The organism is Pseudescherichia sp. L3 (genome assembly GCF_024656065.1).
In the GTDB taxonomy this organism is placed as follows: domain Bacteria; phylum Pseudomonadota; class Gammaproteobacteria; order Enterobacterales; family Enterobacteriaceae; genus Pseudescherichia.
Genome location: NZ_JANKYC010000004.1, coordinates 340521 through 398191, shown reverse-complemented (window position 1 = coordinate 398191; position 57671 = coordinate 340521). Strand labels below are relative to the sequence as shown.

50 protein-coding genes (2 of these 50 cut by a window edge) are annotated in these 57671 nt (G+C 58.9%); 23 read left to right on the top strand and 27 right to left on the bottom strand.

All coding sequences use genetic code 11. The features are described 5' to 3' along the window. The 9 genes from bamA to rpsB form a co-directional block, all read right to left on the bottom strand. Positions 1-785 carry the start of an outer membrane protein assembly factor BamA gene (gene bamA / locus NR795_RS19320; protein WP_257759075.1) on the bottom strand. Its footprint begins 1633 nt before the window's first position, so only the first 785 of its 2418 coding nucleotides appear in the window; its start codon is at positions 783-785; the stop codon falls past the left edge of the window. A 29-nt stretch (positions 786-814) separates the two neighbouring features. Continuing rightward, positions 815-2167: a sigma E protease regulator RseP gene (gene rseP / locus NR795_RS19315; RefSeq protein WP_257759074.1), complete on the bottom strand. Its 1353-nt coding sequence runs from the start codon at positions 2165-2167 to the stop codon at positions 815-817. An 11-nt stretch (positions 2168-2178) separates the two neighbouring features. Beyond that, the gene (gene cdsA, locus NR795_RS19310) at positions 2179-3036 is read right to left on the bottom strand and encodes a phosphatidate cytidylyltransferase (protein ID WP_042390624.1); all 858 of its coding nucleotides are present in this window, start codon (positions 3034-3036) and stop codon (positions 2179-2181) included. A gap of 12 nt (positions 3037-3048) precedes the next feature. Beyond that, positions 3049-3807, bottom strand: a complete 759-nt coding sequence (gene ispU / locus NR795_RS19305) for a (2E,6E)-farnesyl-diphosphate-specific ditrans,polycis-undecaprenyl-diphosphate synthase (protein ID WP_042390622.1) — start codon at positions 3805-3807, stop codon at positions 3049-3051. 187 nt (positions 3808-3994) lie between these two features. Next, positions 3995-5194, bottom strand: a complete 1200-nt coding sequence (gene ispC / locus NR795_RS19300) for a 1-deoxy-D-xylulose-5-phosphate reductoisomerase (RefSeq protein ID WP_257759073.1) — start codon at positions 5192-5194, stop codon at positions 3995-3997. Positions 5195-5305: 111 nt separating this feature from the next. Continuing rightward, entirely contained in the window at positions 5306-5863 is a 558-nt protein-coding gene (gene frr, locus NR795_RS19295; RefSeq protein WP_042390618.1) for a ribosome recycling factor, read from the bottom strand. 163 nt (positions 5864-6026) lie between these two features. After that, entirely contained in the window at positions 6027-6752 is a 726-nt protein-coding gene (pyrH, locus tag NR795_RS19290; protein WP_042390616.1) for a UMP kinase, read from the bottom strand. A 120-nt stretch (positions 6753-6872) separates the two neighbouring features. Next, positions 6873-7724, bottom strand: a complete 852-nt coding sequence (gene tsf / locus NR795_RS19285; protein WP_144819379.1) for a translation elongation factor Ts — start codon at positions 7722-7724, stop codon at positions 6873-6875. Between the two features lie 137 nt (positions 7725-7861). After that, positions 7862-8587: a 30S ribosomal protein S2 gene (gene rpsB, locus NR795_RS19280; RefSeq protein WP_144819380.1), complete on the bottom strand. Its 726-nt coding sequence runs from the start codon at positions 8585-8587 to the stop codon at positions 7862-7864. A 326-nt stretch (positions 8588-8913) separates the two neighbouring features. Here rpsB and map point away from each other — a divergent pair, with 326 nt between their 5' ends. The 4 genes from map to NR795_RS19260 all read left to right on the top strand — a co-directional run bounded on the left by map (position 8914) and on the right by NR795_RS19260 (position 13807). Beyond that, complete coding sequence (map, locus tag NR795_RS19275) at positions 8914-9708, top strand: type I methionyl aminopeptidase (protein WP_144819381.1); 795 nt, start codon at positions 8914-8916, stop codon at positions 9706-9708. A gap of 72 nt (positions 9709-9780) precedes the next feature. Further along, entirely contained in the window at positions 9781-12453 is a 2673-nt protein-coding gene (glnD, locus tag NR795_RS19270) for a bifunctional uridylyltransferase/uridylyl-removing protein GlnD (RefSeq protein WP_257759072.1), read from the top strand. A 30-nt stretch (positions 12454-12483) separates the two neighbouring features. Next, the gene (dapD, locus tag NR795_RS19265; protein WP_042390607.1) at positions 12484-13308 is read left to right on the top strand and encodes a 2,3,4,5-tetrahydropyridine-2,6-dicarboxylate N-succinyltransferase; all 825 of its coding nucleotides are present in this window, start codon (positions 12484-12486) and stop codon (positions 13306-13308) included. A 109-nt stretch (positions 13309-13417) separates the two neighbouring features. Continuing rightward, a complete protein-coding gene (locus NR795_RS19260) occupies positions 13418-13807 on the top strand; it encodes a DUF3461 family protein (RefSeq protein ID WP_042390605.1) in 390 nt (129 codons plus the stop codon). A 95-nt stretch (positions 13808-13902) separates the two neighbouring features. On the opposite strand, the gene cdaR is transcribed toward NR795_RS19260, so the two are convergent. The 3 genes from cdaR to dgt form a co-directional block, all read right to left on the bottom strand. Then, on the bottom strand, positions 13903-15060 hold the full coding sequence (gene cdaR / locus NR795_RS19255; RefSeq protein ID WP_042390603.1) for a DNA-binding transcriptional regulator CdaR: 1158 nt from the start codon (positions 15058-15060) through the stop codon (positions 13903-13905). Between the two features lie 156 nt (positions 15061-15216). Further along, positions 15217-16647, bottom strand: coding sequence for a serine endoprotease DegP (gene degP, locus NR795_RS19250; RefSeq protein WP_144817699.1), 1431 nt, complete (start codon positions 16645-16647; stop codon positions 15217-15219). A gap of 136 nt (positions 16648-16783) precedes the next feature. Continuing rightward, positions 16784-18298: a dGTPase gene (gene dgt, locus NR795_RS19245; protein ID WP_257759070.1), complete on the bottom strand. Its 1515-nt coding sequence runs from the start codon at positions 18296-18298 to the stop codon at positions 16784-16786. A gap of 82 nt (positions 18299-18380) precedes the next feature. Here dgt and mtnN point away from each other — a divergent pair, with 82 nt between their 5' ends. From mtnN to NR795_RS19230, 3 genes are read left to right on the top strand one after another with little or no spacing between them, the layout of a single operon-like run. Then, positions 18381-19079, top strand: a complete 699-nt coding sequence (gene mtnN / locus NR795_RS19240) for a 5'-methylthioadenosine/S-adenosylhomocysteine nucleosidase (RefSeq protein WP_144817697.1) — start codon at positions 18381-18383, stop codon at positions 19077-19079. After that, a complete protein-coding gene (btuF, locus tag NR795_RS19235; protein ID WP_257759068.1) occupies positions 19072-19875 on the top strand; it encodes a vitamin B12 ABC transporter substrate-binding protein BtuF in 804 nt (267 codons plus the stop codon). Before mtnN ends, btuF begins: the two co-directional genes overlap by 8 nt. 13 nt (positions 19876-19888) lie before the next feature. Then, a complete protein-coding gene (locus NR795_RS19230; RefSeq protein WP_144817695.1) occupies positions 19889-20512 on the top strand; it encodes a TRIC cation channel family protein in 624 nt (207 codons plus the stop codon). 49 nt (positions 20513-20561) lie between these two features. On the opposite strand, the gene erpA is transcribed toward NR795_RS19230, so the two are convergent. Together erpA and clcA are read right to left on the bottom strand one after the other, a co-directional pair. Then, on the bottom strand, positions 20562-20906 hold the full coding sequence (gene erpA, locus NR795_RS19225) for an iron-sulfur cluster insertion protein ErpA (protein WP_144817694.1): 345 nt from the start codon (positions 20904-20906) through the stop codon (positions 20562-20564). 81 nt (positions 20907-20987) lie between these two features. Then, on the bottom strand, positions 20988-22394 hold the full coding sequence (clcA, locus tag NR795_RS19220; protein WP_257759067.1) for a H(+)/Cl(-) exchange transporter ClcA: 1407 nt from the start codon (positions 22392-22394) through the stop codon (positions 20988-20990). 100 nt (positions 22395-22494) lie between these two features. Here clcA and hemL point away from each other — a divergent pair, with 100 nt between their 5' ends. Then, entirely contained in the window at positions 22495-23775 is a 1281-nt protein-coding gene (gene hemL / locus NR795_RS19215) for a glutamate-1-semialdehyde 2,1-aminomutase (protein ID WP_257759066.1), read from the top strand. 87 nt (positions 23776-23862) lie between these two features. Here hemL and fhuB read toward each other — a convergent pair whose 3' ends face one another. From fhuB to hrpB, 6 genes are all read right to left on the bottom strand, one after another. Then, on the bottom strand, positions 23863-25845 hold the full coding sequence (gene fhuB, locus NR795_RS19210) for a Fe(3+)-hydroxamate ABC transporter permease FhuB (RefSeq protein WP_257759065.1): 1983 nt from the start codon (positions 25843-25845) through the stop codon (positions 23863-23865). After that, positions 25842-26732: a Fe(3+)-hydroxamate ABC transporter substrate-binding protein FhuD gene (gene fhuD / locus NR795_RS19205; protein WP_257759064.1), complete on the bottom strand. Its 891-nt coding sequence runs from the start codon at positions 26730-26732 to the stop codon at positions 25842-25844. The genes fhuB and fhuD overlap by 4 nt, the downstream gene beginning before the upstream one ends. After that, positions 26732-27529, bottom strand: coding sequence for a Fe3+-hydroxamate ABC transporter ATP-binding protein FhuC (gene fhuC / locus NR795_RS19200; RefSeq protein WP_238083193.1), 798 nt, complete (start codon positions 27527-27529; stop codon positions 26732-26734). Before fhuC ends, fhuD begins: the two co-directional genes overlap by 1 nt. Before the next feature lie 56 nt (positions 27530-27585). Beyond that, positions 27586-29778 (bottom strand): ferrichrome porin FhuA, encoded by a 2193-nt coding sequence (gene fhuA, locus NR795_RS19195; RefSeq protein ID WP_257759063.1) that lies wholly within the window; start codon positions 29776-29778, stop codon positions 27586-27588. A gap of 239 nt (positions 29779-30017) precedes the next feature. Next, positions 30018-32576, bottom strand: a complete 2559-nt coding sequence (gene mrcB / locus NR795_RS19190) for a bifunctional glycosyl transferase/transpeptidase (protein WP_257759061.1) — start codon at positions 32574-32576, stop codon at positions 30018-30020. A gap of 99 nt (positions 32577-32675) precedes the next feature. Next, positions 32676-35105 (bottom strand): ATP-dependent helicase HrpB, encoded by a 2430-nt coding sequence (gene hrpB, locus NR795_RS19185; RefSeq protein ID WP_257759060.1) that lies wholly within the window; start codon positions 35103-35105, stop codon positions 32676-32678. A gap of 78 nt (positions 35106-35183) precedes the next feature. Between hrpB and thpR the strand changes: the two genes are divergently transcribed. The 9 genes from thpR to panD all read left to right on the top strand — a co-directional run bounded on the left by thpR (position 35184) and on the right by panD (position 42166). After that, the gene (gene thpR, locus NR795_RS19180) at positions 35184-35714 is read left to right on the top strand and encodes an RNA 2',3'-cyclic phosphodiesterase (RefSeq protein ID WP_257759058.1); all 531 of its coding nucleotides are present in this window, start codon (positions 35184-35186) and stop codon (positions 35712-35714) included. A 9-nt stretch (positions 35715-35723) separates the two neighbouring features. Then, positions 35724-36428: a DNA/RNA nuclease SfsA gene (sfsA, locus tag NR795_RS19175; RefSeq protein WP_257759057.1), complete on the top strand. Its 705-nt coding sequence runs from the start codon at positions 35724-35726 to the stop codon at positions 36426-36428. 176 nt (positions 36429-36604) lie between these two features. Further along, positions 36605-37060, top strand: a complete 456-nt coding sequence (gene dksA / locus NR795_RS19170) for an RNA polymerase-binding protein DksA (protein ID WP_007373199.1) — start codon at positions 36605-36607, stop codon at positions 37058-37060. A gap of 68 nt (positions 37061-37128) precedes the next feature. Further along, positions 37129-38025, top strand: coding sequence for a tRNA glutamyl-Q(34) synthetase GluQRS (gluQRS, locus tag NR795_RS19165; RefSeq protein WP_144817683.1), 897 nt, complete (start codon positions 37129-37131; stop codon positions 38023-38025). Between the two features lie 55 nt (positions 38026-38080). Beyond that, the gene (gene pcnB, locus NR795_RS19160; RefSeq protein WP_257759094.1) at positions 38081-39478 is read left to right on the top strand and encodes a polynucleotide adenylyltransferase PcnB; all 1398 of its coding nucleotides are present in this window, start codon (positions 38081-38083) and stop codon (positions 39476-39478) included. Further along, complete coding sequence (folK, locus tag NR795_RS19155) at positions 39475-39954, top strand: 2-amino-4-hydroxy-6-hydroxymethyldihydropteridine diphosphokinase (RefSeq protein ID WP_257759056.1); 480 nt, start codon at positions 39475-39477, stop codon at positions 39952-39954. The genes pcnB and folK overlap by 4 nt, the downstream gene beginning before the upstream one ends. Positions 39955-40048: 94 nt before the next feature. Further along, the gene (gene panB, locus NR795_RS19150) at positions 40049-40840 is read left to right on the top strand and encodes a 3-methyl-2-oxobutanoate hydroxymethyltransferase (protein ID WP_257759055.1); all 792 of its coding nucleotides are present in this window, start codon (positions 40049-40051) and stop codon (positions 40838-40840) included. 11 nt (positions 40841-40851) lie between these two features. Continuing rightward, positions 40852-41718 (top strand): pantoate--beta-alanine ligase, encoded by an 867-nt coding sequence (gene panC / locus NR795_RS19145; RefSeq protein WP_144817679.1) that lies wholly within the window; start codon positions 40852-40854, stop codon positions 41716-41718. A 67-nt stretch (positions 41719-41785) separates the two neighbouring features. Next, positions 41786-42166, top strand: coding sequence for an aspartate 1-decarboxylase (panD, locus tag NR795_RS19140; protein WP_144817678.1), 381 nt, complete (start codon positions 41786-41788; stop codon positions 42164-42166). A 3-nt stretch (positions 42167-42169) separates the two neighbouring features. On the opposite strand, the gene NR795_RS19135 is transcribed toward panD, so the two are convergent. Genes NR795_RS19135 through NR795_RS19125 form a run of 3 tightly spaced genes read right to left on the bottom strand, consistent with a single transcriptional unit; the run spans position 42170 to position 45107 of the window. Beyond that, complete coding sequence (locus tag NR795_RS19135; protein WP_257759093.1) at positions 42170-43414, bottom strand: polysaccharide deacetylase family protein; 1245 nt, start codon at positions 43412-43414, stop codon at positions 42170-42172. Next, positions 43414-44184 carry an ABC transporter permease gene (locus tag NR795_RS19130; RefSeq protein WP_144817676.1) on the bottom strand — a complete coding sequence of 257 codons (771 nt, stop codon included), beginning with the start codon at positions 44182-44184 and terminating at the stop codon, positions 43414-43416. Before NR795_RS19130 ends, NR795_RS19135 begins: the two co-directional genes overlap by 1 nt. After that, positions 44181-45107 (bottom strand): ABC transporter ATP-binding protein, encoded by a 927-nt coding sequence (locus NR795_RS19125; RefSeq protein ID WP_222889619.1) that lies wholly within the window; start codon positions 45105-45107, stop codon positions 44181-44183. Before NR795_RS19125 ends, NR795_RS19130 begins: the two co-directional genes overlap by 4 nt. 107 nt (positions 45108-45214) lie before the next feature. Here NR795_RS19125 and can point away from each other — a divergent pair, with 107 nt between their 5' ends. Beyond that, on the top strand, positions 45215-45877 hold the full coding sequence (gene can, locus NR795_RS19120; RefSeq protein ID WP_042390559.1) for a carbonate dehydratase: 663 nt from the start codon (positions 45215-45217) through the stop codon (positions 45875-45877). Positions 45878-45937: 60 nt separating this feature from the next. Here can and hpt read toward each other — a convergent pair whose 3' ends face one another. Beyond that, a complete protein-coding gene (gene hpt / locus NR795_RS19115) occupies positions 45938-46480 on the bottom strand; it encodes a hypoxanthine phosphoribosyltransferase (RefSeq protein WP_042390558.1) in 543 nt (180 codons plus the stop codon). 205 nt (positions 46481-46685) lie between these two features. Here hpt and NR795_RS19110 point away from each other — a divergent pair, with 205 nt between their 5' ends. Beyond that, positions 46686-49076: a glucose/quinate/shikimate family membrane-bound PQQ-dependent dehydrogenase gene (locus tag NR795_RS19110; protein ID WP_257759053.1), complete on the top strand. Its 2391-nt coding sequence runs from the start codon at positions 46686-46688 to the stop codon at positions 49074-49076. A gap of 77 nt (positions 49077-49153) precedes the next feature. Here the strand turns inward: NR795_RS19110 and cueO are convergent, their stop codons facing one another. After that, positions 49154-50701, bottom strand: coding sequence for a multicopper oxidase CueO (gene cueO / locus NR795_RS19105; RefSeq protein WP_257759052.1), 1548 nt, complete (start codon positions 50699-50701; stop codon positions 49154-49156). A gap of 145 nt (positions 50702-50846) precedes the next feature. Between cueO and NR795_RS19100 the strand changes: the two genes are divergently transcribed. The 3 genes from NR795_RS19100 to speD all read left to right on the top strand — a co-directional run bounded on the left by NR795_RS19100 (position 50847) and on the right by speD (position 52960). Continuing rightward, positions 50847-51194 carry a YacC family pilotin-like protein gene (locus tag NR795_RS19100; RefSeq protein ID WP_103820681.1) on the top strand — a complete coding sequence of 116 codons (348 nt, stop codon included), beginning with the start codon at positions 50847-50849 and terminating at the stop codon, positions 51192-51194. Positions 51195-51296: 102 nt separating this feature from the next. Continuing rightward, positions 51297-52169, top strand: coding sequence for a polyamine aminopropyltransferase (gene speE, locus NR795_RS19095; RefSeq protein WP_257759051.1), 873 nt, complete (start codon positions 51297-51299; stop codon positions 52167-52169). Next, complete coding sequence (gene speD, locus NR795_RS19090; RefSeq protein WP_144817670.1) at positions 52166-52960, top strand: adenosylmethionine decarboxylase; 795 nt, start codon at positions 52166-52168, stop codon at positions 52958-52960. Before speE ends, speD begins: the two co-directional genes overlap by 4 nt. A gap of 50 nt (positions 52961-53010) precedes the next feature. Here speD and yacL read toward each other — a convergent pair whose 3' ends face one another. Together yacL and acnB are read right to left on the bottom strand one after the other, a co-directional pair. After that, positions 53011-53373, bottom strand: a complete 363-nt coding sequence (gene yacL / locus NR795_RS19085; protein ID WP_144817669.1) for a protein YacL — start codon at positions 53371-53373, stop codon at positions 53011-53013. A 140-nt stretch (positions 53374-53513) separates the two neighbouring features. Then, positions 53514-56111: a bifunctional aconitate hydratase 2/2-methylisocitrate dehydratase gene (gene acnB / locus NR795_RS19080; protein WP_144817668.1), complete on the bottom strand. Its 2598-nt coding sequence runs from the start codon at positions 56109-56111 to the stop codon at positions 53514-53516. 338 nt (positions 56112-56449) lie between these two features. Here acnB and NR795_RS19075 point away from each other — a divergent pair, with 338 nt between their 5' ends. Then, on the top strand, positions 56450-57671 hold the 5' portion of the coding sequence (locus tag NR795_RS19075; RefSeq protein WP_257759047.1) for a DUF3300 domain-containing protein. Its footprint extends 284 nt past the window's final position; the window shows 1222 of its 1506 coding nt (coding positions 1-1222); it begins with the start codon at positions 56450-56452; the stop codon falls past the right edge of the window.

Genomic DNA, 57671 nt, shown 5'->3' with positions numbered 1-57671 from the left:
TCGGTGACGTTAACGGTAATGTAGATGCCTTTTTTGTCCGGCGTCAGGCTGACCTGAGTAGAGTCGATGTTGAAACGCGCGTAGCCACGATCGAGGTAGTAGCTGCGTAACGTTTCCAGATCGCCTGCCAGCTTCTGCTTCTGGTATTTGCGATCGCCCACCACGTTCCACCACGGCACTTCATCGCGCAGCTGGAAGGTTGAGATCAGCTCTTCGGTACTGAATGCATGGTTACCGACGATGTTGATCTGCTGGATTTTGGCGGAGACGCCCTCCTGGAAGACCAGCTTCAGGTCGACGCGGTTACGCGGTAGCGGCGTAACGACCGCTTTCACGCTGGCGCTGTACTTACCGACGCTGTAGTAGAAATCTTCCAGACCTTTTTCGATATCGGCCAGGGTGGTGCGGTCAAGTGATTCACCCACGCGCACGCCGGAAGCTTCGAGGTTCTGCTTCAGCATGTCATCTTTTACGGACTTGTTGCCCGAAAAGGTGATGCTGGCAATAGTAGGACGCTCTTTAACCTGCACGAGGAGCGTATCACCATCGCGCAGGACGCGAACGTCCTCGAAGTTGCCGGTGGCAAACAGCGCACGGATAATATTACTGATGTCTTCATCAGTCACCGTGTCACCCTGACGCACTGGCATACTGAGGAGGGCCGCACCAACGGCGACACGCTGTAAGCCTTCGAAATGAATATCCTTCACTACGAACCCTTCAGCACCGTATACGGTCGCGCTGCTAAACAGCAGCGACGCTATAAGCAACTTTTTCATCGCCATCGTTATTATGCGTTCTTCCTAACTAACTCTCATAACCGAGAGAAATCATTGAAAAGTGCAAGCCCCATTAACAGCACCAGCAAAATTGAGCCAATGCGATAACTAAAGTCTTGAACCCGCTCGGATACCGGCCCGCCTTTTAGCTTCTCTATCGCTAAAAACAGCAGGTGTCCCCCATCTAACACCGGTAGAGGGAACAGGTTGATAATCCCGAGGTTCACGCTGATTAAGGCGAGGAACATCAGGTAGTAGATCAACCCAAACTCCGCAGACATCCCAGCCCCTTGGGCGATCGAGATCGGCCCGCTGAGGTTGTTCAGTTTGACGTCGCCGGTGATCAATTTGCCCAGCATGCTGACCGTGAGCTTCATCAACTGCCAGGTTTTACCCGTGGCTTCGACAACGGCATCAAACGGCCCATACTGGCGTACTGTTTTATACTCGTCCGGCAGCGGGATAACCTTTGGCACGACGCCCGCAAACCCTTCATCCTTGCCGCTACCCGGTTTTGTATCTGGTATCAGGGTTAAAGACAAGGGAGTTCCCTGCCTTTCTATATCCAGCGCCAATGGTTTACCCGGATTATCGCGCACCAGGGTCACAAAGGTCATCCACTGCGTGATTGCCTGACCATCGACTTTAACGATCCTGTCGCCAGCTTGCAAACCCGCTTTACGTGCCGCCGACCCGGACTGCACCTCTGCCAGCACGGATTCAATCTGTGCCGCGCGTGGCTGAATGCCCAGCGACGCTACCGGATCCTGCTTGTCTGGCTCAAACGCCCAGTTGCGCAGATCCAGCGTCTTCTGCTGGCGACTGTCGCTGCCAAAAGGTGCAACGCTAACGGTGGTCTGCTCATCGCCGATTTTATCCACCAGCTGCAGACGCACAGCATCCCAGTCTGGCGTTTCGATACCGTCAATGGCTTTAAGTTCCATCCCAGGGGCGATTTGTGCACTAGCGGCAATGGAGTTGGGCGTAATTTCACCAATAACCGGACGAACGCCAGGGACGCCGATGATGAACACCAGCCAGTAGGCAAAGATAGCAAAGAGGAAGTTAGCCACGGGACCCGCGGCGATCACGGCGGCGCGCTGGCCGATGGTTTTGTTATTAAAGGCGGTGTGACGCAGCTCGGGGATCACCGGCTCGACGCGCTCGTCGAGCATTTTGACATAGCCCCCCAGCGGGATGAGGGCGATAACAAACTCAGTGCCCTGCTTGTCGGTACGACGCCAGAGCGCTTTGCCAAAACCAATGGAAAAGCGTTCAACCCTGACGCCGCAGCGGCGAGCAACCCAGAAATGGCCAAATTCATGCACGGTAATTAGCACGCCCAGCGCAACAATAAACGCTGCCAGATTCCAGAGAATGCTCAGCATAAAATCATCCGTTAAATCGTCCCAAAGACCAGCAGCAGCAGGCAGGCAAACACCGGTACCGCCGCCGTCAGGCTGTCGATGCGATCGAGAATGCCGCCATGTCCTGGAATCAGGTGTCCGCTGTCCTTAATTCCGGCTTCACGCTTAAACATGCTTTCGGTGAGGTCGCCCAGCACCGAGGCCAGCGCCGCGACAACCGAGCAGATCAGCAGCGTAGAGAGCGTCACCTCAAGGTTTGCCCACATGCCGTAACCCCATGAGATCACCGCCGCCGTAAACAGACCGCCGATAAAGCCCTGCCAGGTTTTCCCCGGCGACACCTTCGGCGCCAGCTTATGCTTGCCGAACAGCTTGCCGAACATATACGCGCCGGAATCCGCACCCCAGACAAGGATCATGACGTAGAGCAGCCACAGCGCACCGCTGTAGTGGTTGTCATCATAGTGCCAGGCGCGCAGAGCCAGCATGCCCCAGAAAAAGGGCACAATGGTCAGGATGCCAAACAGCAGGCGCAGCGCCTTAGAGTGACGCCACAGCGCCGCCGAGGCAGGATAGAACAGCACCAGCAGCAGCGCAGCGATCCACCAGCCCAGCGAAGCCCATAGCGAGCCCTCAACCAGCGGCTGATGCACGTTATGGTGATACTCCGGGATCGTAAACAGCATCACCGCCAGCAGCAGGCCGCAGAGCACGGCCAGCCATACCCGCTGCGTGCGTGAAGTAAAGCCGCTAAGCTGGCCCCACTCCCATGCGGCCAGCATACAGACCGCGAGCGTGACCAGAGCAAACCCCACCGGGGGGAGTAAAAATAGCGCCGCAATGACGACGGGTATTAATACAAAAGCAGAAATCAGGCGATACTTCAGCAAAAGCTACCCCCATCAGGCTTTGTCGCCACCAGGCTCGGTGCCGCCGAAACGACGCTCTCGATTGGCAAAGGCATGCAGCGCACCTTCAAAGTCTTGTTCATCGAAATCAGGCCAAAGAACATCCGTGAAGTAAAGTTCAGCATAGGCAATCTGCCACAGCAAAAAGTTACTGATGCGGTGCTCCCCCCCTGTCCTTATCACTAAATCCACTGGAGCCAGTTCATGCATGCAGATTTGCTTACTCAGCGCCTCTTCATCAATTTGGTCCGGGCGTAACAGCCCTTCTTGTACCTGTACCGCTAACTGCTGTACTCCCTGAATAATATCCCAACGCCCGCCATAATTCGCGGCGATATTCAGCGTCAGCCCGCTATTTTGCGCGGTTAACGCCTCCGCTTTGCGAATACGCTCTTGCAGACGTGAGTTAAAACGGCTGGTGTCACCGATGACGCGCAGGCGTACATTGTGACGGTGCAGGCTTTTTACTTCGCTATCCAGCGCCCACACAAACAGCTCCATCAGCGCGCTGACCTCCTGCGCCGGACGGTTCCAGTTCTCACTGCTAAAAGCATACAGCGTTAGCGCGTCGATGCCGTGGTTCGCAGCGTAGGAGACTGCGCGGCGGACGGACTTCGCTCCGGCTTTATGTCCAAAGGCTCGTATCTTCCCTTGTCTTTTTGCCCAGCGACCATTGCCATCCATAATTATCGCCACATGGCGGCAGCCATGTGCTGGCAAATTCTCGCTTAAAGGAAGGTTCATTGACAACATAACGCGTTTTAAGTCCCTGAAAAGGATTTAGCGGTACTCAGAAATACTGAAGCCTTTACGTAAAAAAAGCCGTGTCAAACCACGGCTTACCTGACCGCTCCGGCCCTGAGACCAGCGATCGGGTGGCGCAGACTATATCACTGAAGCCGAACGCTAACAAATATCACGGCCATTCATGGCAGTAATATCACCGGCTTGCGAGATGGCTCACCTGTTTTTGCGCCGTCTCGCGGGCCAGCGCGTCCACAGCCAGAACATCCTCGATGCTCTGCGGTTCGCGCAGATCCATACGTTCTAGTACGGATAGATTAAGGGCAGCGATATCGGTAAAGCGAATGCGCGAGTCCAGGAATGCGGCAACCGTCACCTCATTTGCTGCATTCAGCGCCGTTGTCGCAGCCTGGCCCTGTTCAAACGCCTCCATTGCCAGCTTCAGGCAGGGATAGCGGTCATAGTCCGGGGCTGCAAAGCTCAACGTGCTGAGCGAGCAAAAATCGAGGGCCTTCACTCCGGAGCTGACGCGATCCGGCCAGGCCATCGTATGGGCGATAGGCGTACGCATATCCGGCTCACCCAGCTGCGCTAACACGCTGCCATCCAGGTAACGTACCATGGAGTGGATCACCGACTGAGGGTGGATCAGCACTTCCATCTGGCGGGCAGAAGCGTTAAACAGCCAGCGCGCTTCAATATATTCCAGACCTTTGTTCATCATGGTGGCGGAATCAACGGAGATTTTACGTCCCATTGACCAGTTCGGATGGCGGCAGGCCTGATCCGGCGTCATTGCAGCCAGTTCAGACAGCGGCGTCTCACGAAAGGGGCCACCAGACCCGGTAAGCAGAATGGATGCGACGCCATTTTGCTCGAGGTCAGCGTACCCCAGGTTGCGCTGGAAGGGTTGCGGTAAACTCTGAAAAATGGCGTTGTGCTCGCTATCCACCGGCAGAAGCTGCGCCCCACTCTCTTTCACCGCCTCCATAAACAGGCGGCCACAGGTGACCAGCGACTCCTTGTTAGCCAGCAGCACCCGCTTCCCGGCGCGGATCGCCGCCAGGGTCGGCAGCAGGCCCGCCGCCCCGACGATAGCGGCCATCACCTGATCGACCTCCTCCAGCGCGGCCATGTCGCAGGCGGCCTGCTGGCCGCTCAGCACCTCGGTACGGCTACCGTGCTGTGCCAGCGTCTCTTTGAGTTCGCGAGCGCTGGCGGCATCGTCCATCACCGCGTAGCGCGGCGTGAACTCCAGGCACTGCTCTGCCATACGGGCCACGTTTTTGCCAGCAACCAGCGCCGTGACGGCAAAGCTGTCGGGATTGTGGCGAACCACATCAAGGGTACTGCAACCGATAGAGCCGGTTGAGCCAAGGAGGGTGAGCTGCTTCATGAGAGAGAGGTGTCCAAAGGTGGCTTAAGAAGAGCAACATAGCAAAACGCCGCCAGCAAAAACCCGAGGGGGCTTCTCTGAACGGCGTTTTGTTTAATCACGTGCGCGGGATCAGAACTGCATCAGTTCCGCTTCTTTTTCCGCCAGCGCCGCATCCACCTTCTTGATGGCTACGTCGGTCAGCTTCTGCACGTCGTCCTGTGAGCGACGATCTTCATCTTCGCTGATCGCTTTATCTTTCAGCAGCGCTTTCACTTTGTCGTTGGCATCACGGCGTACGTTACGTACCGCTACGCGCGCGCCTTCGGCTTCGCCACGCACCACTTTAATCAGGTCTTTACGACGCTCTTCGGTCAGCGGCGGCAGCGGAACACGGATGTCGGTGCCAGCAGAGCTTGGGTTCAGACCGAGGTCTGACGCCATGATAGCCTTCTCAACCGCCGGGCTCAGCGAGCGATCGAACACGTTGATTTTCAGCGTGCGGGAGTCTTCAACGGTGATGTTAGCCAGCTGGCGCAGCGGCGTCGGCGTACCGTAGTACGGCACCATAATGCCGTCGAGCAGGCTTGGGGAAGCACGACCGGTGCGCACTTTGCTGATTTGGGTTTTGAATGCTTCAACGCATTTATCCATGCGGACTTCGGCATCTTTTCTGATATCGTTAATCACGTTACGAATCCTTGAAAACTTGTCTCAGGCAGACCATACGCCAGCACGCCGTAAAGGAGTGCTAAGTATAGCCCCGTTTAATCTATGACACGGTAAAAAGTGTCTGATAAGAACCGCTTTACAGTTAAGGCGGAATCTTACCTCTATTTGTTGCTGACGGAAATTACTCCGTGATCAAAGTGCCCTCTTTTTCGCCCATTACCACGCGGCGCAGCGCGCCTGGCTTGTTCATGTTGAAAACACGAATCGGCAGCTTGTGGTCACGGGCCAGGGTAAAGGCCGCCAGATCCATCACCTTCAGCTCTTTATCCAGGACTTCGCTGTAGCTCAGCTGATCGTACATGGTAGCCGCCGGATCTTTTGCCGGATCGGCAGTGAACACGCCGTCGACTTTGGTCGCCTTCAGCACCACGTCCGCTTCGATCTCGATCCCGCGCAGGCAGGCTGCGGAGTCGGTGGTAAAGAACGGGTTACCGGTACCGGCAGAGAGGATCACCACCCGGTTGTTACGCAGCAGGCTGATGGCTTCAGCCCAGCTGTAGTTATCACACACGCCATTCAGCGGAATAGCGGACATCAGGCGGGCGTTCACATAGGCGCGGTGGAGCGCATCACGCATTGCCAGGCCGTTCATGACCGTTGCCAACATACCCATGTGGTCGCCCACTACGCGGTTCATCCCCGCTTTCGCCAGACCTGCGCCACGGAAAAGGTTACCACCACCAATGACGACGCCTACCTGGATGCCCAACTCCACCAGCTCTTTGATCTCCTGAGCCATGCGGTCAAGGATGCTTGCGTCGATACCGAAGCCTTCGGTGCCCTGTAACGCTTCGCCGCTGAGCTTAAGCAGGATGCGTTTATAGACGGGTTTTGCATTGGTAGCCATGATTCTTTCCTGAGACGTTCAACGATTGAGAGGGGGTTAATTCCGGATACAACTTTTGTAGTATACAGCTTTCGCTGGATACAAAAAGAAGCCGCCCTCAGGCGGCTTCTTTCAGACCACTTAAGACTGCTTGGACATGGCAGCAACTTCTGCTGCGAAGTCAGTCTCAACTTTCTCGATGCCTTCACCCACTTCGAAACGAACGAAGTTGGTCACGTCAGCGTTGTGCTCTTTCAGCAGCTGACCAACGGTTTTGCTCGGGTCCATTACGAACGGCTGACCGGTCAGAGAGACTTCGCCGGTGAATTTCTTCATGCGGCCTTCAACCATCTTCTCTGCGATCTCTTTCGGCTTACCGGACTGCATGGCGATGTCCAGCTGAACCTGGTACTCTTTCTCTACCACTTCAGCAGACACGTCTTCCGGCTTAACGAACTCAGGCTTGCTTGCAGCAACGTGCATTGCCAGCTGTTTCACCAGCTCTTCGTCAGCGCCGGTAGCAGCGATCAGAACGCCGATGCGCGCGCCGTGCAGGTAAGAGCCCAGCACGTCGCCTTCGAGGATTGCTACACGGCGAACGTTGATGTTCTCACCGATTTTAGCAACCAGCGCTACGCGCTCTTCTTCGAACTGTGCTTTCAGCACTTCAACGTCGGTAACTTTATCAGCAACAGCTGCATCCAGAACCTTGTTAGCGAACGCCTGGAAACCAGCGTCTTTTGCAACGAAGTCGGTCTGGCAGTTAACTTCCAGAATCACGCCGTAGTTGCCGTTGATTTTGGTGATGATCACGCCGTCAGCAGCAACGTTACCTGCTTTTTTCGCTGCTTTGATCGCACCAGACTTACGCATGTTTTCGATTGCCAGCTCAATGTCGCCGTTCGCTTCGGTCAGCGCTTTTTTGCAATCCATCATGCCAGCGCCAGTACGCTCGCGCAGCTCTTTTACCAGGGATGCGGTAATTTCAGCCATTCTAAAATCCTCGGAAGATTTGACCTGCCTGGTCGTAAAACCAAACAGCCTTAAAAGTGAAAAAGGGGGCCATAAACAGGCCCCCTAACCAAACTCGGTACTACCTGCTCAATAAGGGGCTCAGAGAGCGTGCCTTATTATTCAGCTTCTACGAAGCTCTCTTCCGCCTGGGAAGCCAGATCCTGAGAACGGCCTTCACGAACGGTAGTAGCAACAGCGCTCAGGTACAGGCTAACTGCACGGATTGCGTCGTCGTTACCCGGGATAACGAAGTCAACGCCATCCGGATCGGAGTTGGTATCAACGATAGCAAATACCGGGATACCCAGGTTGTTTGCTTCTTTGATCGCGATGTGCTCGTGGTCAGCGTCGATAACAAACAGTGCATCCGGCAGGCCGCCCATGTCTTTGATACCGCCCAGGCTGTTTTCCAGCTTGTCCAGCTCACGGGTACGCATCAGCGCTTCTTTCTTGGTCAGCTTGTCGAAGGTACCGTCCTGAGACTGAATTTCCAGGTCTTTCAGACGTTTGATAGACTGACGAACGGTTTTCCAGTTAGTCAGCATACCGCCCAGCCAGCGATGGTTCACGAAGAACTGATCGCAGCTGTTAGCCGCTTCTTTCACCGCTTCGCTCGCAGCGCGCTTAGTACCAACAAACAGGATCTTACCTTTACGGGAAGAGATCTTGTTCAGCTCAGCCAGGGCTTCGTTGAACATTGGTACAGTTTTCTCAAGGTTGATGATGTGAACTTTGTTACGTGCGCCGAAGATGAAAGGCTTCATTTTCGGGTTCCAGTAACGGGTCTGGTGACCGAAGTGAACACCAGCCTTGAGCATGTCGCGCATGGAAACAGTTGCCATGATTAAAACCTCTATATAAAAGTTGGGGTTATGCCTCCACGTATCCCATATCACCGACCCCAAAGGGCACCCCGGAATATGTGTCGATACGTGTGTGTTATTACACAAAGTGAGATTTGTGGCTCACGCTCCACAAGAAGGAACGGAAGTCCGGCGCGCTTTATACCATAAAATCGCCGCAGACTCCAACAGTTGTTGGCGTAGCGTGCTGCCAGAAATTCTCAATTTGGCAGGTTATGTCTCGGACTGGTAACATTGACAACACTTACACAATTATTGTCGATGACTTTTATTGTCAATGACATCGACGCTAATGGACAGAATTCATGGCTATCCCAATTAAGACCCCGGAAGATATCGAAAAAATGCGCGTGGCAGGCCGCCTCGCTGCGGAAGTGCTGGAGATGATCGAAGCGCACATTAAACCGGGCGTAAGCACCGGCGAGCTGGATCGTATCTGTAACGATCATATCGTTAACGAGCAGCACGCGGTTTCCGCCAGCCTCGGCTACCACGGCTTCCCGAAATCCGTCTGCATCTCGATCAACGAAGTGGTGTGTCACGGTATTCCGGACGACGAGAAACGCCTGAAAGACGGCGACATCGTTAACATCGACGTTACCGTGATCAAAGACGGTTTCCACGGCGACACCTCGAAAATGTTTATCGTTGGCAAGCCGACCATTCTGGGTGAGCGCCTGTGCCGTGTGACCCAGGAGAGCCTCTACCTGGCGCTGAAGATGGTGAAGCCGGGCATCCGCCTGCGCACTCTCGGCGCGGCGATCCAGAAGTTTGTCGAAGCGGAAGGCTTCTCTGTGGTGCGCGAGTACTGCGGGCACGGCATTGGCCGCGGCTTCCACGAAGAGCCGCAGGTGCTGCACTATGATGCTGACGACGGCGGCGTGGTGCTGCAGGCCGGTATGGCCTTCACCATCGAGCCGATGGTCAACGCAGGCGACTACCGTATCCGCACCATGAAAGATGGCTGGACGGTAAAAACCAAAGACCGGAGCTTGTCGGCGCAGTACGAGCATACTATTGTGGTGACAGAGACCGGCTGCGAAATCATGACGCTCCGCAAGGATGACACCATCCCGGCGATACTCTCGCACAACGAATGATAAGAAGCCGGCGATTGCCGGCTTTTTTTATGGCGATAGCTTTTACTTATATTGGGGGCAGCGCAACGCGATATGAGCCACACTCTTTCAGAACAGTTAAGCCACACGGCGCCCTCCCTCCCCGGCCAGCCTGCTAACCCCTCCTCCTGGCCACAGAGCAGCCTGAACTGCGTGGATATCAAAGCGCATATCGATACCTTCCAGCAGTGGCTGGGCCACGTCTTTGACCAGGGCCTCTCTGCCGAGCAGCTCATTGAAGCCCGAACCGAATTTATCGATCAGCTCCTGCAGCGCCTGTGGGTGGAGTATGGCTTTGCAGAATACGGCGATGCGGCGCTGGTGGCGGTGGGCGGCTACGGCCGCGGCGAGCTGCATCCCCTCTCGGATATCGACCTGCTGATCCTCAGCCGTAAAAAGCTGCCGGACGAGCAGGCGCAGAAGATCGGCGAGCTATTGACCCTGCTGTGGGACATAAAGCTGGAGGTGGGCCACAGCGTGCGTACCCTGGAAGAGTGCCTGCTGGAGGGGCTGGCCGATCTCACCGTGGCCACCAACCTGATTGAGTCCCGCCTGCTGATTGGCGACGTCGCCCTCTTCCTTGAGCTACAGAAGCACATCTTTAGCGATGGCTTCTGGCCTTCAGAGACCTTTTTTGCCGCCAAGGTCAACGAGCAGACCGAGCGCCACCAGCGCTACCATGGCACCAGCTATAACCTGGAGCCGGATATCAAGAGCAGCCCCGGCGGCCTGCGGGATATCCATACCCTCCAGTGGGTAGCGCGCCGCCACTTCGGGGCCACCTCCCTGAGCGAAATGGTGGGCTTCGGCTTCTTAACCCAGGCCGAGCGTAACGAGCTTAATGAGTGTCAGCATCTGCTGTGGCGCATCCGCTTTGCCCTCCATCTGGAGATCAACCGCTACGACAACCGTCTGCTGTTCGACCGCCAGCTCAGCGTGGCCCAGCGGCTCAACTACCTCGGCGAGGGCAACGAGCCGGTAGAGCAGATGATGAAGGACTTCTATCGCGTCACCCGTCGGGTATCCGAGCTGAACCAGATGCTGCTCCAGCTCTTTGATGAGGCAATTTTGGCCCTCACCACCGACGAGAAGCCCCGTCCCATTGACGATGATTTCCAGCTGCGCGGCACGCTGATCGACCTGCGCGACGAGACGCTGTTCATCCGCGAGCCGCAGGCGATCCTGCGCATGTTCTACATGATGGTGCGCAACAGCAGCATCACCGGGATCTACTCCACTACCCTGCGCCACCTGCGCCACGCCCGCCGTCATCTGACCCAGCCGCTGTGCTATATTCCAGAGGCGCGGACCCTGTTCCTCAGCATGCTGCGCCACCCCGGCGCGGTGAGCCGTGGCCTGCTGCCGATGCATCGGCACAGCGTGCTGTGGGCCTACATGCCCCAGTGGTCGCATATCGTTGGCCAGATGCAGTTCGACCTCTTCCACGCCTACACGGTGGATGAGCACACCATTCGCGTACTGCTGAAGCTGGAGAGCTTTGCGCAGGAGGAGACGCGGCAGAAGCATCCGCTCTGCGTCGATCTCTGGCCGCGCCTCACCCATCCGGAACTGATCTTAATTGCCGCCCTGTTCCACGATATCGCCAAAGGGCGCGGGGGCGATCACTCGGTGCTTGGCGCGGAGGATGTGCTGAAGTTTGCCGAGCTGCACGGTCTCAACTCGCGGGAGACGCAGCTGGTGGCCTGGCTGGTGCGTCAGCATCTGCTGATGTCCGTCACCGCCCAGCGCCGCGATATTCAGGATCCCGAGGTGATCAAGCAGTTTGCCGAAGAGGTGCAGACGGAAAACCGCCTGCGCTTCCTGGTCTGCCTGACGGTGGCGGATATCTGTGCCACCAACGAAACCCTGTGGAACAGCTGGAAGCAGAGCCTGCTGCGCGAGCTCTACTTTGCCACTGAGAAGCAGCTGCGTCGTGGCGTGCAGAGCACGCCGGATATGCGCGAGCGCGTGCGCCATCATCAGCTGCAGGCGCTGGCCCTGCTGCGGATGGACAACATCAACGAAGAGGCGCTGCACCACATCTGGGCGCGCTGCCGGGCGAACTACTTTGTCCGTCACAGCCCAAACCAGCTGGCCTGGCACGCCCGGCACCTGCTGCGACACGATCTCACCCAGCCGATGATCCTGCTTAGTCCGCAGGCGACGCGCGGCGGCACCGAGATCTTTATCTGGAGCCCGGATCGGCCCTACCTCTTTGCCGCCGTCTGCGCCGAGCTGGACCGCCGTAACCTGAGCGTTCACGACGCGCAGATCTTTACCACCCGCGATGGCATGGCGATGGATACCTTTATTGTGCTGGAGCCGGACGGCAGCCCGCTCTCCCCGGATCGCCACCAGGCGATCCAGCAGGGGCTGATCCAGGCCATTACCCAGCGCAGCTGGCAGCCGCCGCAGCCGCGCCGCCAGCCGCCGAGGCTGCGCCACTTTACCGTCGATACCGAGGTTAACTTCCTGCCGACCCACACCGACAGAAAGAGCTTCCTTGAGCTTATCGCCCTCGACCAGCCGGGCCTGCTCGCCCGCGTCGGTCAGGTGTTTGCCGACCTCGGGATCTCGCTTCACGGGGCGAGAATTTCGACAATCGGCGAGCGAGTAGAAGATTTATTTATAATCGCTACCGCCGACCGGCGTGGTCTTAATAATGTGTTGCAGAAGGAAGTACAACAACGGTTGACAGAGGCCCTCAATCCAAACGATAAAGGGTAGTGTGTTTATTTATATGGAAAGAGTTTAACAATGCAGCAGTTACAGAACGTTATTGAGTCCGCTTTTGAGCGTCGCGCCGAGATCACCCCGGCGAATGTGGATACCGTGACCCGTGAAGCGGTAAACCAGGTGATTTCCCTGCTGGACTCCGGCGCGCTGCGCGTCGCCGAGAAGATCGACGGCCAGTGGGTAACGCATCAATGGCTGAAGAAAGCGGTGCTGCTCTCTTTCCGTATCAACGATAATCAGGTTATCGACGGAGCCGAAAGCCGCTACTTCGATAAGGTGCCGATGAAGTTCGCCAACTACGACGAAGCGCGCTTCCAGAAAGAGGGCTTCCGCGTAGTGCCTCCGGCAGCCGTGCGCCAGGGCGCGTTTATTGCCCGCAATACCGTGCTGATGCCCTCCTACGTTAACATCGGTGCTTACGTTGACGAAGGCACTATGGTCGATACCTGGGCTACCGTTGGCTCCTGTGCGCAGATCGGTAAAAACGTTCACCTCTCCGGCGGCGTGGGCATTGGCGGCGTTCTTGAGCCGCTGCAGGCAAATCCAACCATCATCGAAGACAACTGCTTCATCGGTGCGCGCTCAGAAGTCGTTGAGGGCGTGATCGTTGAAGAGGGTTCAGTGATCTCCATGGGCGTTTACATCGGCCAGAGCACCCGTATTTACGATCGTGAAACCGGTGAAGTGCACTACGGTCGCGTTCCGGCGGGCTCGGTGGTGGTCTCCGGCAACCTGCCATCAAAAGATGGCAAATACAGCCTCTACTGCGCGGTTATCGTGAAAAAGGTCGATGCGAAGACGCGCGGCAAAGTTGGTATTAACGAACTGTTGCGTACCATCGACTAATGCGCGATAAAAAAGCGGGGGCTACCCCGCTTTTTTTACATTTGCTGGTGGCCAAAATAGAATTTTTCGTTAATTATTCATAGGTTATGTTGAGCTTAAGGGTACCGCTATGTACGATAATCTGAAAAGTTTAGGCATTACCAATCCGGATGAAATCGATCGCTATAGCCTTCGCCAGGAGGCCAATAACGATATTCTGAAAATCTATTTTCATAAGGACAGGGGCGAGTTTTTTGCTAAAAGCGTGAAGTTTAAGTATCCACGCCAGCGTAAAACCGTGGTCGCCGACGGCGTTGGCCAGGGCTACAAAGAGGTTCAGGAGATCAGCCCGAACCTGCGGTATGTGATCGACGAGCTGGATCAGATCTGCCAGCGCGATCGCAGCGAAATCGACCTGAAACGGAAGATCCTCGACGATCTTCGCCACCTTGAGAGCGTAGTGACCAACAAGATCAACGAGATCGAATCCGACCTTGAGAAGTTAACGCGTAATAAGTAGCGGTTATACGCCGGGCGGCGCTGCGCTTGCCCGGCCTACAATAGCTACAGGCACTTACCCGTAGGCCCGGTAAGCAAAGCGCCACCGGGCAAAAATCATCTTTGTTCGTCTAATTGCAACGCGACATAGAGCAGCAGCCTGTCGTCAAAATTCCCCAGATCCAGCCCGGTCAGCTCCGAGATACGGTTCAGGCGGTACTCAAGCGTATTGCGGTGAATAAACAGCGCCTTTGAGGTCGCCAGCGGCTGCACGTTGTGGCGAAACCATGCTGCCAGAGTTCGCCTGAGCAGGCCGTTATTATCCATCGCCTTCAGGCGGGTCAGCGGACGCGCCAGCTCGTTGGCCTGCCAGCCGCCGCGCAGGCTATCCAGCAGCACCGGCAGCATCAGATCCTGATAGAAGTAGCTCCGACTCTCCGGCATACGCTGCTTGCCCACCATCATGGTGGTACGCGCTGTACGGTAAGAGCGGGCAATGCTGCCAGGACCGGTAAAGTAGTTGCCCAGCGCGACGCGAAAGCGCAGCTGGCCGTTCTCTTTCATGCGGGCGATGAGCTGCTCTACGCGCTTGCGATGGTCTTCGGCATCCCAGCGGCCAAACGGATTGAGGGCGGGTTTCAGCACCACCATCTCGGTTAGGGAGACGATGGCAATCAGGTTGTTACGCTCCGGTGTGGTAAGCGCATTTTGCAGCTGCTGTAGCTCGGCCATGGCGCTGTCGACCCCTAGCTGACCGCTGTCGACCTCCACCACCGCCACCACGCGCGGCTGGTTCAAATCGATCCCCAGACGCTGCGCCCATTCGGTCAGGGCCGGCGTGTGCTCCTCGGCCTGGATCAGGTTCATCACCAGCTCCTCGCGCAGGCGGCTATCCTGGGCCAGGAGATGCATCAGGCGGGACTGCTCCAGCATCATCTCAGCGGTCATGCACACCAGTTCGCCATACTTACGCAGCGTCTCCGGCTCGCCGGTCAGGCCGATGACCCCGACAATCTCCCCCTCCAGGCGCAGCGGCAGGTTGATCCCCTGGCGTACGCCGTGCAGGTGACGAGCCACCGCGTCGTCGATATCCACCACGCGTCCCTGAGAGAGCACCAGCAGCGCACCTTCGTGCAATTCCCCAATACGCTCCCGATCGCCGCTGCCAATAATGCGCCCGCGCGCATCCATTACGTTGATGTTGGTATCGATTATGCGCATGGTGCGCGCAACGATATCCTGCGCCATTTTGGTATCAAGATGCCAGCCAGCCATGTAATCCCTCCCCTGAGCAGATCACAAGAATAAGGGAGTTGCCAGCGCGCTGCATTGTGCAAAAGCACAAAGCACGATGCGGAAGTGTGGAGTTGTGGAAAGCCTCACAGATTCTGTGAGGAGACCCCTTCCCCGAACGGAGAAGGGGTCATGCGATTACTGCATCAGCAGGTAGAGAGAGGTATCGCCACGCTGGATATTCAGCGCCAGCACTGACGGCTTGCTGTCGAGGATCTTACGCAGTTCGGCAATGTTCTTCACCGGCTGCTGGTTCGCGCCGATGATCACATCGCCTTTTTTCAGGCCGATGCGCGCCGCCGGGCTGTTCGCCTTCACGCTGCTGACGGTGACGCCCTGGTTCTGGCCCGCGTTGCTCATCTCTGCGCCTTCAATGCCGCTGAAGATGGTGCTGGAATCCACCTGGTTCTGGCTGCTCTGCTGCAGTTCAAGGCTAACGGTAACCGGCTTGCCTTCACGCAGCAGGCCCAGCGAGACTTTGCTGCCGATCGGCATCGAGCCCACTTCCGCCCGCAGGGCTGCGAAGCTGCTGATTGGCTTACCGTTCAGGGAGGTGATCACATCCCCTGCTTTGATGCCGGCTTTCGCCGCCGATGAGTTCGGCATCACCTGGCTAACAAAGGCCCCGCGCTGGGCGTCAACCTTCATGGCCTTCGCCAGCTCAGAGTTCAGCTCGGTACCGAGAATACCCAGCTCGCCACGGCGCACCTGGCCATACTGCACCATCTGCGCGGTGAGGTTTTTCACCATGTTGCTCGGGATCGCAAAGCCGATACCGATGTTGCCGCCGTCCGGGGCGAGGATCGCGGTGTTGATACCGATCAGCTCACCGTTGAGGTTCACCAGCGCGCCGCCGGAGTTACCGCGGTTGATCGCCGCATCGGTCTGGATAAAGTTCTCGTAGTTCTCGGCATTCAGGCCGCTACGGCCCAGCGCCGAGACGATGCCCGAGGTGACCGTCTCACCGAGGCCAAACGGGTTACCGATGGCCACCGTGTAGTCACCCACGCGCAGGGCATCGGAGTCGGCGAGCTTAATGGCGGTCAGGTTTTTCGGATCCTGAATCTGCACCAGAGCCAGATCGGAGCGCGGATCTTTACCCACCACTTTGGCGTCAAATTTACGCCCATCGCCCAGCTGGACCTTAATCGTGCTGGCATTATCGACCACGTGGTTGTTGGTCACGACATAGCCTTTCGCCGCATCAATAATGACGCCGGAGCCCAGCGCCATAAATTTCTGCTGCTGGCCACCGTCGTCAGCGCCACCCTGCCCGCCCTGACAGAAAGGCGAGCTCTGGAACGGAGAGCCCTCCTGGCAGAACGGTGAGTTTTCGCCAAAGAACTGCTGGAAGTTACGCCCCATGCGCGGGGTATTTACCGTGGTGCTGCCTTCAACGTTGATGCTCACTACCGACGGCATCACCTTTTCCAGCATCGGTGCCAGGCTTGGCATCTGCTGTGATGGCGGGATCGCTGAGGCGGTTTCGGCCGCTGATACGGACAGCGGGGACAGGGCTAAACCTAAACTCAGAGCCAGGGCACTCATTGCTAATGTGGTTTTTTTCATGTCGCTTAATCTCTATTTACTGATAACGCAAAACAGCGTGTAAGTATCGATAAGAGTCAATTTATAGCGCGAAGTTCCGGTATAACGTGTTGTTAAAAGTAAAAATTTATTGAGCGCCTTTACAATCGCTCAGATATTATTCAACCGCCATCAGCCGTCGGTACTCGTCCCAGGCATAGAGATCGGTCATGCCGCTGATATAGTCCTGAATAAGACGACAGCGGTAATAATATTCCAGCACCGGAAAGTCTGTTTCATCACGCGCTAGTTTACTTACGGCTTCTACATAGGCCAGGCGGTGACGTCCTGAGAGCTTATGAAACAGGCGGGTTTCGATGGGGAAACGCTTCACCCGCTCTTTTTCCGCCAGCTCGGTAAAGTCCGCCAGCGTCATCTGCAACAGCGGACGATAAATATCCAGCAGCCCGCTGATGACGCGATAGCCTTGCAGCTCCAGCTGTTCAACATCGGGGTGACAGAAGACATTTTCAACCGCGACGCTCTTATACAATTCAAGCAGTTGGCTGTAGCCGCTGTCGTCTTCTAACAGAGCATGGTTAAATTCGCCGGAGAAGATCTGCGGTAAATTATCAATAAAGCGCTGGGCGGCGTAGGGCACCAGCTTATTTAAGGTGTTGACCCGCAGATACATAAAGAACTGATCTTCCGCGCTGCGGCTGAGGGAGTTAGCCCGAGATTTATCCCAGGCATTCTCTACCACCTGAGAAAATAGCGATCCCTTTTCGTGCGGGCCCCAGGCGTTATAGAGATGCTGATAGAGCTGCTCCACGGTAAATATGTTTTTCTCTACCGCATCTTCCAGATCGGCGACGCAGTAGGAGATATCGTCTGCCGCCTCCATCACCCACGTCAGTGGAAAACGGCTGTAAGTATCCAGATCCAGCTCTTTACGCAGCCGCGCCACGTACTCCTCTTCAGAGAAGTAGTAGCCCGGTTTTTTCATTAAATAGCTGTGGCTGGCGGGTGGCTCGCCCCGCCACCAGGCCGGACGGGTATATTTCAGGATGCAGCCGACCTGCGCCCAGGTAAGATTCATGCGCATCAGGGAGTGCACCAGCCGGATCCCCTGGGCGTTGCCCTCGAAGTGGCAGAGATCCTGGCGTACCTTGCGCCGCAGCTCGTTGGCCGCCTCCTCGCCGTCGCGCAGGCGCAGGGAGACCACCTCGCAGCGGTCGCCGGTCAACGGCTGGCTGGCGGCATCCTGCGGGTGCAGGCGCTGGCGAAACCAGTCGTTAATCGCCGCCTCGCCAAAGTGGCCGAACGGCGGGTTGCCGATGTCGTGCATCAGGCAGGCCATCTCAACGATGCTCTCAAAGGGGCCGGTCAGCTCGTCGAGCCCGTAGCGTTCCAGCAGCCTCATCTCCTTCAGGCGGCTAAGGATCTCCTTGGCGATATAGCGCCCTACCTGCTGCACCTCCAGCGAGTGGGTCAGACGGGTACGCACCGCCGCGTTGCGCTCCAGCGGGAAGACCTGGGTCTTCTGTTGCAGGCGGCGAATAGCGGCGGAGTTGACGATCCGGCCGCGATCGCTCTCGAAGATGCGTAACACTTCGCGTTCGGTTTTCACGCCCTGGGGTGACCGGTAGCGGCGATGCCAGTTAATCTTATTGCGGAAATCGATCTGTGCCATATCCTCTCCCCCTGAGCAATGCGCTTCCCCTTAAGCGCATGATAGACTATGCCCTCAAATCTGGCTTATCGCGAGTAAATCTATGAAAATCGGCATCATTGGTGCAATGGAAGAAGAGGTTGCGCTCCTGCGCGACAAAATCGAAAACCGTCAGACCCACAGCGTGGGCGGCAGCGAAATTTACACCGGCCAGCTGCACGGCGTTGACGTTGCGCTGCTGAAATCGGGCATTGGTAAAGTGGCAGCGGCAATGGGCGCAGCCCTGCTGCTGGAGCGCTGCCAGCCGGATGCCATTATCAACACCGGCTCCGCCGGCGGCCTCGCCCCGACGCTGAACGTGGGCGACATCGTGGTCTCCGACGAAGCGCGCTACCACGATGCCGACGTAACGGCATTTGGCTACGAGTACGGCCAGCTGCCAGGCTGCCCGGCGGGTTTCAAGGCCGACGAGAAGCTGATTGCCGTCGCAAAAGCCTGCATCGCTGAGCATAACCTCAACGCCGCCAGCGGGCTGATCGTCAGCGGCGACGCCTTTATCAACGGTGCTGCTGGTCTGGAAAAGATCCGCAGCCACTTCCCGCAGGCCGTGGCCGTTGAGATGGAAGCGACCGCTATCGCTCACGTCTGCCATAGCTTCGGCGTGCCCTTCGTGGTGGTTCGCGCCATCTCTGACGTGGCCGATCGTGAATCGCACCTGAGCTTTGACGAGTTCCTGGCGGTGGCGGCGAAGCAGTCCAGCCTGATGGTTGAAACCCTCGTGCAGAAGCTGGCACGTGGCTAACCGCTGCGTTAGGGCGCTGGTCGCCCTGCTGCTGCTGCTGGCGGCGGGGTCGGCGCTGGCCGCCCCCCGCGTAGTGACCCTCTCCCCGGCCAATACTGAGCTTGCCTTCGCGGCGGGGATCGCGCCGGTCGGGGTGAGCAGCTTCTCTGACTACCCGCCCGCGGCAGAGAAGATCGAGCAGGTGGCCAGCTTTCAGGGGATCAACCTTGAGCGCATCGTCGCACTTAAACCGGATCTGGTGCTGGCCTGGCGCGGCGGCAACGCCGAGCGGCAGGTCAACCAGCTAGCGGGCCTCGGCATCAAGGTGCTGTGGATCGACGCCCAGACCGTGGCGCAGATCGCGGCAGCGCTGCGCCAGCTGGCCCCCTATAGCCCTGTCCCTGAGCAAGCTAACCACGCCGCCGACGCGCTGCTGGCCGACTACGCCGAGCTAAAGGCGCGCTACGCCAGCGCCACGCCCAGACGAGTATTTATGCAGTTTGGCAGCACCCCGCTCTTCACCAGCGGCAAAGGTTCAATTCAGAACGAGGTGCTGGAGCTGTGCGGAGGCGAAAATATTTTTGCTGCCAGCCGGGTACCCTGGCCGCAGGTGAGCCGTGAGCAGGTACTGGCCCGCCAGCCCGAGGCGATTGTTTTTGCAGGAAATGCTACTCAGGCCGCAGAGGTGGCGCAATTCTGGGATAAACAGCTCAAAATTCCACTTATTGTCCTCAATAGCGACTGGTTTGAACGCGCAAGCCCGCGTATTATCCTCGCCGCAAAACAACTCTGTACCGCGCTGGCGGCAGTGAAATAATCGAGGATAAGCAATGCTCGTCTACTGGCTGGATATCATCGGCACGGCCGTTTTCGCCATCTCCGGCGTTCTTCTGGCTGGAAAGCTGCGTATGGATCCCTTCGGCGTGCTGGTGTTAGGGGTAGTGACTGCCATCGGCGGCGGCACGATCCGCGATATGGCGCTCGCCCATGGGCCAGTATTCTGGGTTAAAGATCCCACCGACCTGGTGGTGGCGATGGTCACCTGCCTGCTGACGATCGTGCTGGTGCGCCAGCCGCGCAGGCTGCCAAAGTGGATCCTACCGGTGCTGGACGCCGTCGGACTGGCGGTGTTTGTTGGTATCGGCGTAAACAAGGCTTTTCTGGCGGAAACCGGGCCGATGGTGGCGATCTGCATGGGGGTGCTGACCGGCGTCGGCGGGGGGATCATTCGCGACGTGCTGGCGCGGGAGATACCAATGATCCTACGCACTGAGATCTACGCCACCGCCTGCATTATCGGCGGCATCGTCCACGCTACGGCGTTCTATACCTTTGCCGTACCGCTGGAGAGCGCCAGTATGCTAGGGATGGTGGTCACGCTGGTGATTCGCCTGGCGGCGATACGCTGGCACCTGAAGCTGCCTACCTTTGCGCTGGATGAGCCGGGACGGTAGAGGGGTTTTGCCCGGTGGCGCTGCGCTTACCGGGCCTACAAAACATGCTTTAGATGCTGAACGAGGAGCCACACCCGCAGGTGCTTTTGGCGTTCGGGTTGGTGACCACAAAGCGAGAACCTTCCAGCCCTTCGGTGTAGTCTACCGCGCCGCCAACCAGGTATTGCAGGCTCATCGGATCGACAACCAGCCCAACGCCCTGCTTCTCAATGGTCATGTCGCCATCGTTGATCTGATCGTCAAAGGTAAAACCGTACTGGAAGCCGCTGCAACCGCCGCCGGTAATGTAGACGCGCAGTTTCAGGTTCGGATTCTCTTCATCCGCGATCAGGCTTTTTACTTTACTTGCTGCTGCTTCAGTAAATTGCAGAGGCAGCGCTACGTCATCACTCATTTTAAACTCCCATTGATACGGCGATGCGGACGTTAACCCGCCCGATCTTTGTGAATATTATCCATTACCCTGGTAAATCGTTCAAGTATTCTCCTGGCGAGGCTTGCCGTCGGGATCGCCTCCCTGCCTCGCCAGCGTGCGGGCAAGGATCGTGGAGTAGAGCGGCTTACCGCCTAAAAACTGTGCCAGTAGCGTGGCACCGAGGCAGGTAATAATCATTGGCAAAATGAGCTGATAATTGTCAGTCATTTCCAAAACCAGCACGATACCGGTCAGCGGCGCGCGCACCGAGGCGGCCAGCAGCGCCCCCATCCCGGCAATGGCAAAGGTGCCCGCCTCAAGATGGTAGAGTGGAAAAATCTCCGCGCAGGCCATGCCGAACGCCGTACCCAGCAGCGTGCCCAGCGCCAGCATCGGGGCGAAGATGCCTCCCGGCGCGCCGGACGAGAAGCAGAGCAGCGTGGTGATCACCCGCGCCACAAAGATAAACAGCAGCATTCCGGCGGTGTAGTTGCCCGCTGCCGCAATAGGGATCAGCGTAAAGCCGCCCCCGGAGATCTCAGGCACGATTAGCCCCAGCACGCCGCACAGGCCGCCAATGGCCCCGCCAATCAGCACCCATTTGCCAATCTGTCCGCCGTGCAGGCGGCCAAAGAGATCCTGGGTACGCAGGATCAGGGTGTTAAATAGCGGGCCGATGCAGCCAAAGATCATCCCCAGCACCAGGTAGAGCCAGAGCGTGTTGATCGGCGCGTTGGTCAGCTTGCCTACGTCGATCACCGCCGCCTCGCCGTTAAAGTAGCGAAACACTACGCTCGACATAATTACGCCGGTAAAGACCGCCTTAATCGAGATGAGGTTGTAGCGAAACTGCGGTCGCATCTCCTCGATGATAAACAGGATCCCGGCCAGCGGGGCGTTAAAGGCCGCCGACAGCCCCGCCGCCGCACCGGTGGCCAGCAGGGTGTGCCGCGCCTCGGTGCCGCGCATGCGGAAGATATCCAGCACCATGCGGCCCACGTTGCCCCCGAGCTGAACCGTCGGCCCTTCGCGGCCGAGCACCATGCCCGCGCCTAACGTGCCCATGCCGCCAATGAACTTAACCGGCAGAACGCGCCACCAGCGTACCGGACGCAGCTCCTCCAGCGCGCCCTCGATCTCGGGAATACCCGAGCCGCCCGCCTCCGGGGCGAAACGGCGTACCAGAAAGTAACCCACCATCGCCAGCAGCGCCGAGAGCACAAAGACCAGGGGCCACATCAGCCAGGCGGCGTCATCAGCGAACTGCGTCACCGTGCCGAGTCGCCAGAGGCTGACCGCATTCACCGCCTTCTCAAAGGCGACGCCGACCCCGCCCGCGAGGGTTCCCACCAGCGCAGCCATCAGTAAAATCGCCAGCGGCGTTTTATCTCGCTGCAGCAAACGGAGGATCCGCCGCGTTCGCATCGCATTGGTTTTTATTTTCATAGCCGAAAATGAATTAGTCATACAATTAGGGCAGGTAGTTTACCTGGGCGATCCTTTTATAACAAACGCGGAATACCTTAGAATAGTCTTCTTACCTTCTCTACCAACCAGGAACGAATCCATGAGTAAGTCAGAAAACCTCTACAGCGCGGCACGCGAGCTTATCCCCGGCGGCGTCAACTCGCCGGTCCGCGCCTTCAGCGGCGTTGGCGGCACGCCGCTGTTTATCGAGCGCGCTGACGGAGCTTACCTCTATGATGCGGACGGTAAGGCCTATGTCGACTACGTCGGCTCCTGGGGTCCGATGGTGCTGGGCCATAACCACCCGGCGATCCGCAACGCGGTGATCGAAGCGGCGGAGCGCGGCCTGAGCTTTGGCGCGCCCACCGAGATGGAAGTGAAGATGGCGGCGCTGGTGACCGAGCTGGTTCCGACCATGGATATGGTGCGGATGGTGAACTCCGGTACCGAGGCGACCATGAGCGCCATTCGCCTGGCGCGTGGCTTTACCGGCCGCGACAAGATTATTAAGTTCGAGGGGTGCTACCACGGCCACGCCGACTGTCTGCTGGTGAAAGCGGGCTCTGGCGCGCTCACCCTCGGTCAACCCAACTCCCCGGGCGTGCCGGCAGATTTCGCTAAGCACACCCTGACCTGCACCTATAACGATCTGGCCTCGGTGCGCGAAGCCTTTGAGCAGTATCCGCAGGAGATCGCCTGCATCATCGTCGAGCCGGTGGCGGGCAACATGAACTGCGTCCCGCCGCAGCCGGCGTTCCTGCCGGGCCTGCGTGCGCTGTGCGATGAGTTTGGCGCGCTGCTGATCATTGACGAAGTCATGACCGGCTTCCGCGTCGCACTGGCAGGCGCACAGGCGCACTACAACGTGGTGCCGGATCTGACCTGCCTCGGCAAAATCATCGGCGGCGGGATGCCGGTAGGTGCATTTGGTGGCCGTCGCGACGTGATGGACGCCCTGGCCCCCACCGGGCCGGTTTATCAGGCAGGCACCCTCTCAGGTAACCCGATTGCGATGGCGGCGGGCTATGCCTGCTTAACCGAGGTGTCCCAGCCGGGGGTGCATGAAACCCTGACGGATCTGACCACTCGCCTCGCCAACGGCCTGCTGGACGCGGCACAGGATGCGGGGATCCCGCTGGTGGTGAATCACGTCGGCGGTATGTTCGGCATCTTCTTTACCGATGCCGAGACCGTGAACTGCTATCAGGACGTGGTGAAATGCGACGTGGAACGCTTCAAGCGCTTCTTCCACCTGATGCTGGATGAGGGGATCTACCTGGCCCCGTCGGCGTTCGAAGCGGGCTTTATGTCCATTGCCCACAGCGACGAGGATATCAACAAAACCCTCGACGCCGCGCGCAAGGCGTTTGCCCAGCTGTAACCCTACCGTTAATTGCCGGGTGGCGGCTTCGCCTGACCCGGCCTACGGACTCTGTAGCCCCGGTAAGCGTAGCGCCACCGGGGAAAACTATCGGCTCTGCTTACGCAGAAGGTAGATAAAGTACGGCGCGCCGATAAAGGTCGACAGCAGCCCGGCGGGGATCTGATACGGGAACATCACCATCCGTCCACACCAGTCGGCAAACACCAGCATCACCCCACCGATCAACCCCGAGATCACCATGTGCGGCACTGTCCGCCGGAAACCCATCATCCGCGCAATGTGCGGGGCCATCAGGCCGATAAAGCTCAGCGGGCCAATGGTCATCGTCGCCGTGGCGGTCAAGCAGGCAGCCAGCAGCAGGAGTCCGATACGCGACGGCGTCAGCGCCATCCCTACCGAACGGGCGGTATCGCCGCCCAGCGGCAGAATGGTTAGCCAGCGGCGGCAGAGCGGCACGAGCGCCAGCAGGATCACCATCACGATGGCCGAGCGAACCACCTGCTCGCCGGTGGCGCTATAGGTCGAGCCGGAGATCCAGGTGAGGATCTGCGCCATACGCGGATCGCCGCTTGCCTGGAGCATCATCAGCAGCATGGTGAACGCGGTGCTAAGCGCCATCCCGGCCAGCAGCATTCGGTGCGGAGAGAAACCGCCCCGCCCTGCCGCGATCAGGATAATCAGCAGGGTCACCGCCGCCCCGAGGCTCCCGGCTGGCAGCAGCCAGCCAAAGGCGTTCCCCGGCACAAAGAAGAGCATCAGCACGATACCAAAGGCCGCGCCGGAGCTGATCCCCAACACTTCCGGGCTGGCCATCGGGTTGCCGGTCAGGCGCTGAATAATGCAGCCCGCTACTGCCAGCATCACGCCTGCCACCAGCGCCGCCATGATGCGCGGCCAACGCCACTGCGCCAGGGCATCCAGCATCTCACCGCTGGCCCAGTGCCAGCCCTGGGCATCGCGGCCCAGCGCCAGGGCCGCCATCACCGTCAGCAGCAGTACGACGATGCCGCCCAGCGCCCAGCGCGGCAGGTGCTGGCGCTCAGTGGGAACATTGTCCCCGGCATTCATCTCCGGGGCGCTCATGCTCTTCAGGCGCGGCAGCAGCCACAGCAGCAGCGGCGCGCCAATCAGGGCCGTCACCGAGCCGGTGGAAACCTCCATCCAGACGCGGGTCAGCCAGAGGATCACCTGATCCGAAAGCCAGAGGATCAGCGCCCCGATCAGCGGAGCCAGCAGCAGACGAGAGAGGAGCCGACGCGCCCCCAGCATCTTCGCCAGCAGCGGTGCGAACAGGCCGATAAAGCCGATGATCCCCACCGCGTTAACCAGCAGCGCGCTGAGGATAATCGCCAGCAGCAGCGCGCCCAGCCGGGCCAGCGACAGCGCCAGGCCCAGGTTACGCGCTACGCCGTCGTCCAGCCCCATCAGGGTCAGCGGACGCAGCAGCAGCAGGGTCAGCATCGCCCCGCCCAGCAGCTGAGGCCAGAGGCGCTCTACCCCACTCCAGTCGGTCTGGGTCAGGGTGCCGGTGCTCCACATAAACATGCTTTGCAGCTGCTCATGATGGAAAAGCACCAGCAGCTGGTTCACCGCTCCGCAGTAGAGGCTTACCACCAGCCCAGCGAGGATCAGCGTCACCGGCGACAGGCGTTTGCCCCAGGCAACGCCAAAGACCAGCGCGCCCACGGCGCAGGCGCCAAGCAGGGCGGCAAACTGCGAGGCCGCCACGCCGGGGATCGCCCACAGGGTGGTGACGGTAATGCCCAGCTGCGCACCGGTAGAGACCCCCAGCGTGGTCGGCTCTGCCAGCGGGTTACGCAATACCTGCTGGAACAGCACGCCCACCAGCCCCAGTCCGGCCCCAACCAGCAGGGAGATCGCCAGCCGGGGAAGCAGGCTGTAGTGGAAAATCATCTGGGTAATGGCATCCACATCCGGGTGCCAGATCGCCTGCGACCATTGGTTACGCGGCAGCGCCTGGGAGAGGTTCATCCAGGTCAGCCAGGCGGCGGCGATAAACAGGATCGCCAGCAGCAGCGCGGGAAGCGGCGCGATACGCTTGCTCATGCTTTACCTCCCAGGGCGTTATCCAGAACACGGACAAAGTGCATCACCGACAGCGTCGCTCCGTAGAACCACACCGCCGGCACGCGCTGGAAGCGCCCTGCACGGACAAACGGCATCGCCTGCCACAGCGGGGTTGCCATCAGGCGCTGCATATCCTGCTCGTTGCCGTGATCGAAGCAGATCACGTCTGCGTCTTTATAGACTGCCAGCCGGTCAATGCTCACCGTGGTGCTGCCCCAGAAGGTAGTTTCCCCCTGCCAGGCATTGCGGATCCCAAATTCATCCAGCGTCTCCTGGAACAGGCAGTTCGAGGCAAAGACCAGCATATGCTGCGCGTCAAGCAGGGTGACCATCAGCAACGGCCTGTCGCCGCGGCGGGCAAAGCGCGGCTTCATGGCGGCGATAAAGGCATCGAAGCTATCGAGATGCGTGCGGGCAGCGGACTCAAGGTTGAGCAGCTGGGCCATCTCATTCATCGAGTTGCGCGCCATGGTCAGCGGCTTCTTGCCGTCGCTGAAGTTGAAGCCCTGGCCGGGGGCAATCCGCGCCAGCACCTCTGCCGAGGGGCCGTAGCCTGCCGACCAGACCAGGTACGAGGGCTGCATCTGGGTAAGCAGCTCAAGGTTGGGTTCGGTGCGCAGACCGACATCGATTGTCGAGGCGGGCAGCTTGGGTTCGTTGACCCAGGTGTTGTAACTATTGACGTCGGCAACGCCGTAGGGGGCAACGCCCATCGCCAGCAGCAGCTCTACCGGCAGCCACTCCAGCGCCACGATGCGATTGATGTCGATGGTTGCTGCTCGTGCGGTTCCCGCCCGCCACAGCAGCGGCGAGAGGGCCATCGCGGTCAGCAGACGGCGGCGGCTAATCATTGCTAAGCCCGCCATCAGTAGACAAAGCTCACCGGTGCCGCCCCTGCCGGGTGGGGCAGGATGCCCATCGGAATGCCGTAGATCTGCTCCAGGGTCTGGGCCTGCATCAGCGATTCCGGCGTCCCCTCGGCAATCTTCTCGCCGCCGCGCAGCGCCACCAGGTAGTCGCAGTAGCGCGCCGCCATATTGATATCGTGGAGAACGGCGATCACCGTCAGCCCACGCTGCTGACTCAGGCGGTGGATCAGCGCCAGGACATCCACCTGATGGGCGATATCCAGCGCCGAGGTCGGCTCATCCAGCAGCAGGCAGCGGCTATCCTGCGCCACCAGCATGGCGATCCACGCCCGCTGGCGCTCGCCGCCGGAGAGGCTATCCACCAGCCGGTGGGCCAGCGGTTTCAGTCCCACAAGGTTAATCGCCTCCTCTACCTTCTCCCGGTCGGCCACGCCAAAACGTCCCAGCGCCCCGTGCCATGGGTAGCGTCCTATCGCCACCAGCTCGCGCACCGTCATCCCCTCCGCCTGCGGCAGCTGCTGCGGCAGATAGGCGACCCGGCGGGCAAAGGCTTTGCTGTTCCAGCTCGCCAGCGGCTGACCGTCCAGCAGAATATCGCCCTCGGACGGCGGCTGATGACGACCCAGCATCTTCAACAGCGTTGATTTACCCGAGCCGTTGTGGCCGATAAGCCCCGTGACCTTGCCTGCCGGAAAGGTGAGCGATAGCGGATGCAGCAGCGTGCGTCCGGGCACATGAAAGGAGACATCAGAGAGCTGAAAGGTGGTATCGGGAAGCGTATTGTTTTCCTGCATGGGACCAACTTATCAATAAAAAAGGGCACGATTAACCGTGCCCTGAGAGGAGGAGATTAGAAGCTGAAGCTGGCGGTAGCCACAACCTGGCGATCGGCACCCCAGTAGCACGCGTAGTCGCGGTAGCAGCTGGAGACGTATTCCCGGTTAAACAGGTTATTGACCTTCACGCCGACGGAGGAGCCCGGCATGCCGACGCGCGCCAGATCGTATTTCACCGTCGCATCCACCAGCGTGTAGCTGCCGACGTTGAAGGTGCCGTTGACGTTCTCACCGGTGGTGTAGAAGCTGGAGGTATCGCCCACGTAGCGAGCGCCCGCGCCCAGCGTCAGGCCGCTCAGCGCCGTCTCGTGGAAGGTGTAGTCCGCCCACAGGGAGGCCATGTTACGCGGCACTTCTACAGGACGTTTGCCCTCGTAGAGCGTATCGTCGGTGTACTCAGCATCGGTGTAGCTGTAGGCCGCCGTCAGGTTTATATTGCTGGTCAGCGCCGCTTTTGCTTCCAGTTCAAAGCCGCGGGAGCGGATCTCTCCGCCCTGCACGCTGAAGGCGCTATCAGACGGATCTGCCGTCAGGTTTTTGTCTTTGGTCAGCTGGAATACCGCCGCCGTGACGGTGACCGGCAACTCTTTCGGCACATACTTCACGCCCGCTTCATACTGCTTGCCGCGTGACGGATCGAACGGTTTGCCCTGCTTCGTTGACCCGGAGACCGGCTCAAAGGATTCGCTGTAGCTAAAGTACGGCGCGACGCCGTTATCAAACACATAGTTCAACCCACCGCGCCAGGTGAATTGCTGGTCGTTGATCTCGCTCAGCGAGCCGCTGGAGCGGGTATAGGTCGAGGTTTTCGCGAAGTCGTAGCGGCCGCCGAGGGTCAGCACCCAGTGGTTCCACTCGGCCTGATCCTGTGCGTACAGCCCGGTCTGTTCCTGACGGTTGATCACCGCATACGGGAAGTTAACGTTGACGTTAGCGTTGCCGTACTGCGGATTGACCATGTCTATCGGGTTGGCCGTGCCGTAGTCGGCGTTGATGTCGTTGCGCATGCGCAGGTAGTCAACCCCGGTCAGCAGGGTGTGATCCACCGCGCCGGTGGCAAAGGCAGACTGCAGCTGAGTATCGACGGTGAAGGAGTTCAGGTCTTCATCGGAGCGAACAAAGGCGCGGTTGATTTGCGTCGGTGCCGTAAAGCCGTTGCCGTAGACCGAAGTATAGAGCGTGTGCAGACGGGTATAGCGCAGGTTCTGGCGCACCGTGAAGGTGTCGTCGAAGGCGTGCGCGAAGCTGTAGCCAATCTGCTGCTGGCGGCGGGACATGCGGTTGTCCTGCTCGCCTTCGTTGAAGTCGGTATCCAGCTTATGGGATTTACCGTTGGCGTCGGTGTACGGCACCACGGTGCCCACGCGCGGCAGCCAACCGTAGTAGCCCGCATCCGGATCGCTCTGGAAGTTGCTCAGGAAGGTGAAGTCGGTTTTATCATCCGGACGCCAGCTAAAGGCGGGCGCGATGGCATAGCGGGTCGATTTAACCATGGTCTGCTGGGCATCTTCACTGCGGCCCAGGCCGGTAAGGCGGTAGGAGAACACGCCGTCATCGTCGATGGCATCGCTGAAGTCGAAGCCGGTCTGGTAGAGGTTATCGGTCCCCATCTGGAACTCAACCTCTTTCAGCGGCTCGGTAGTCGGACGCTTGCTGACCATAGAGACGATGCCGCCAGGGTTGCTCTTACCGTAGAGCACCGAGGTCGGGCCGCGCATCAGTTCGATACGCTCAAGGAAGTAGGGATCCATGGAGGATTCAGAGTAGTTATCCCCCTGAAGTTTCAAGCCGTCGAGATACTGGTTGGTGTTCGCGCCGGTCGAGGCGGTGAAACCACGGATGGAGATCACATCGAGAGTTTCTGAGCTGCCGCGGGTAGCGAATACGCCCGGCGTATAGTTCAGCGCCTCTTTCACCGTGGAGGGATCCTTCATATCCATCTCTTCACGGGTGACCACCGAGATAGACTGCGGCGTTTTCTCGATTGGGGTATCGGTTTTGGTCGCCGTTGCCGTGCGCTTGGCGGCGATGGTCGGTGCCGGGCCCCAGGCACTCTCCTGCTCAGCGGCAGCAGTGGTAACGGTGATGGTATCTTCTTTTGGAGCTGCCTGTGCGGCAAAGGAGATGCTGCCTACCGCAGTGGCAACGACCACGGCAATTTTACGCAGCGAAAGGTTGACCGGCTGAGCAGTTTCAGAACGCGCCATGGTGCTTCTCTCTGGATAATGGAATGATAACGTAAACGATAATTATTATTATGACCGCAGCATAATATGCCAGGCTCCGCGGAGATAGCAAGAGTTATGCGCCCCTACGACAATTAAGGGATTAAGGAATAACCAGACGGATAACAGGGTGTTACAGAGGGGTTAAATGAGGTTAAAACTGAACAGGTGTAGGCCGGGCAAGCGGAGCGCCGCCCGGCGCTATTTACTCTTAAGGCAACTTAGTTACCAAACATATCTTTGATCCAGCCCGCAACGCCGTCGCTCTTCTCCTGCTGCTGCGGCTGTTGTTGTTGCTGCTGCTGAGGCTGCTGTTGCGGCTGCGGTGACGACTGCTCAAACGGATTACCGCTCTGCTGTTGCTGTTGCTGCTGGAGCAGCATCTCGCTCTGCTGGCACAGGGCATCCGGATTCGATGTCCACACCGGCAGCGAGCGCACACCACCACCGCAGAGGAAGTTACCGCCCTCGTCCACGCCCATGTTGACGATATCCTCCGGCGGAGTCAGATCCAGCGGGATCGGCGACTGGTTCGCCAGATAGCGCTGGTAGATTGCCATCGCCCCGCTAGCACCGTACAGCTTGGTCGGCTGGTTGTTATCGCGTCCTACCCAGGTAATGGTCACCTCACGGCCGTCGATCCCGGCGAACCAGGTATCGACGTTGTTGTTGGTGGTCCCGGTTTTCCCCGCCAGATGCAGGCCCGGATACTTCGCCCCCAGCTGTCGGCCGGTGCCGCGCTGGATAACCTGCTGCATAGTCCACAGGGTCATGTATGCCGCCTGAGCAGGCACCGCACGCTCTGCCTGCGGGAAGCTCTGGTAGAGCACCGTGCCGTCTTCTGCGATCACCGAGCGCAGCGCGGAAAGCGTCGCACGGTTACCGCCGCTGGCGATGGTCTGGAACGCCTGCGCCACCTCAACCGGGGTCAGGTTCAGTGCCCCCAGCAGCATTGCCGGAACCGGATGCAGCTGATCTTTCGGCACGCCCAGCTTGGTCCAGGTGTCGGTCACCGCTGGCAGGCCCAGCGCCATCCCGAGGTTTACCGTCGGGACGTTCATTGAGCGGGTCAACGCATCTACCAGCATCACCTGGCCGCTAAAGCGGTGGTCATCGTTCTGCGGAGACCATACCTTGCCGTTAGGCTGAGGCAGAGAGATCGGCGCATCGGCAATCCACGTGTTCAGACGATACTGGTTCGGCTGACTTAGCGCGGTGAGATAGGTGGCCGGTTTTGCCAGCGAGCCGATGGAGCGCCGCGCCTGCATGGCACGGTTGTAGCCCGCAAACTGCGGCGTCGCCCCGCCCACCATGGCGCGAACTTCGCCGCTGAAGCGGTCAACGACCACCATCGCCGTCTCCAGATCGCTCAGCTTACGCTGCTTGATCAGGGCCGGAATACCTTCCACGGCGGCTTTCTCCGCTGCGTCCTGCGCTACCGAGTCAAAGGTAGTAAAGATCTTCACGCCGGAGAGATCCTTAACTTTATCCCCCAGCTTCGCTTGCAGCTCCTGGCGCACCATCTGCATAAACGCCGGCTGCGGTGAGATCACCCCGCCACGCTTCTGCACCCCGAGCGGCCGGGCGCTGAGCATATCGTACAGCTCCTGGTCGATGACCTTCTGCTCCTGCAGCAGGCGCAGCACAAGGTTACGTCGCTCCAGCGCCAGCTTCGGATTACGCCACGGGTTGTAGATCGAAGCGCCTTTCACCATGCCCACCAGCAGCGCCTGCTGGTCAAGGCTCAGCTCCTCTACCGGACGGCCAAAGTAGTAAAGACTCGCCAGCGGGAAGCCGCGGATTTCGTTATCGCCGCTCTGACCGAGGTAGACCTCGTTCATATACAGCTCAAGAATACGATCCTTGCTGTAGCGGGCATCGACGATCAGCGCCATATAGGCTTCGTTCGCCTTACGCCAGTAGGAGCGCTCGCTGGAGAGGAACAGGTTTTTCACCAGCTGCTGGGTCAGGGTACTCGCCCCCTGCACCGTGCGTCCCGCCGTCAGGTTCGCCAGTACCGCACGCCCGATGGAGAAGAAGCTGATCCCATCATGCTCATAGAAGTGACGGTCTTCGGTCGCCAGCAGGGTATCCACCAGCAGATCCGGGAAACCGTTACGCGCCACGAACAGACGCTGCTCGCCGTTCGGCGAGGAGAGCATAGTGATCAGGCGCGGATCGAGACGGAAGAAACCGAACTGGCGGTTGTTCTCCATATTCTCGATGGTATCCAGGTGGTTATCGCTGAACGTCAGTCGAGCGCGGACCTGCCCCTCTTTACTGTCGGGGAAGTCAAACGGACGACGGATCATCTCGATGCTGTTGGCCTGCACGGTAAACTCGCCGGGACGGGTCATCGCCGTCACCTTGCGGTACTGGGTTGCCTCCAGCAGCTTCACCATCTCGTTCTTGCTGATCGGCATCTCGGGTTCGAGGTTGACCATCCGGCCATACACCGCCGCCGGCAGCTGCCAGACTTTGCCGTCGATGCGGCTGCGGATCTTCTGATCGAGATAGAGGCCGTAAATCGCAAACAGCACCAGCAGAACGATAAAGATCTTCACCAGCAGCCAGAACCAGCCGCGCTTACGTTTGCCGCCTTTTCCTTTGCCACTGCCGCTACCGCCGCCTTTACCACGGCGCGGCGCAGGTGCGTCGTCCTCATCATCATACGCATCGTCCATCTCTTCATCTCTGAGACGACGACGGCTTACCTTCTCTTTTACCGGACGCGCAGGTCTGCCTTTACGTCCAATAGGTTCGCGGTCATTCCCCGCCATGCTTACTCTCCGCTACATTATTTCAGGCGCAAGGGCCCGATTCTCTTTTCTTCTACCGGAGGGCAGAAGAAGAAATCTCTCAATTTCGCTTTCGCTAATTTACGAATATTTTTTAACCCGCCTTGTCGGCGCGGTATTCGCCGGATCGTCCGGCCAGACATGCTTCGGGTAGCGCCCCTTCATCTCTTTTTGCACTTCACGGTAAGCACCTGCCCAGAACGCGCTGAGATCGCGCGTGATCTGTAGCGGGCGCTGCGCCGGTGAGAGCAGCTCCAGCACCAGCGGCATCCGCCCCTCGGCAATAACCGGCGTGGCGGCCTCGCCAAACATCTCCTGCATCCGCACCGCCAGCACCGGCGGATTCTCTGCATGGTAGCGGATGGCAATCTGGCTTCCCGTCGGCACAGTGTAATGCCCAGGCAGCGCACTATCCAGCCGTTGACGCAGCGGCCACGGCAGTAAATGGTTGAGCGCGTGGATCAAATCCAGCGCTTTCAGCGCCCGCAGGGAGTGAACGCCCTGCATATCGGGAAGTAACCATAGCTCAAGCGTCGCTAAAAGCGAGGCATCATCCACCGCGGGCCACGCATATTCTGGCAGCCACTGTGCCGCACAGTGGAGGCGCAGGCGCAGCTGCTCCGCCGCCGGGGTCCAGTTCAGTACCTGGAGTCCCTTATCGCGAATGCCGTTCAGCATCGCCTGGTGCAGCTCCGTCTCTGACGGTTTCGCCAGCGGCCTGACGCTCACCGTCAGCTGGCCTATCTGGCTACGGCGCAGCGCTTTCAGCGTGCCGTGGGCGTCGTCCCACTCCACGGTATCGGCGTTGTGCAGCAGCCACGGCGCGGCGGTGATAAGTGACTCAATATTGACCGACACCGCCTGTAAAATGCGCGCGTCCGGCTGCTGGCTGCCCTGGAGCAGCAGCGGCGCAATCAGCCACTCGTGGCGGCCCATAGCGTCGTCTACGTCGAGCATCGCCCCCATGCCGTTCGCCAGCTGGTAGCGCCCCTCCTGACCGCGCCGACGGGCAATGCGGTCGGCAAAGCCACGTGCCAGCAGGGTTGGGATCAGATCGCTATCTTCCCTGCCCTCCCCACTGTTCAACCGCTTAAGCAGCTGACGGCTGCGCCGCTGCCAGTGCGGCTGGCTGCGGGAGAAGGCCACCCCGAGATCGATACTGCCGCCGCGCGGAGGCTCCTCCAGAATAGCAGCAAGCTTCGCCGCCGTGGCCGCCTCGTCAGCGGTCTCGGCACTCACCAGCATAGCCGAGAGGCGCGGCGTTACGCCCAGCCTCGCCATCTTCTGCCCGCGCGCCGTCAGTTGCCGGTTTTCCAACGCCCCGAGCTGCACCAGCAGGGTCTCAGCCGCCGCCAGGTTCACCGCTGGCGGCATGTCCAGCCAGCAGAGCTGGGCCGGATCGCGACAGCCCCACAGCACCAGCTCCAGCAACATGGCGCTGAGATCGCTTTGCAGGATCTCCGGCTCGCTCTGGGCCGTTGCCCGCTCCGCCTGCTCTTTCGCCAGCAGGTGCAGGCAGATGCCCGGCTCCAGCCGTCCGGCACGTCCGGCACGCTGGGTCATTGAGGCCTGGCTCACCCGCTGGGTCACCAGCCGCGTCAACCCGGTGCGGGCGTCGAAGCGGGCCACTCGCTCCTGGGCGCTGTCGATGACCAGCCGGATCCCCTCGATGGTCAAACTGGTCTCGGCGATGTTGGTGGCCAGCACCACTTTACGGGATCCTTCCGGCGCGGGCAGGATCGCCTTGCGCTGCTCGCTCAGGGGCAGCGCGCCGTAGAGCGGACAGAGCAGCACGTCGCTGCCGACGCGCTGGGCCAGCTGATCCTGTACCCGCTGGATCTCACCGACGCCGGGCAGGAAAAGCAGCAGCGAGCCGCGCTCGGCCCGTAACAGCTCGGCGGTCGCCGTGGCAACGGCCTCGTCAAAGCGGACGTGGCTGGGCAGCGGCTGGTAACGACGATCCACAGGGTACGCGCGCCCTTCCGAGGCGACAACCGGCGCGTCCGGCAGCAGTCGCTGGAGACGGTCGTTATCCAGCGTCGCCGACATAATAAGGAGCTTGAGATCGTCTCGCAGCCCCTGCTGCACGTCCAGCAGCAGGGCCAGAGCCAGATCGGCCTCCAGGCTGCGCTCGTGGAACTCATCGAGGATCACCAGGCCAACCCCGGCGAGCTCGGGATCGCGCTGGATCATGCGGGTCAGGATCCCCTCGGTCACGACCTCCAGACGCGTCGCTGCACCCACGCAGGTTTCACCGCGCATCCGGTAGCCTACCTTCTCGCCGGGCTTCTCCCCCAGCAGCTCCGCCAGCCGCTGGGCAACGTTGCGTGCCGCCAAACGACGCGGCTCCAGCAGCAAAATGCGCCCGGCGATATTACCCTCGGCAAGAATTTGCAGCGGCAGCCAGGTTGATTTACCCGCGCCGGTGGGGGCGTTGAGCAGGACCTGTGGCGCGTGGGCAAGCGCAGAGAGCAGTTCGGGCAGTACGGCAGCGACGGGCAGAGAAGACACGCATGGCTCCAGGGGGTTAACTTTCATTTCAACGGCGAGCATTGTAGCATCGCCGTAATTCATTACCGAGTATCGCTTATGTCTGAGCCAAAAAAGCTGTTTTTCGCCGTTGCGCTGCCCGACGAGATCCAGCAGCAGATTATTCACTGGCGGGCGGCCCACTTTGCCCCGGAGGCCGGACGTCCTGTTGAGGCGGCGAATCTTCACGTGACGCTGGCGTTTCTCGGTGAGGTAGGCGCAGAGAAGCAGCGTGCGCTGAGCCAGCTTGCCGGACGCATCCGCCAGCCTGGCTTTACCCTGACCCTGGACGATGCCGGACAGTGGCTGCGCTCGCGGGTGGTCTGGCTCGGCACGCGCCAGCCGCCGCGCGGCCTGCTGCAGCTGGCCAACCTGCTGCGCGCCCAGGCTGCCCGCAGCGGCTGCTACCAAAGCCCACAGCCGTTTCATCCTCACGTTACGCTGCTGCGCAACGCCAGCCACGCGGTGGCTATTCCGCCGCCGGGGTTTAGCTGGTCCTTTCCCGTTAACGAATTTGTGCTGTATGAGTCGCAGTTTTCCCGAGGGCGCACCCGCTATACGCCGCTGGAACGCTGGCAGCTTGCTGAATAAGAGGTTCTGATGCAGTTCTCCCCCCCGTTACAGCCTGCTACCCTGGTGCAGCGCTACAAGCGTTTTCTGGCGGATGTGATTACCCCGGACGGCACGGCCCTGACGCTGCACTGTCCTAATACCGGGGCGATGACCGGCTGCGCCACGCCCGGCGACACCGTCTGGTACTCTACCTCCGACAATGCCAAGCGTAAGTATCCGCACACTTGGGAGATCACCCAGACGCAAAACGGCACGTTTATTTGTATCAACACATTACGGGCCAACACGCTGGCCAAAGAGGCGATTCTTTCCGGTGTTATCCCTGAGCTGCAGGGCTATAGCGTGCTGAAAAGTGAAGTAAAATACGGCTCCGAAAATAGCAGAATAGACTTTATGTTGCAGGCGGAGGCTCGCCGCAACTGCTATATTGAAGTGAAATCGGTCACGCTTGCCGACAAGGGATACGGCTATTTTCCCGATGCAGTGACTCTTCGCGGCCAGAAGCATCTGCGGGAGTTAATGAGCGTGGCGGCCAGTGGGGATCGGGCGGTGATGCTGTTTACCGTATTGCACTCCGCCATTGAACGTTTCTCGCCGGCGCGCCATATTGATGCAAAATACGCCCAGCTTTTAGAAGAAGCGCAGCGGCAGGGGGTAGAAATTCTGGTTTACAAAGCGGAACTTTCTGCCGAAGAGATAAGTCTTAGATCGCCCTTACCTTATGAAAGCTAAGGATCGGCGACCAGCCAGATAGCATTCTGGTCTACGTGCGCAAATACGCTTTTCCTCACAGGGTTGTCAAGTGTTACGTTTAGATAATTGCTATCCGGAAAAGCATCTGCTATTTATAGCGGCCTGATTTTTCCCCCGAACACGGGGATCGATAGTGCGTGTTAAGGAGAAGCAACATGCAAGAAGGGCAAAACCGTAAAACATCGTCCCTGAGTATTCTCGCCATTGCTGGCGTGGAGCCGTATCAGGAGAAGCCGGGCGAAGAGTATATGAACGAAGCCCAGCTGGCGCACTTCAAGCGTATTCTTGAAGCGTGGCGTAATCAACTCAGGGATGAAGTCGATCGCACCGTCACCCATATGCAGGATGAAGCTGCTAACTTCCCGGATCCGGTTGACAGAGCCGCCCAGGAAGAGGAGTTCAGCCTCGAACTGCGTAACCGTGACCGCGAGCGTAAACTGATTAAAAAGATCGAGAAGACGCTGAAGAAAGTAGAAGACGAAGATTTTGGCTTCTGCGAATCCTGCGGTGTTGAGATTGGCATTCGTCGTCTGGAAGCACGTCCGACAGCCGACCTGTGCATTGACTGCAAAACACTGGCTGAAATCCGCGAAAAACAGATGGCGGGCTAAGCCCGGCGTTTTCGCACCGTTCCCTGTGGCGGGAGTCTCTCCCGCCCTGTTATCTCTCGCCTGCCGACATGCCAGAATCACACTATATTGGGCGCTTTGCGCCATCGCCTTCCGGTGAACTCCATTTTGGTTCGCTGATAGCCGCCCTTGGCAGCTATTTACAGGCCCGCGCCCAGCGTGGCACGTGGCGGGTACGCATTGAGGATATCGATCCGCCCCGGGAGGTGCCCGGCGCGGCCGACACTATCCTGCGCCAGCTCGATCGCTACGGCCTGCACTGGGATGGCGAGGTGCTCTGGCAGTCCCAGCGGCATGACGCCTACCGCGAGGCGCTGAATGATTTACGCCAGCGCGGGCTGAGCTACTACTGCACCTGCACGCGGGCGCGGATTCAGAGCATTGGCGGGGTATATGACGGCCACTGTCGCCTACGCGGTAACGGCCCGGAGAACGCCGCGCTGCGCCTGTGGCAGCATCAGCCGGTGCTGCACTTTCACGACCGCCTGCGGGGCGACCTCTACGCTGATGAAGCGCTGGCGCGAGAGGATTTTATTATCCACCGGCGGGATGGCCTGTTTGCCTATAACCTGGCCGTGGTGGTGGACGATCATTTTCAGGGCGTCACCGAGATCGTGCGCGGTGCGGATCTGATCGCGCCCACGGTGCGGCAGATTTCGCTCTACCAGCAGCTTGGCTGGCAGCCGCCTGGCTACGTTCACCTGCCGCTGGCGATGAATAGCGACGGCAACAAGCTCTCCAAGCAGAATCATGCCCCGTCGCTGCCGGAAGGCGATCCGCGTCCGGTGCTGATCCGCGCTTTACAATTTCTCAATCAGGATGTAACAAGTAACTGGCAGGATTTGCCCACCGGGGCCCTGCTGGCGCGTGCGGTAGAGAAGTGGGATCTGTCACGGGTTCCTGAGACAGCGCAGATCAATCCGGCATTCCTAAATGCCCCACTCTGAGCTATGATTAGCCGCAATTTTTTTGTCGTAAAGACTGATACAACCGAGGTGCACTATTTTTACCCGAGTCGCTAATTTTTGCCGCAAGGTGTTAAGCCGCGAGGAAAGCATGGCCGAGGAGGTCATCGTTGAGCCGCGTATGACGGTTATTCCGCGCGAGCAGCACACAATTTCCCGCAAAGATATCAGTGAAAATGCCCTCAAGGTGCTGTACCGTCTGAACAAAGCGGGCTATGAAGCCTACCTTGTAGGCGGCGGCGTCCGCGATCTGCTGTTAGGCAAAAAACCGAAAGATTTTGACGTCACGACCAACGCCACGCCGGATCAGGTGCGCAAGCTGTTCCGCAACTGCCGCCTGGTGGGCCGTCGTTTCCGTCTCGCACACGTGATGTTTGGTCCAGAGATCATTGAGGTGGCCACCTTCCGTGGTCATCACGAAGATCAGCCTGCCGACCGCACCACCTCCCAGCGCGGCCAGAACGGCATGCTGCTGCGTGACAACATCTTCGGTTCGATTGAAGACGACGCCCAGCGCCGCGACTTCACCATCAACAGCCTCTACTACAGCGTCGCCGATTTTTCCGTGCGCGACTACGTCGGCGGAATGCAGGATCTTGAAGAGGGTGTTATTCGCCTGATCGGTAACCCGGAGACCCGCTATCGGGAAGATCCGGTGCGGATGCTGCGCGCGGTGCGCTTTGCCGCCAAGCTGCATATGCGCATCAGCCCGGAGACCGCCGAGCCGATCGCCCGTCTCGCGACGCTGATCAACGACGTGCCGCCGGCGCGTCTGTTTGAAGAGTCGCTGAAGCTGCTGCAGGCGGGCCACGGTTTTGACACCTATCAGCTGCTGCGCGAGTACAGCCTGTTCCAGCCCCTGTTCCCAACCATCACACGCTTCTTCACCGAGAAGGGCGATTCGTCGATGGAGCGGATCATCAACCTGGTGCTGAAGAACACCGATACCCGCATTCAGAACGATATGCGCGTCAATCCGGCGTTCCTGTTTGCCGCTATGCTCTGGTATCCACAGCTGGAGACCGCGCAGAAGATCGCCCAGGAGAGCGGCCTGACCTATCACGACGCCTTCGCGCTGGCGATGAACGACGTGCTGGACGAAGCCTGCCGTACGCTGGCGATCCCGAAACGGATCACCACCCTGGTACGCGATATCTGGCAGCTGCAGCTGCGCATGTCCCGTCGCCAGGGTAAACGCGCCTGGAAGCTGATGGAGCATCCGAAATTCCGCGCCGCCTACGATCTGCTCGCCCTGCGGGCCGAGATCGAGGGCAACCACGAGCTGCAACGTCTGGTGCAGTGGTGGGGCGAGTTTCAGGTGGCTGCGCCGCCCGCGCAGAAAGGTATGCTTGACGTGCTGGACGATGAGCCAGAGACTCGCCGTCGTCATCGCCGCCCGCGTAAACGCGCCCCGCGTCGCGAAGGCAGTGCATGACACGGGTCTATATCGCCCTTGGCAGTAACCTGGCGTCGCCTCTGAGCCAGGTTACTGCAGCAATCGAGGCGCTGGGCGTGATCCCCGCTAGCCAGATTGTTGCCGTCTCCGGCTTCTACCGCACGCCGCCGCTGGGTCCGCAGGATCAGCCCGACTACCTTAACGCCGCCGTGGCGCTGGAAACCTCGCTGGCTCCTGAAGCGCTGCTAGATCACACCCAGCGTATCGAGCTGGACCAGGGCCGGGTGCGTAAAGCAGAGCGCTGGGGGCCGCGCACGCTGGATCTCGACATCATGCTGTTCGGCGATGAGACTATCGCCACCCCGCGCCTCACCGTGCCCCACTACGATATGAAAAACCGTGGCTTTATGCTCTGGCCGCTGTTTGAAATCGCGCCCGAACTGCACTTCCCCGACGGCGAGACGCTTGCCAGCGTGCTTGCGCGTCTCGGCGCAGCAAAACCGGCGAGCTGGTAATACCACTCCGCCTCTTAAACCTGCTGAAAATCATTGTCCGCCCTGACGTTACTGATAAAATGCCGGAAAGTTGAAGGCTCCATCAGGAAACGCTATGAAACCAACCACCCTCTCCTGGCTGCAAAAGTGCAAACAGGAACAGAAACGCTTTGCCACCATCACCGCGTATGAGTACAGCTTCGCCAGGCTTTTTGCCGAAGAGGGCATTAACGTCATGCTGGTCGGCGACTCGTTAGGGATGACGGTACAAGGTCATGACTCCACCCTGCCGGTAACGGTCGCGGATATCGCCTACCACACCCAGAGCGTACGCCGCGGCGCACCGAACTGCCTGCTGCTCGCCGACCTGCCCTTTATGGCCTACGCTACCCCGGAGCAGGCCTTTGCCAACGCCGCCACGGTGATGCGCGCCGGAGCCAACATGGTCAAAATCGAGGGCGGCCGCTGGCTGGCGGAGACGGTCACCATGCTGACCGAGCGCGCCGTGCCGGTGTGCGGCCACCTGGGGTTAACCCCGCAGTCGGTGAACATCTTCGGCGGCTACAAGGTGCAGGGACGCGGCGACGCGGCCCAGACGCTGTTTGATGACGCCCTGGCGTTAGAGGCAGCTGGCGCACAGCTGCTCGTTCTGGAGTGCGTGCCGGTCGCGCTGGCGAAGCGTATTACCGAGGCGCTGACTATTCCGGTGATCGGCATCGGCGCGGGCAACGTCACCGACGGCCAGATCCTGGTAATGCACGATGCGTTTGGCATCACCGGCGGCCATATTCCTAAATTTGCCAAGAATTTCCTGGCCGGCACGGGCGACATGCGCGCCGCGGTGCGCCAGTACGTGAGCGAAGTCGAAGCGGGGACCTACCCCGGCGAAGAGCACAGTTTTCACTAAGGAGCGTACGCGTGTTGATTATTGAAACCCTGCCGCTGCTGCGCCAGCACATCCGCAGGCTGCGCCGTGAGGGCCAGCGCATTGCGCTGGTGCCGACCATGGGCAACCTGCACGATGGCCATATGCAGCTGGTTGACGAAGCGAAAACCCACGCTGATGTGGTGGTGGTGAGCATCTTTGTTAATCCCATGCAGTTTGATCGCCCTGACGATCTGCAGCGCTACCCGCGCACCCTGCAGGAAGATTGCGAGAAGCTGAACAAGCGCAAGGTGGATTTTGTCTTCGCCCCTGCCGCCGACCAGGTCTACCCCCAGGGCACTGGCGAGCAGACCTACGTTGACGTTCCGGGCCTCTCTACCATGCTGGAGGGCGCAAGCCGTCCGGGTCATTTCCGCGGCGTGGCGACCATCGTCAGCAAGCTGTTTAACCTGGTCCAGCCGGACGTCGCCTGCTTTGGTGAGAAAGACTTCCAGCAGCTGGCGGTGATCCGCAAGATGGTGGCCGACATGGGCTACGACATCGACATCGTTGGCGTGCCGACGGTGCGTGCTAAAGACGGTCTGGCCCTCAGCTCGCGCAACGGCTACCTCACGGCAGAGCAGCGTAAAATCGCTCCGGCCCTGAGCAAAGAGATGAACGCCCTTGCCGCGAAGCTGCGGGCGGGCAATCGCCAGCTGGAAGAGATGATTGCCGAGGCCGGACAGGCGCTGGATGCAGCCGGTTTTCGTACCGATGAGATCCAGATCCGCGATGCCGACACGCTGCTGGCGCTTACCGATGCCAGCCAGCGGGCGGTGATCCTGATGGCGGCATGGCTTGGCCAGGCGCGTCTCATCGACAACGTGACGGTAGCGCTGACACCGCCGCCAGCGGGCTGATGCTTCACCATATTTTACTCCCGGCGGCGCAGGCGGCCGGGCCAACATAAGCACAAAGGTAGACGTTATGATCCGCACTATGCTGCAAGGCAAGCTCCACCGTGTCAAAGTGACTCAGGCAGATCTGCACTATGAAGGTTCCTGCGCTATTGACCAGGATTTCCTTGAGGCGGCTGGTATCCTGGAATACGAAGCCATCGATATTTACAACGTGACCAACGGCAAGCGCTTCTCCACCTATGCGATTGCCGGCGAGCGCGGCTCAAAAATCATCTCGGTCAACGGCGCGGCGGCCCACTGTGCCGACGTAGGTGACATCCTGATCATCGCCACCTACGTGACGATGCCGGACGAGCAGGCCCGCAGCTGGCAGCCGAAGGTCGCCTACTTTGACGGCGACAACGAGATGAGCCGCAAAGCGAAAGCAGTGCCGGTGCAGGTTGCCTGATCCCTACGGCTGGTTGCCGACCAGCCGTGCCATCTCCTCTAACGAATCCGTTCTTAAGATATAGAGTCGTTTCAGTAAGAACGGATTATCCCCCGGCTTCACCTTCCCCTTCACCGTAGTCACCGCCATATGAAAACCGGCATCCTGCGCGGCCTCGATCGCTTTCTCGTTATAGCCCCCAAAGGGATAGGAGAGATAGTTAACGTGCGGGTTAAACTGCGACAGCGCCCGACGCGAGTGGGCAAAATCGAACTCAATGATATGGTAGCTACGGCTGAGCAGAATTGGATGGCGAGCGGCATCAACCCGATGCAGAAAGTGGGTGTGCGACTGGATGTCAAACACGTCCTGAATGCCGCGCAGCTCCGAGATACTCATAAACTGTAATGATGTCGGGTCCCAGCGCTGCGGGTAAGCTTTAATGCGCGATGAGATGGTAAACGACGTCGCCTTAAAGCCGTACTGCTTGAGGATCGGATAGGCATAGCGGCTAATTGACTTCAGGCCATCGTCAAAGGTGATGACCACTGAGCGGGCCGGCAGGTTGAGCCGGTTCTTGAGGTAGCCCTCCAGCTGATACATGGTCAGGGTGGTATAGCCCCGCTCCCGCAGCCAGGTCATCTGGTTGCTGAAGGCTCGCACCGACGTCGTGGTTGAGGTGTGGCGGAAGCGAGTGTTCTCTTCATCGCGCAGAATGTGGTGGTAGGTGAGCACCGGGATACCGTGATCCTCCTGCGCATCCAGGCTGCTGATATAGGCCAGCCGGTCGCCGATGCGGATCTGGAACCAGGTCTGGTTCAGCCCGTCGCGCAGCTTACCGACGATGGGGTAGCGCAGGTTCTCCGCCAGCATGCCGAAAGGCGCGCTTCTGACGTTAGGCCCGCTGTAGAGCGGGGTCGCTTTCCAGGTGATCAGGTTCTGGTTACTGAGAGGCTTATTGAGATCCCCCAGCCGGTCCTGCACCCGTTTTTTACCGCGCACCGGCTCCAGATGGCCTTTGTCGATAAAGGCCTGGCCAAAGCCGAAGCGAAAGGCGCTGTAGTCCCCTTCTCCATTCGTCACCGCAATAATCTGCCCCGCCTGCAAATAGCCGACGTTGATCACCCGGTCGCCAATCTGCGCCCAGACGGCAGCGGCCTCGGTGGTCTGCATATAGCGAGCCGGGGAGTCCTGATCCAACAGGCGGGCGGAGGCGGCGCTGCTCCATACCAGGAGCAGCGCCAGGAGTAGACGCATGAGCATTGGGATTAGCTACGCAGGCCACGTCCACGCTGGATCAGATACCAGCAGAGCAGGTAGAACCCGACGATAAACACCGCCAGCACGCCGACGGTCATCACCAGCGGCACGTCGCTAATACCCAGGAAACCGAAGCGGAAGCCGCTGATCATATAGACAATCGGGTTAAGGTGCGACAGCCCCTGCCAGAACGGCGGCAGCAGAGTCAGGGAGTAGAATACCCCGCCGAGATAGGTGAGCGGCGTCAGCACAAAGGTCGGGATCAGGCTGATATCATCAAAGGTTTTCGCAAAGACCGCATTCAGCAGGCCCGCCAGCGAGAAGAGCACCGCCGTTAGCAGCAGCGTCAAACCGACAAACAGCCATGAATGCACCTGGAACGGCACGAAGAAGAGCGACACCGCCGTGACCAGCACGCCGACGCACAGCCCGCGCGCCACGCCGCCGCCGACGTAGCCAGCAATGATCACGTGGGTAGGCACCGGGGCCACCAGCAGCTCCTCAATGTTACGCTGGAACTTGGCGCTGAAGAACGACGAGGCGACGTTGGCATAGGCGTTGGTGATCACTGCCATCATGATCAGGCCAGGAACGATAAACTGCATGTAGGTGAAGCCATGCATCTCTCCAATCCGCGATCCGATCAGGTTGCCGAAGATGATGAAATAGAGGGTCATGGTGATCACTGGCGGCACCAGGGTCTGGATCCAGATGCGCATAAAGCGCTGGATCTCTTTGTGCCAGATACTTTTTAGCGCGACCCAGTAGAGCTGCATCATGCGTGGTCTCCTTTTTTATTGTGTACCAGCGTGACAAACAGCTCTTCTAAGCGGTTGGCTTTGTTACGCATGCTTAATACCTGAACGCCCTGGGCGCTGAGCTGGCTAAAGACGCTGTTGATCCCCTGCTCGCGCAGCACCTCAACCTCCAGGGTTGAGGTGTCCACCAGCCGGTACTGGTAACCCTCCAGCTTCGGCAGCGGGCTTTTCGCGGCCAGATCGAGGATAAAGGTCTCTGATTTCAGCTTGGCCAGCAGCGACTTCATGGAGGTGTTCTCCACCAGCTCGCCGTGCTGGATAATGCCGATGTTGCGGCAGAGCATCTCCGCCTCTTCCAGGTAGTGGGTAGTGAGGATAATGGTCGTGCCCTGGGCGTTCAAATCTTTCAGGAAGCCCCACATGGAGCGGCGCAGCTCAATGTCCACCCCGGCGGTAGGTTCGTCGAGGATCAGCAGCTTTGGCTCATGCATCAGCGCCCGGGCGATCATCAGGCGGCGTTTCATCCCGCCGGAGAGCATCCGCGCCTTTTCGTTGCGTTTTTCCCACAGATCGAGCTGCTTAAGGTACTTTTCGCTACGGATCAGCGCTTCGGAGCGCTCAACGCCGTAGTAGCCCGCCTGGTTGACAACGATCTGCTGCACGCTTTCAAACGGGTTGAAGTTGAACTCCTGCGGCACCAGGCCAAGCTGGCGCTTGGCGTTCACCACGTCTTTTTGCAGGTCGTAGCCAAAGACGCTCACCCGCCCAGAGGTTTTATTTACCAGCGAACTGACGATGCCGATAGTGGTCGATTTACCCGCACCGTTGGGTCCCAGAAGCGCGTAGAAGTCACCCGCTTCTACTTTTAAATCAATGCCGCGCAGCGCCTGCACGCCGCCCGGATAGGTTTTTTTAAGCTGCTCAAGCTCCAGTGCAATGGTCATGTCGTTTCGCTTACCTTTTTTCTGACACTCTATGTGTGGTTTAAAATTAAATGGAGTTGACCTATATTAGCTCAACGCTATTACTTGGTTACAGGTCGTTAACCGCCATGAAAGATATAGATACACTCATCAGTAACAATGCACTATGGTCAAAAATGCTGGTGGAAGAGGATCCCGGATTTTTCGAGACCCTGTCAAAAGCCCAGAAGCCGCGTTTCCTGTGGATTGGCTGCTCTGACAGCCGCGTTCCCGCCGAACGTTTGACCGGCCTTGAGCCGGGCGAGCTGTTCGTTCACCGTAACGTAGCCAACCTGGTTATCCACACCGATCTGAACTGCCTGTCGGTGGTGCAGTACGCAGTAGACGTGCTGGAAGTTGAGCACATCATCATCTGCGGCCACTACGGCTGCGGCGGCGTACAGGCGGCGGTTGAGAACCCTGAGCTGGGGCTGATCAACAACTGGCTGCTGCACATCCGTGACATCTGGCTCAAGCACAACGCGCTGCTGAGCGAAATGCCGGAAGAGCGTCGCCTCGACACCCTGTGCGAGCTGAACGTGATGGAGCAGGTCTATAACCTGGGCCACTCAACGATCATGCAGTCGGCGTGGAAGCGCGGGCAGAATGTCACTATCCACGGCTGGGCCTACGGTATCCACGACGGCCTGCTGCGCGATCTTGACGTCACTGCCACCAGCCGCGACACCCTTGAACAGGGCTATCGCAAGGGCGTGTCCAATATCGGCCAGAAGCACATTAACCACAAATAAGCGTGCCATAGCGGCACGCGTTTGTCAGGCCCGGTAAGGCGGAATCGCCTCCGGGCTTTTTTATGCCTGCTCTTCCAGTGGCACCACTTTGCCCACGTAGGGCAGATGGCGATAGCGCTGGGCATAGTCGATGCCGTAACCCACGACAAACTCGTCCGGGATCGAGAAGCCAACAAACTCTACCGGCACTTCAACTTCCCGGCGCGACGGTTTATCCAGCAGGGTGCAGATCGCCAGCGACTTCGGCTCGCGCAGGCTGAGGATCTCACGCACTTTAGAAAGCGTGTTTCCGGAATCGATAATATCTTCGACGATCAGCACGTCCTTACCGCGAATGTCTTCGTCCAGATCCTTGAGGATTTTTACATCACGGGTGGTGGACATACCGCTGCCGTAGCTGGAGGCGGTCATGAAATCGACCTCGTGCGGCACCTGTACTTCACGACACAGGTCGGCCATAAACATAAACGAGCCGCGCAGCAGGCCCACCAGCACCATTTCGCTGCCGCTCTCCTGATAGCGTTCGGTGATTTGACGACCCAGTTCACTAATACGCGCTTTGATCTCCGCTTCCGGGATCATCACTTCAACAGTATGTTTCATATGCTAACCGTTTGATTTTGTAACCACTCACTCGATGCGGATAGCGTCTATTCCGACATCAATTCATTAGCGCGCCAGTATACCAGCAAATGCTTTTATTAGGGGCGTGAGTTAAGAAAAGCCAAATATGTGATGACGGTCACACTTGTTAAATCCTATAATTAATTGCTATCAAAATATTAAACATTAAGAAGAGTGTCTTTCTATGGCAGAAACAAAAGCTCGGACGTCGCGCGTGCTCGTGACGTTAACAGCCCTGTTCGCAGCACTATGCGGGCTATTTCTCCTGATCGGTGGGGTCTGGCTGGTCGCCGTTGGCGGCTCCTGGTACTACCCTGTCGCCGGTCTCGTTATGCTCGGCGTCGCCTGGCTGCTGTGGCGCAGCAAGCGTGCAGCGCTCTGGCTCTACGCTGCGCTCCTGCTCGGCACCATGATCTGGGGCGTCTGGGAAGTCGGCTTCGACTTCTGGGCGCTCACCCCGCGCAGCGACATCCTTGTCTTCTTTGGGATCTGGCTGGTGCTGCCGTTTGTCTGGCGTCGCCTGATCGTACCTGCGAATGGTGCCGTTGCCGCCCTGCTGGTGGCGCTGGTGATCAGCGGCGGGATGCTGACCTGGGCGGGCTTTAACGATCCGCAGGAGATCAACGGCACGCTGAGCGCTGATGCGACGCCTGCTGCACCGATCTCTCAGGTGGCAGACGCCGACTGGCCGGCCTATGGCCGTAACCAGGAGGGGCAGCGCTACTCCCCGCTGAAGCAGATCAACGCCGACAACGTGCATAAGCTGAAAGAGGCCTGGGTATTCCGTACCGGCGATCTGAAGCTGCCAACCGATCCGGGTGAGATCACCAACGAAGTGACGCCGATTAAGGTTGGCGACACCCTGTTCCTCTGCACCGCGCACCAGCGTCTGTTTGCCCTCGACGCCGCGACCGGTAAAGAGAAGTGGCACTTCGATCCGCAGCTGAACACCAATCCTTCGTTCCAGCACGTGACCTGCCGTGGCGTCTCGTATCATGAGGCGAACGCTAACAATGCCAGCCCGGACGTGGTCGCTAACTGCCCGCGCCGCATCATTCTGCCGGTAAACGATGGTCGTCTGTTCGCCGTCAACGCCGACAACGGCAAGCTGTGTGAATCCTTTGCTAACAAAGGTATTCTGAACCTGCAAACCAACATGCCAGTCACTACCCCAGGCATGTACGAGCCGACCTCACCGCCGATCGTTACCGATAAGGTGATTGTTATTGCCGGTGCGGTAACCGACAACTACTCTACCCGTGAACCATCTGGCGTTATTCGCGGCTTCGACATCAATACCGGGGCGCTGCTGTGGGCCTTCGATCCGGGTGCGAAAGATCCGAACGCCATTCCGGCGGACGAACATCACTTCACGCCGAACTCACCGAACTCCTGGGCACCTGCGGCCTATGATGCCAAGCTGGATATGGTCTACCTGCCGATGGGCGTGACCACGCCAGACATCTGGGGCGGTAACCGTACGCCGGAGCAGGAGCGTTACGCCAGCTCTATCGTGGCGCTGAACGCCACAACCGGTAAGCTGGTATGGAGCTATCAGACCGTACACCACGACCTGTGGGATATGGATATGCCGTCCCAGCCGACGCTGGCGGATATTACCGTGAAGGGTCAGACCGTACCGGTGATCTACGCGCCGGCGAAAACCGGTAACATCTTCGTGCTGGATCGCCGTAACGGTCAGCTGGTTGTTCCAGCGCCAGAGAAGCCGGTTCCGCAGGGTGCGGCCAAAGGCGACTACGTTACCAAAACCCAGCCGTTCTCCGACCTGAGCTTCCGTCCGAAGAAAGATCTGAGCGGGGCAGACATGTGGGGTGCCACTATGTTTGACCAGCTAGTGTGCCGCGTGATCTTCCAGAACCTGCGCTACGAAGGCATTTTCACGCCGCCGTCTGAGCAGGGTACGCTGGTGTTCCCGGGTAACCTGGGGATGTTCGAGTGGGGCGGTATCTCTGTCGATCCGCACCGTCAGGTGGCGATTGCCAACCCGATGGCGCTGCCGTTTGTCTCTAAGCTGATGCCGCGTGGTCCGGGTAATCCGATGGAAGAGCCTGAAAATGGCCAGGGTACCGGCTCTGAGTCAGGTATTCAGCCGCAGTACGGCGTGCCGTACGGTGTCACCCTGAACCCGTTCCTGTCGCCGATTGGTCTGCCGTGTAAACAGCCTGCCTGGGGTTACATCTCTGCGCTGGATCTGAAAACCAATGAAGTGGTGTGGAAAAAACGTATCGGTACTCCGCAGGATAGCCTGCCGTTCCCGATGCCGATCCCACTGCCGTTCACTACCGGTATGCCAATGCTGGGCGGCCCAATCTCTACCGCCGGTAACGTGCTGTTCATCGCGGCGACCGCAGACAACTACCTGCGCGCCTACAATATGAGCAACGGTGAGAAGCTGTGGCAGGGCCGTCTGCCAGCGGGTGGCCAGGCGACGCCGATGACCTATGAAGTGAATGGCAAGCAGTACGTTGTCATCTCTGCGGGCGGTCATGGTTCGTTCGGTACCAAGATGGGCGACTATATCGTTGCCTACGCGCTGCCTGACGACGCGAAGTAATAGAGTTAACGCCCGGTGGCGCTATGCTTACCGGGCCTACCGAGGCCGGACCGACGTTTAACGTTATCCGGCCTTTTTTATACCGTGAATCCCATCATCATTCCCGTATCCTCATGCTCCAGCAGATGACAGTGCGCCATATAGGCATGCTCCTTCGGTGCATCATGATCGAACTTCACCAGTACTTCGCTGCGCGCCCCGTAGACGTTTACCGTATCCTTCCAGCCTGACCGATGCGCCGCTGGCGGCTTGCCGTTTTCAGACAGAATGCGGAACTGCGTGCCGTGAATATGGAACGGATGCTGCATCATGTCCCCCTCCCCTGAAATCACCCAGCGCTCATACTGCCCTTTGCTCGCGGCAAACAGCGGGTTATGCATATCAAAAGCTTTACCGTTGATTCGGTTGGCGCTGTGGAAATCAAACTCGCCGCCGTGGCCGCCGTGGTCCATGTTCATATTCATGTGACCCATCATGTCGCCGTGGTGCATCCCGGTCATGGCCTTGTCGCCGTACTTATCCTTCAGCGCCTGCATGCCCATCATATCGAGCATCGGATCCATCGACAGGTGGAAGGTGCGCTGGGTTAAACCGGTAAGTTCCGGCAGCGCTGGCACGTTAACCAGGGTATCGGGCAGCGTGCCGGAAGCGGTAACCCGCAGCGGCTGAATGCGCAGGACCGGATGCGGCTGGTCAAACGGTGGAAGGGCCATCCCCATCTGGCTGACGGGCAGCGTAACCAGATCGACTGGCTTGCCGTCGCTGATATCCACCAGCACCTCAAAACGCTCCCCGGTCAGCACCGGCAGCGCCGTTACCGCAACCGGCTCGGCGAGATGACCGCCGTCGCTGGCGATAACATACATCCGACGTCCGTCGCTGAGAGCAAAGTTAAGGGTACGCGCATTGCAGCCGTTCAGCAGCCGCAGACGCAGCCAGCCGCGCGGAGCCGCGTGCTGAGGATAGACCGCCCCGTTTGCCAATAGGGTATCGCCGAACCAGCCCACCGCCGCGCTCATCACGTCGAGCTGGTAATCGATCTGCCCGTCGGCAGCCAGACGTTTGTCCTGCACGATCACCGGCACGTCGTCGATGCCCCACTGCTTCGGCAGACGCAGCATGCGGCTCTCGTTGTCCTCGATCAGTACCAGCCCCGCCAGCCCCATCGCGACCTGATGGCCCGTTTTGCCATGCTGATGGGGATGAAACCAGCAGGTGGCCGCCCGCTGATCGGGCGTGAAGGTCACTTCCCGCGCCCCGCCCGCCGGGATGATCCCCTGCGGCCCGCCGTCTACCTCCCCCGACACCTCCAGCCCGTGCCAGTGAACGGTGGTCTCCTCCCGCAGTTGGTTACGGATCTCCACCGTCACTGCTTTACCCTGGCGCAGCTGAAGCGCAGGCCCCAGCAGGTTGCCGTTGTAGCCCCAGGTTGTGGCGGTTTTCTCGCCAAAGGTAGAGGAACCCACCTGCACGGTAAGCCTGATGCGGTTCTGGGCGTCGGGAGTGAGCAGATCGGGAATGGGCAGCGTCGTTTGCTCCCCTGTTGCGGCGGCCCGCGCCCACGTCGGCAGTGCACCGATAACGCCAAGCGCAGCGGAATATTTGAGAAAATCACGGCGTTGCATAGTCGAATCCTTATCGTCGGCAAACGGTCTCCTGAGCTTAAACCCTGCCCCTGCGGCAAGGTCAAGCGAAAGGCGAATAATAAAGATCGTCGCCTTACCCCCAAGTATGCTAACGTTTAATTTCCGTGATGTTTTGGTAAGAAGAATGAAGATGTTTTTCAGAACCGTTGTGTTCACCAGCCTGCTGGCGATGTCAGCAAATAGTTATGCGCTCAGCGAATCTGAAGCGGAGGACATGGCCGATCTGACGGCGGTGTTCGTGTTTCTGAAAAACGACTGTGGTTACCAGAATCTACCGAATGGCCAGATCCGCCGGGCGCTGGTGTTTTTTGCCCAGCAGAACCAGTGGGATCTGAGCAACTACGACACCTTTGATATGAAATCCCTCGGCGAAGATAGCTATCGCGATCTCAGCGGCATTGGCATTCCGGTTGCCAAAAAGTGCAAAGCGCTGGCCCGGGACTCCCTCAGCCTGCTGGCCTACGTCAAGTAACATAAACCCTCCTCCCCTGCTAAAGTTATAGCCGTGCATCAGCGGCTGTAGTTAGCTATGATGTTGCGCCCATTTTGTGTGGATGTTAACGAAGGAGGATGCATGGCTGATACCCGCCAGTGGCATGAAACGCTGCATGACCAGTTTGGTCAGTACTTTGCCGTTGATAATGTGCTCTACCACGAGAAGACCGACCACCAGGATCTGATCATCTTTGAGAATGCCGCCTTTGGCCGCGTGATGGCGCTGGACGGCGTTGTCCAGACCACCGAGCGTGACGAATTTATCTATCACGAAATGATGACCCACGTTCCGCTGCTGGCCCACGGCCAGGCGAAGCATGTGCTGATCATCGGCGGCGGCGACGGCGCGATGCTGCGCGAAGTGAGCCGGCATAAAAACGTTGAGGCCATCACCATGGTCGAGATCGACGAAGGGGTTGTATCATTCTGCCGTCAGTATCTGCCGAACCACAACGCAGGCAGCTACGACGATCCGCGCTTTACGCTGGTGATTGACGACGGTGTCAATTTCGTCAACCAGACCGCGCAAACCTTTGACGTCATTATCTCTGACTGCACCGATCCGGTGGGACCGGGCGAGAGCCTGTTTACCTCCGACTTCTATGCGGGCTGCAAGCGCTGCCTGAATCCAGGCGGGATCTTCGTTGCCCAGAACGGCGTAAGCTTCCTGCAGCAGGATGAAGCCGTGGGCAGCCACAAAAAGCTGAGCCACTACTTTAGCGATGTGAGTTTCTATCAGGCGGCGGTGCCCACCTACTACGGCGGCATCATGACCTTCGCCTGGGCGACGGACAACGAGATCCTGCGTAACCTCTCTACGGAGATTATCCAGGCGCGCTTCCACAACGCTGCCCTGACCTGCCGCTACTACAATCCGGCTGTCCATACGGCGTCCTTCGCCCTGCCGCAATACCTGCTAGATGCGCTCTCCTCAGGAGGTGATGAAAATTGAAAAAACTGAAACTGCATGGCTTTAACAACCTGACCAAAAGCCTGAGTTTTTGTATCTACGATATCTGTTATGCCAAAACCGCCGAAGAGCGTGACGGCTATATCGCCTATATCGACGAACTCTATAACGCAAACCGTCTGACGGAGATCCTCACCGAAACCTGCTCAATCATCGGCGCGAACATCCTCAACGTTGCCCGCCAGGACTATGAGCCGCAGGGGGCGAGCGTGACGATTCTGGTGAGCGAAGAGCCGGTCGATCCGACCCTGATTGATAAAACCGCGCACCCCGGCCCGCTGCCAGAGACGGTGGTAGCCCACCTCGATAAGAGCCACATCTGCGTGCATACCTATCCAGAGAGCCACCCGGAAGGGGGCCTGTGCACCTTCCGCGCCGACATTGAGGTCTCAACCTGCGGCGTCATCTCCCCGCTGAAGGCGCTGAACTACCTGATCCATCAGCTGGAGTCGGACATCGTCACCGTTGACTACCGCGTGCGCGGCTTTACCCGCGACATCAACGGCATGAAGCACTTCATTGACCATGAGATCAACTCGATTCAGAACTTCCTCTCTGAGGATATGAAGTCGCTGTATGACATGGTGGACGTGAACGTCTATCAGGAGAACATCTTCCATACCAAGATGATGCTGAAAGAGTTCGACCTGAAGCACTATATGTTCCACACCCGTCCGGAAGATCTTACTGCCGAAGAGCGGAAAGCCATTACCGAATCGCTGTGGAAAGAGATGCGCGAGATCTACTACGCGCGCAATATTCCCGCCGTGTAATCTCTTCTGAAGCCGGAGCAGGGACGCTCCGACAATCTTTTTAAATCACGTTACTTCTGCTGAATAAACGTGCGGTACGCGGTGACGACCTGGAGAAAATCCTCAACGCCACACAGCGACAGGCTCTCTTCGTCGTAGTAGCTCATCCCCTCTTCAATCTCATCCCCGGAGAACTCCAGCTGGTTAGCGCGGATGATGACCTCTTCTCCGTCCATCCAGAGCGTGTATTCGTGACCAATTCGCTGCCACTGGCGCTCGCTGCCTTTGACGGTTTTCGCCGCCTGCTCCACTTCATCCAGCAGGGCCAGATTCTCTTTCACCTCTTCGTTAAACCAGTGTCCGACCACTTCGTGGCCCATCGACATGCGCACTTTCACCTGGCCCGTGATGTCGCGTAAAAATTCGTAATCCATGTTTTTTTCCTCACATCCGCAATAGAGTAATTATCGCAGCCGCGGAGAAGAAAAACAGCGTAACGGAGAGAAGGAGAGGAAATAAAAAAACCCCTTCGGGAGACGAAGGGGTTTTATGCTGGCCTAAGGTCTGGCCTGACTTACACGGCGGTCTGGAAGATCACGCCGTCGGCTTTTTCGGTGTACTGACCGAGCTGGTCAAAGTTCAGATAGCGATAGGTATCCACCGCTGTCTTATCGACCTGCGCCATAAAGATCTGGTACTCGTCCGGCGTCGGCAGTTTACCCAGCAGCGACGACACCGCCGCCAGCTCCGCTGATGCCAGGAAGACGTTCGCCCCAGTACCCAGACGGTTCGGGAAGTTACGCGTCGAGGTCGACACCACCGTTGAACCATCGGCTACGCGCGCCTGGTTACCCATGCACAGCGAGCAGCCAGGGATCTCAATACGCGCCCCGCTCTTACCGAAGACGCTGTAGTAGCCCTCTTCCGTCAGCTGAGCGGCATCCATACGGGTTGGCGGCGCGACCCACAGACGGGTCGGCAGCTGGCCCTGATGGCTGTCCAGCAGCTTACCGGCAGCGCGGAAGTGACCGATGTTGGTCATACACGAGCCGATAAACACTTCGTCAATTTTCTCACCGGCCACGTCAGAGAGCAGACGTGCATCATCCGGATCGTTCGGCGCGCAGAGGATTGGCTCTTTGATATCGGCCAGATCGATCTCGATGACTGCAGCGTACTCGGCATCGGCATCGGCTTCCAGCAGTTGCGGATCTGCCAGCCACTTCTCCATGCCCTGAATGCGGCGCTCGATGGTACGGCGATCGCCGTAGCCTTCCGCAATCATCCACTTCAGCAGCACGATGTTAGAGGTCAGGTACTCGGTGATCGGTGCCTTATCCAGCTTGATGGTACAGCCTGCAGCGGAACGCTCGGCAGAGGCATCGGCCAGTTCAAAAGCCTGCTCTACTTTCAGCTCCGGCAGGCCTTCGATCTCAAGGATGCGGCCAGAGAAGATGTTTTTCTTCCCTTTCTTCTCAACGGTCAGCAGCCCCTGACGGATCGCGTACAGCGGAATAGCATGCACCAGATCGCGCAGGGTAATGCCCGGCTGCATGGTGCCTTTGAAGCGCACCAGCACCGACTCCGGCATATCCAGCGGCATCACGCCGGTCGCGGCGGCAAACGCCACCAGACCGGAGCCTGCCGGGAAGGAGATCCCTACCGGGAAGCGGGTGTGGGAGTCACCGCCGGTGCCGACGGTATCCGGCAGCAGCATACGGTTCAGCCAGGAGTGGATGATGCCATCCCCCGGACGCAGAGAGACGCCGCCACGGTTCATGATGAAGTCTGGCAGCGTATGGTGCGTAGTGACGTCCACCGGCTTCGGATAGGCCGCAGTATGGCAGAAGGACTGCATCACCAGGTCGGCGGAGAAACCGAGGCAAGCCAGATCTTTCAGTTCATCACGGGTCATCGGACCGGTGGTGTCCTGCGAGCCAACCGAGGTCATTTTCGGTTCGCAGTATTCGCCAGGGCGAACACCGGTCACGCCACAGGCGCGGCCCACCATTTTTTGCGCCAGCGAGAAGCCCTTGTTGCTGGCTTCGACCGGCTTCGCGCTGCGGAAGACGTCGCTGTGCGGCATGCCCAGCGCTTCGCGCGCCTTGGTGGTCAGGCCACGGCCGATGATCAGCGGAATACGGCCCCCGGCGCGCACTTCGTCGATCAGCACGTCGGTTTTCAGTTCAAAGGTAGCCAGCAGCTCGCCGGTCTCGTGGTTGCGCACTTCACCTTTGAACGGATAGACGTCAATCACGTCGCCCATGTTCAGGTTGTTCACGTCCACTTCGACAGGCAGCGCACCGGCATCTTCCATGGTGTTGAAGAAGATAGGTGCGATTTTGCCGCCCAGCACCAGACCACCGCCGCGCTTGTTCGGCACGAACGGAATGTCGTCGCCCATAAACCACAGCACCGAGTTGGTGGCGGATTTACGCGAGGAGCCGGTACCGACCACGTCACCGACGTAGGCCAGCGGGAAACCTTTTTTGTTCAGCTCTTCAATCTGCTTGATTGGGCCAACGGCACCGGCAACGTCCGGCACAATGCCTTCACGGGCGTTTTTCAGCATCGCCAGCGCGTGCAGCGGGATATCCGGGCGTGACCATGCATCCGGTGCCGGAGAGAGGTCATCGGTGTTGGTTTCACCGGTCACTTTAAAGACGGTAACGGTAATTTTTTCAGCCAGCGGCGGGCGGCTCAGGAACCACTCGGCGTTAGCCCAGGAGAGCATTACCTGCTGCGCGTGGGCGTTGCCCGCTTTTGCTTTCTCTTCTACGTCGTAGAAGTTGTCGAACATCAGCAGCGTATGGGAGAGCGCTTTTGCAGCAATGGGGGCCAGCGCGTCGTTGTCCAGCGCATCAATCAGCGGATGGATGTTGTAACCACCCTGCATGGTGCCCAGCAGCTCAACGGCTTTTTCCGCTGTAATCAGCGGCGAAGTGGCTTCACCTTTTACGATAGCGGCCAGGAAGCCGGCTTTTACATAGGCGGCTTCATCAACGCCCGGCGGAACACGATTGGACAGCAGATCTAACAGGAACTCTTCTTCACCCGCTGGCGGGGATTTCAGCAGCTCGACCAGTGCGGCCATTTGGGTTGCATCGATAGGCTTGGGTACAATTCCCTGGGCAGCACGTTCGGCTACGTGCTTACGGTATTCTTCTAGCACGACGGTATTTCTCCTCGCTCTCATTGTCATAGTGCGGCGGGCGATCTCTTCATGCTTCTGTAAACAGTAGTTTGTAGGGTAATGCCCGATACCGCATTGGGCAGCATATCAGGATTTAGGGGGGGTGTTAATCTGTTTACAAAAAAGCAACATTAAATATTAGCTGAATCGTTAAGGTTCAACTAATGCCCTTTGTCCTTGCAAGATAAAGGGATTTTTAGCTACCTTTTTTGCTGGCTCTTAGCGCCCGCAACATTAATCAAAAAATAAATTCGCTTCTCTCTCATACTCACCTTAAACCTGACCCTGCGATTTCTATGGAAATCGGGAGAGAGAAAATGACCCTGCCCTTCAAATACGCTGCGCTTGCCCTTGTATGCAGCGCCGGGCTCTTTGCCGCCTCGGGCGTACTGTACGTTAAGAGCCGTCCACCTGAAACGCCTGTCCAGACAGTGCCTGTGACTCCCCAACCCCAGCCGCCGGTAGCGAAGCCCGCGTTTACCTCAGCGCAGATCGATCAGTGGGTCGCGCCGGTGGCGCTCTACCCCGATCCGCTGCTCTCCCAGGTTTTAATGGCTGCTACCTACCCGGCCAACGTCGTGCAGGCCGTGCAGTGGTCGCGGGATAATCCGACTCTAAAAGGCGATGCGGCCATTCAGGCGGTATCAGGTCAGCCCTGGGATCCGAGCGTGAAGTCGCTGGTCGCCTTTCCGCAGCTGATGGCATTGATGGGCGAGAACCCAGAGTGGGTGCAAAATCTTGGCGATGCGTTTCTGGCCCAGCCGCAGGATGTCATGGACTCCGTACAGCGCCTACGGCAGCTGGCCCAGCAGACCGGGACGCTAAAATCGACGCCGCAGCAGACGGTAAGCAGCACGCCGAAGAGCGCATCCGCACCTGCAACGGTGCAAAGCAGCAATGCGCCCGCGCCAGCCCCAACGGTAATCAAAATTGAACCTGCCGATCCACAGGTGGTTTACGTGCCTAACTACAACCCCGCCACGGTCTACGGCAGTTGGCCAAACACGGCCTACCCGCCGGTCTATCTGCCCCCGCCTCCCGGCCAGCAGTTTGCAGACAGCTTCGTCAAAGGCTTTGGCTATAGCCTGGGCGTCGCCACCACCTATGCCCTGTTCAGCAACATCGACTGGGATGATGACGATCACCACCACGATGACGATCATCACCATGACGACGACTATCACGGCAACGGCTATCAGCATAACGGGGACAACATCAACATTAACGTTAATAACTTTAACCGTATCTCAGGGCAGCATCTGCACGGGCAGAATATGACCTGGCAGCATAACCCGGCGTATCGCGACGGCGTCCCCTACCAGAACGGCGCGGTTGCCCAGCGTTTTCACCCCACTGACGTGAGCGGCGGACTGAGCGCCACGCAGCAACCGGCTGCCTCACGAGATAACCAGCGCCAGGCAGCCATGGCGCAGTTTGAACAGCGCAGCCACACGCCCACCAGCAGCGTGGCGGGGGTGTCGTCCCGTGAGGCCCAGCGTAAGGCCGCCTCGCAGCAGCTAAACAAGGTTGCCCAGCGGA

Excerpts from the sequence above, each read along its gene's own strand:
- rseP (WP_257759074.1), bottom strand. The coding sequence starts at position 2,167 with ATGCTGAGCATTCTCTGGAATCTGGCAGCGTTTATTGTTGCGCTGGGC.
- ispU (WP_042390622.1), bottom strand. The coding sequence starts at position 3,807 with ATGTTGTCAATGAACCTTCCTTTAAGCGAGAATTTGCCAGCACATGGC.
- ispC (WP_257759073.1), bottom strand. The coding sequence starts at position 5,194 with ATGAAGCAGCTCACCCTCCTTGGCTCAACCGGCTCTATCGGTTGCAGT.
- pyrH (WP_042390616.1), bottom strand. The coding sequence starts at position 6,752 with ATGGCTACCAATGCAAAACCCGTCTATAAACGCATCCTGCTTAAGCTC.
- tsf (WP_144819379.1), bottom strand. The coding sequence starts at position 7,724 with ATGGCTGAAATTACCGCATCCCTGGTAAAAGAGCTGCGCGAGCGTACT.
- rpsB (WP_144819380.1), bottom strand. The coding sequence starts at position 8,587 with ATGGCAACTGTTTCCATGCGCGACATGCTCAAGGCTGGTGTTCACTTC.
- map (WP_144819381.1), top strand. The coding sequence starts at position 8,914 with ATGGCTATCCCAATTAAGACCCCGGAAGATATCGAAAAAATGCGCGTG.
- glnD (WP_257759072.1), top strand. The coding sequence starts at position 9,781 with ATGAGCCACACTCTTTCAGAACAGTTAAGCCACACGGCGCCCTCCCTC.
- dapD (WP_042390607.1), top strand. The coding sequence starts at position 12,484 with ATGCAGCAGTTACAGAACGTTATTGAGTCCGCTTTTGAGCGTCGCGCC.
- NR795_RS19260 (WP_042390605.1), top strand. The coding sequence starts at position 13,418 with ATGTACGATAATCTGAAAAGTTTAGGCATTACCAATCCGGATGAAATC.
- cdaR (WP_042390603.1), bottom strand. The coding sequence starts at position 15,060 with ATGGCTGGCTGGCATCTTGATACCAAAATGGCGCAGGATATCGTTGCG.
- degP (WP_144817699.1), bottom strand. The coding sequence starts at position 16,647 with ATGAAAAAAACCACATTAGCAATGAGTGCCCTGGCTCTGAGTTTAGGT.
- dgt (WP_257759070.1), bottom strand. The coding sequence starts at position 18,298 with ATGGCACAGATCGATTTCCGCAATAAGATTAACTGGCATCGCCGCTAC.
- mtnN (WP_144817697.1), top strand. The coding sequence starts at position 18,381 with ATGAAAATCGGCATCATTGGTGCAATGGAAGAAGAGGTTGCGCTCCTG.
- NR795_RS19230 (WP_144817695.1), top strand. The coding sequence starts at position 19,889 with ATGCTCGTCTACTGGCTGGATATCATCGGCACGGCCGTTTTCGCCATC.
- erpA (WP_144817694.1), bottom strand. The coding sequence starts at position 20,906 with ATGAGTGATGACGTAGCGCTGCCTCTGCAATTTACTGAAGCAGCAGCA.
- clcA (WP_257759067.1), bottom strand. The coding sequence starts at position 22,394 with ATGACTAATTCATTTTCGGCTATGAAAATAAAAACCAATGCGATGCGA.
- hemL (WP_257759066.1), top strand. The coding sequence starts at position 22,495 with ATGAGTAAGTCAGAAAACCTCTACAGCGCGGCACGCGAGCTTATCCCC.
- fhuB (WP_257759065.1), bottom strand. The coding sequence starts at position 25,845 with ATGAGCAAGCGTATCGCGCCGCTTCCCGCGCTGCTGCTGGCGATCCTG.
- fhuD (WP_257759064.1), bottom strand. The coding sequence starts at position 26,732 with ATGGCGGGCTTAGCAATGATTAGCCGCCGCCGTCTGCTGACCGCGATG.
- fhuC (WP_238083193.1), bottom strand. The coding sequence starts at position 27,529 with ATGCAGGAAAACAATACGCTTCCCGATACCACCTTTCAGCTCTCTGAT.
- fhuA (WP_257759063.1), bottom strand. The coding sequence starts at position 29,778 with ATGGCGCGTTCTGAAACTGCTCAGCCGGTCAACCTTTCGCTGCGTAAA.
- mrcB (WP_257759061.1), bottom strand. The coding sequence starts at position 32,576 with ATGGCGGGGAATGACCGCGAACCTATTGGACGTAAAGGCAGACCTGCG.
- thpR (WP_257759058.1), top strand. The coding sequence starts at position 35,184 with ATGTCTGAGCCAAAAAAGCTGTTTTTCGCCGTTGCGCTGCCCGACGAG.
- sfsA (WP_257759057.1), top strand. The coding sequence starts at position 35,724 with ATGCAGTTCTCCCCCCCGTTACAGCCTGCTACCCTGGTGCAGCGCTAC.
- dksA (WP_007373199.1), top strand. The coding sequence starts at position 36,605 with ATGCAAGAAGGGCAAAACCGTAAAACATCGTCCCTGAGTATTCTCGCC.
- gluQRS (WP_144817683.1), top strand. The coding sequence starts at position 37,129 with ATGCCAGAATCACACTATATTGGGCGCTTTGCGCCATCGCCTTCCGGT.
- folK (WP_257759056.1), top strand. The coding sequence starts at position 39,475 with ATGACACGGGTCTATATCGCCCTTGGCAGTAACCTGGCGTCGCCTCTG.
- panB (WP_257759055.1), top strand. The coding sequence starts at position 40,049 with ATGAAACCAACCACCCTCTCCTGGCTGCAAAAGTGCAAACAGGAACAG.
- panD (WP_144817678.1), top strand. The coding sequence starts at position 41,786 with ATGATCCGCACTATGCTGCAAGGCAAGCTCCACCGTGTCAAAGTGACT.
- NR795_RS19130 (WP_144817676.1), bottom strand. The coding sequence starts at position 44,184 with ATGATGCAGCTCTACTGGGTCGCGCTAAAAAGTATCTGGCACAAAGAG.
- NR795_RS19125 (WP_222889619.1), bottom strand. The coding sequence starts at position 45,107 with ATGACCATTGCACTGGAGCTTGAGCAGCTTAAAAAAACCTATCCGGGC.
- can (WP_042390559.1), top strand. The coding sequence starts at position 45,215 with ATGAAAGATATAGATACACTCATCAGTAACAATGCACTATGGTCAAAA.
- hpt (WP_042390558.1), bottom strand. The coding sequence starts at position 46,480 with ATGAAACATACTGTTGAAGTGATGATCCCGGAAGCGGAGATCAAAGCG.
- NR795_RS19110 (WP_257759053.1), top strand. The coding sequence starts at position 46,686 with ATGGCAGAAACAAAAGCTCGGACGTCGCGCGTGCTCGTGACGTTAACA.
- cueO (WP_257759052.1), bottom strand. The coding sequence starts at position 50,701 with ATGCAACGCCGTGATTTTCTCAAATATTCCGCTGCGCTTGGCGTTATC.
- NR795_RS19100 (WP_103820681.1), top strand. The coding sequence starts at position 50,847 with ATGAAGATGTTTTTCAGAACCGTTGTGTTCACCAGCCTGCTGGCGATG.
- speE (WP_257759051.1), top strand. The coding sequence starts at position 51,297 with ATGGCTGATACCCGCCAGTGGCATGAAACGCTGCATGACCAGTTTGGT.
- yacL (WP_144817669.1), bottom strand. The coding sequence starts at position 53,373 with ATGGATTACGAATTTTTACGCGACATCACGGGCCAGGTGAAAGTGCGC.